The 44,756-nt window shown below is 38.3% G+C and carries 65 protein-coding genes and 1 tRNA gene; 65 read left to right on the top strand and 1 reads right to left on the bottom strand.

Going from position 1 to position 44,756, the window contains the following annotated elements:
* Nucleotides 1–184: 184 nt before the first annotated feature.
* Complete coding sequence (locus AC000W_RS14615) at nt 185–667, top strand: hypothetical protein (protein ID WP_474749334.1); 483 nt, start codon at nt 185–187, stop codon at nt 665–667.
* On the top strand, nt 654–860 hold the full coding sequence (locus tag AC000W_RS14610; RefSeq protein ID WP_474749332.1) for a hypothetical protein: 207 nt from the start codon (nt 654–656) through the stop codon (nt 858–860). The genes AC000W_RS14615 and AC000W_RS14610 overlap by 14 nt, the downstream gene beginning before the upstream one ends.
* Here AC000W_RS14610 and AC000W_RS14605 read toward each other — a convergent pair.
* Nucleotides 825–1,235, bottom strand: coding sequence for a helix-turn-helix domain-containing protein (locus tag AC000W_RS14605; protein WP_474749331.1), 411 nt, complete (start codon nt 1,233–1,235; stop codon nt 825–827). The genes AC000W_RS14610 and AC000W_RS14605 overlap by 36 nt on opposite strands.
* 169 nt (nt 1,236–1,404) lie before the next feature.
* Here AC000W_RS14605 and AC000W_RS14600 point away from each other — a divergent pair, with 169 nt between their 5' ends.
* The 63 genes from AC000W_RS14600 to AC000W_RS14290 form a co-directional block, all read left to right on the top strand.
* The gene (locus AC000W_RS14600; RefSeq protein WP_474749329.1) at nt 1,405–1,545 is read left to right on the top strand and encodes a hypothetical protein; all 141 of its coding nucleotides are present in this window, start codon (nt 1,405–1,407) and stop codon (nt 1,543–1,545) included.
* Between the two features lie 2 nt (nt 1,546–1,547).
* Complete coding sequence (locus tag AC000W_RS14595; protein ID WP_474749328.1) at nt 1,548–1,829, top strand: hypothetical protein; 282 nt, start codon at nt 1,548–1,550, stop codon at nt 1,827–1,829.
* Nucleotides 1,826–2,062, top strand: coding sequence for a hypothetical protein (locus AC000W_RS14590; protein ID WP_474749326.1), 237 nt, complete (start codon nt 1,826–1,828; stop codon nt 2,060–2,062). Before AC000W_RS14595 ends, AC000W_RS14590 begins: the two co-directional genes overlap by 4 nt.
* 1 nt (nt 2,063) lies before the next feature.
* Complete coding sequence (locus AC000W_RS14585; RefSeq protein ID WP_474749325.1) at nt 2,064–2,261, top strand: hypothetical protein; 198 nt, start codon at nt 2,064–2,066, stop codon at nt 2,259–2,261.
* Between the two features lie 35 nt (nt 2,262–2,296).
* Nucleotides 2,297–2,467, top strand: a complete 171-nt coding sequence (locus AC000W_RS14580; protein ID WP_474749324.1) for a hypothetical protein — start codon at nt 2,297–2,299, stop codon at nt 2,465–2,467.
* Nucleotides 2,468–2,713: 246 nt separating this feature from the next.
* On the top strand, nt 2,714–2,992 hold the full coding sequence (locus tag AC000W_RS14575; RefSeq protein WP_474749322.1) for a hypothetical protein: 279 nt from the start codon (nt 2,714–2,716) through the stop codon (nt 2,990–2,992).
* Nucleotides 2,989–3,186 carry a hypothetical protein gene (locus AC000W_RS14570; protein ID WP_474749321.1) on the top strand — a complete coding sequence of 66 codons (198 nt, stop codon included), beginning with the start codon at nt 2,989–2,991 and terminating at the stop codon, nt 3,184–3,186. The genes AC000W_RS14575 and AC000W_RS14570 overlap by 4 nt, the downstream gene beginning before the upstream one ends.
* Nucleotides 3,183–3,764, top strand: coding sequence for a hypothetical protein (locus AC000W_RS14565; protein WP_474749320.1), 582 nt, complete (start codon nt 3,183–3,185; stop codon nt 3,762–3,764). The genes AC000W_RS14570 and AC000W_RS14565 overlap by 4 nt, the downstream gene beginning before the upstream one ends.
* Nucleotides 3,764–3,919, top strand: coding sequence for a hypothetical protein (locus tag AC000W_RS14560; protein WP_474749319.1), 156 nt, complete (start codon nt 3,764–3,766; stop codon nt 3,917–3,919). The genes AC000W_RS14565 and AC000W_RS14560 overlap by 1 nt, the downstream gene beginning before the upstream one ends.
* Nucleotides 3,920–3,926: 7 nt before the next feature.
* Nucleotides 3,927–4,205: a DUF3127 domain-containing protein gene (locus AC000W_RS14555; RefSeq protein WP_474749317.1), complete on the top strand. Its 279-nt coding sequence runs from the start codon at nt 3,927–3,929 to the stop codon at nt 4,203–4,205.
* A gap of 2 nt (nt 4,206–4,207) precedes the next feature.
* Complete coding sequence (locus AC000W_RS14550) at nt 4,208–6,715, top strand: DNA methyltransferase (RefSeq protein ID WP_474749316.1); 2,508 nt, start codon at nt 4,208–4,210, stop codon at nt 6,713–6,715.
* Nucleotides 6,712–6,894 carry a hypothetical protein gene (locus AC000W_RS14545; protein WP_474749315.1) on the top strand — a complete coding sequence of 61 codons (183 nt, stop codon included), beginning with the start codon at nt 6,712–6,714 and terminating at the stop codon, nt 6,892–6,894. Before AC000W_RS14550 ends, AC000W_RS14545 begins: the two co-directional genes overlap by 4 nt.
* A gap of 1 nt (nt 6,895) precedes the next feature.
* Nucleotides 6,896–8,236 (top strand): DNA cytosine methyltransferase, encoded by a 1,341-nt coding sequence (locus AC000W_RS14540; protein ID WP_474749313.1) that lies wholly within the window; start codon nt 6,896–6,898, stop codon nt 8,234–8,236.
* The gene (locus AC000W_RS14535) at nt 8,233–8,382 is read left to right on the top strand and encodes a hypothetical protein (protein ID WP_474749312.1); all 150 of its coding nucleotides are present in this window, start codon (nt 8,233–8,235) and stop codon (nt 8,380–8,382) included. The genes AC000W_RS14540 and AC000W_RS14535 overlap by 4 nt, the downstream gene beginning before the upstream one ends.
* On the top strand, nt 8,382–10,055 hold the full coding sequence (locus AC000W_RS14530; protein ID WP_474749310.1) for a DEAD/DEAH box helicase: 1,674 nt from the start codon (nt 8,382–8,384) through the stop codon (nt 10,053–10,055). Before AC000W_RS14535 ends, AC000W_RS14530 begins: the two co-directional genes overlap by 1 nt.
* Nucleotides 10,055–10,357: a hypothetical protein gene (locus AC000W_RS14525; RefSeq protein ID WP_474749309.1), complete on the top strand. Its 303-nt coding sequence runs from the start codon at nt 10,055–10,057 to the stop codon at nt 10,355–10,357. The genes AC000W_RS14530 and AC000W_RS14525 overlap by 1 nt, the downstream gene beginning before the upstream one ends.
* Before the next feature lie 14 nt (nt 10,358–10,371).
* Complete coding sequence (locus tag AC000W_RS14520; protein ID WP_474749308.1) at nt 10,372–10,731, top strand: hypothetical protein; 360 nt, start codon at nt 10,372–10,374, stop codon at nt 10,729–10,731.
* A gap of 163 nt (nt 10,732–10,894) precedes the next feature.
* On the top strand, nt 10,895–11,587 hold the full coding sequence (locus AC000W_RS14515; protein WP_474749306.1) for a hypothetical protein: 693 nt from the start codon (nt 10,895–10,897) through the stop codon (nt 11,585–11,587).
* Nucleotides 11,587–12,261 carry a helix-turn-helix domain-containing protein gene (locus AC000W_RS14510; protein WP_474749305.1) on the top strand — a complete coding sequence of 225 codons (675 nt, stop codon included), beginning with the start codon at nt 11,587–11,589 and terminating at the stop codon, nt 12,259–12,261. The genes AC000W_RS14515 and AC000W_RS14510 overlap by 1 nt, the downstream gene beginning before the upstream one ends.
* The gene (locus tag AC000W_RS14505; protein ID WP_474749303.1) at nt 12,242–12,946 is read left to right on the top strand and encodes a P-loop NTPase family protein; all 705 of its coding nucleotides are present in this window, start codon (nt 12,242–12,244) and stop codon (nt 12,944–12,946) included. The genes AC000W_RS14510 and AC000W_RS14505 overlap by 20 nt, the downstream gene beginning before the upstream one ends.
* 45 nt (nt 12,947–12,991) lie before the next feature.
* Nucleotides 12,992–13,282 carry a hypothetical protein gene (locus tag AC000W_RS14500; protein ID WP_474749302.1) on the top strand — a complete coding sequence of 97 codons (291 nt, stop codon included), beginning with the start codon at nt 12,992–12,994 and terminating at the stop codon, nt 13,280–13,282.
* Between the two features lie 180 nt (nt 13,283–13,462).
* Entirely contained in the window at nt 13,463–14,125 is a 663-nt protein-coding gene (locus AC000W_RS14495; protein WP_474749301.1) for a hypothetical protein, read from the top strand.
* Between the two features lie 332 nt (nt 14,126–14,457).
* Nucleotides 14,458–16,494, top strand: a complete 2,037-nt coding sequence (locus AC000W_RS14490) for a terminase gpA endonuclease subunit (RefSeq protein ID WP_474749299.1) — start codon at nt 14,458–14,460, stop codon at nt 16,492–16,494.
* Between the two features lie 169 nt (nt 16,495–16,663).
* On the top strand, nt 16,664–16,837 hold the full coding sequence (locus AC000W_RS14485) for a hypothetical protein (protein WP_474749298.1): 174 nt from the start codon (nt 16,664–16,666) through the stop codon (nt 16,835–16,837).
* A gap of 210 nt (nt 16,838–17,047) precedes the next feature.
* Nucleotides 17,048–17,410: a hypothetical protein gene (locus tag AC000W_RS14480; RefSeq protein WP_474749297.1), complete on the top strand. Its 363-nt coding sequence runs from the start codon at nt 17,048–17,050 to the stop codon at nt 17,408–17,410.
* A 415-nt stretch (nt 17,411–17,825) separates the two neighbouring features.
* Nucleotides 17,826–18,143 (top strand): hypothetical protein, encoded by a 318-nt coding sequence (locus AC000W_RS14475; protein WP_474749295.1) that lies wholly within the window; start codon nt 17,826–17,828, stop codon nt 18,141–18,143.
* 277 nt (nt 18,144–18,420) lie between these two features.
* A complete protein-coding gene (locus AC000W_RS14470; protein ID WP_474749294.1) occupies nt 18,421–19,164 on the top strand; it encodes a hypothetical protein in 744 nt (247 codons plus the stop codon).
* 383 nt (nt 19,165–19,547) lie between these two features.
* Complete coding sequence (locus AC000W_RS14465) at nt 19,548–19,688, top strand: hypothetical protein (RefSeq protein WP_474749292.1); 141 nt, start codon at nt 19,548–19,550, stop codon at nt 19,686–19,688.
* Nucleotides 19,689–20,289: 601 nt separating this feature from the next.
* Nucleotides 20,290–20,583, top strand: a complete 294-nt coding sequence (locus tag AC000W_RS14460) for a hypothetical protein (protein WP_474749291.1) — start codon at nt 20,290–20,292, stop codon at nt 20,581–20,583.
* Nucleotides 20,583–20,771 (top strand): hypothetical protein, encoded by a 189-nt coding sequence (locus AC000W_RS14455; RefSeq protein WP_474749290.1) that lies wholly within the window; start codon nt 20,583–20,585, stop codon nt 20,769–20,771. Before AC000W_RS14460 ends, AC000W_RS14455 begins: the two co-directional genes overlap by 1 nt.
* Nucleotides 20,772–20,958: 187 nt before the next feature.
* On the top strand, nt 20,959–21,180 hold the full coding sequence (locus AC000W_RS14450) for a hypothetical protein (protein ID WP_474749288.1): 222 nt from the start codon (nt 20,959–20,961) through the stop codon (nt 21,178–21,180).
* Between the two features lie 85 nt (nt 21,181–21,265).
* On the top strand, nt 21,266–21,610 hold the full coding sequence (locus tag AC000W_RS14445; protein WP_474749287.1) for a hypothetical protein: 345 nt from the start codon (nt 21,266–21,268) through the stop codon (nt 21,608–21,610).
* Nucleotides 21,611–21,730: 120 nt separating this feature from the next.
* Nucleotides 21,731–22,072 carry a hypothetical protein gene (locus tag AC000W_RS14440; RefSeq protein ID WP_474749286.1) on the top strand — a complete coding sequence of 114 codons (342 nt, stop codon included), beginning with the start codon at nt 21,731–21,733 and terminating at the stop codon, nt 22,070–22,072.
* 39 nt (nt 22,073–22,111) lie between these two features.
* Nucleotides 22,112–22,357: a hypothetical protein gene (locus AC000W_RS14435; protein ID WP_474749285.1), complete on the top strand. Its 246-nt coding sequence runs from the start codon at nt 22,112–22,114 to the stop codon at nt 22,355–22,357.
* 2 nt (nt 22,358–22,359) lie between these two features.
* Nucleotides 22,360–22,776, top strand: coding sequence for a hypothetical protein (locus AC000W_RS14430; RefSeq protein WP_474749283.1), 417 nt, complete (start codon nt 22,360–22,362; stop codon nt 22,774–22,776).
* A 133-nt stretch (nt 22,777–22,909) separates the two neighbouring features.
* Entirely contained in the window at nt 22,910–24,199 is a 1,290-nt protein-coding gene (locus tag AC000W_RS14425) for a Clp protease/crotonase-like domain-containing protein (protein WP_474749282.1), read from the top strand.
* A 2-nt stretch (nt 24,200–24,201) separates the two neighbouring features.
* Entirely contained in the window at nt 24,202–24,651 is a 450-nt protein-coding gene (locus AC000W_RS14420) for a hypothetical protein (protein WP_474749281.1), read from the top strand.
* A gap of 3 nt (nt 24,652–24,654) precedes the next feature.
* Complete coding sequence (locus AC000W_RS14415; RefSeq protein WP_474749279.1) at nt 24,655–25,728, top strand: major capsid protein; 1,074 nt, start codon at nt 24,655–24,657, stop codon at nt 25,726–25,728.
* A gap of 94 nt (nt 25,729–25,822) precedes the next feature.
* A complete protein-coding gene (locus AC000W_RS14410) occupies nt 25,823–26,209 on the top strand; it encodes a hypothetical protein (protein ID WP_474749278.1) in 387 nt (128 codons plus the stop codon).
* A gap of 57 nt (nt 26,210–26,266) precedes the next feature.
* Nucleotides 26,267–26,339, top strand: a tRNA-Met gene (locus tag AC000W_RS14405).
* 145 nt (nt 26,340–26,484) lie between these two features.
* Nucleotides 26,485–27,024, top strand: a complete 540-nt coding sequence (locus AC000W_RS14400; protein WP_476658685.1) for a hypothetical protein — start codon at nt 26,485–26,487, stop codon at nt 27,022–27,024.
* Nucleotides 27,025–27,027: 3 nt separating this feature from the next.
* The gene (locus AC000W_RS14395; protein ID WP_474749275.1) at nt 27,028–27,411 is read left to right on the top strand and encodes a hypothetical protein; all 384 of its coding nucleotides are present in this window, start codon (nt 27,028–27,030) and stop codon (nt 27,409–27,411) included.
* A 1-nt stretch (nt 27,412) separates the two neighbouring features.
* Nucleotides 27,413–28,012 (top strand): hypothetical protein, encoded by a 600-nt coding sequence (locus AC000W_RS14390; RefSeq protein ID WP_474749274.1) that lies wholly within the window; start codon nt 27,413–27,415, stop codon nt 28,010–28,012.
* 25 nt (nt 28,013–28,037) lie between these two features.
* Nucleotides 28,038–29,555, top strand: coding sequence for a hypothetical protein (locus AC000W_RS14385; protein WP_474749272.1), 1,518 nt, complete (start codon nt 28,038–28,040; stop codon nt 29,553–29,555).
* A gap of 29 nt (nt 29,556–29,584) precedes the next feature.
* Nucleotides 29,585–29,992, top strand: a complete 408-nt coding sequence (locus AC000W_RS14380) for a hypothetical protein (protein ID WP_474749271.1) — start codon at nt 29,585–29,587, stop codon at nt 29,990–29,992.
* Between the two features lie 12 nt (nt 29,993–30,004).
* Nucleotides 30,005–30,448 carry a hypothetical protein gene (locus AC000W_RS14375; protein WP_474749270.1) on the top strand — a complete coding sequence of 148 codons (444 nt, stop codon included), beginning with the start codon at nt 30,005–30,007 and terminating at the stop codon, nt 30,446–30,448.
* A gap of 179 nt (nt 30,449–30,627) precedes the next feature.
* Nucleotides 30,628–32,493 (top strand): phage tail tape measure protein, encoded by a 1,866-nt coding sequence (locus AC000W_RS14370; RefSeq protein WP_474749268.1) that lies wholly within the window; start codon nt 30,628–30,630, stop codon nt 32,491–32,493.
* Between the two features lies 1 nt (nt 32,494).
* Nucleotides 32,495–32,971 carry a hypothetical protein gene (locus AC000W_RS14365; protein WP_474749267.1) on the top strand — a complete coding sequence of 159 codons (477 nt, stop codon included), beginning with the start codon at nt 32,495–32,497 and terminating at the stop codon, nt 32,969–32,971.
* The gene (locus AC000W_RS14360) at nt 32,968–34,143 is read left to right on the top strand and encodes a hypothetical protein (RefSeq protein ID WP_474749266.1); all 1,176 of its coding nucleotides are present in this window, start codon (nt 32,968–32,970) and stop codon (nt 34,141–34,143) included. The genes AC000W_RS14365 and AC000W_RS14360 overlap by 4 nt, the downstream gene beginning before the upstream one ends.
* A complete protein-coding gene (locus tag AC000W_RS14355; RefSeq protein WP_474749264.1) occupies nt 34,143–34,943 on the top strand; it encodes a hypothetical protein in 801 nt (266 codons plus the stop codon). Before AC000W_RS14360 ends, AC000W_RS14355 begins: the two co-directional genes overlap by 1 nt.
* 5 nt (nt 34,944–34,948) lie before the next feature.
* A complete protein-coding gene (locus AC000W_RS14350) occupies nt 34,949–36,007 on the top strand; it encodes a hypothetical protein (protein WP_474749263.1) in 1,059 nt (352 codons plus the stop codon).
* Between the two features lie 2 nt (nt 36,008–36,009).
* Nucleotides 36,010–37,170: a hypothetical protein gene (locus AC000W_RS14345; RefSeq protein ID WP_474749262.1), complete on the top strand. Its 1,161-nt coding sequence runs from the start codon at nt 36,010–36,012 to the stop codon at nt 37,168–37,170.
* A 48-nt stretch (nt 37,171–37,218) separates the two neighbouring features.
* Nucleotides 37,219–37,881 (top strand): hypothetical protein, encoded by a 663-nt coding sequence (locus tag AC000W_RS14340; RefSeq protein WP_474749260.1) that lies wholly within the window; start codon nt 37,219–37,221, stop codon nt 37,879–37,881.
* The gene (locus AC000W_RS14335) at nt 37,878–38,420 is read left to right on the top strand and encodes an SPFH domain-containing protein (RefSeq protein WP_474749259.1); all 543 of its coding nucleotides are present in this window, start codon (nt 37,878–37,880) and stop codon (nt 38,418–38,420) included. The genes AC000W_RS14340 and AC000W_RS14335 overlap by 4 nt, the downstream gene beginning before the upstream one ends.
* The gene (locus tag AC000W_RS14330; protein ID WP_474749258.1) at nt 38,420–39,637 is read left to right on the top strand and encodes a hypothetical protein; all 1,218 of its coding nucleotides are present in this window, start codon (nt 38,420–38,422) and stop codon (nt 39,635–39,637) included. Before AC000W_RS14335 ends, AC000W_RS14330 begins: the two co-directional genes overlap by 1 nt.
* Nucleotides 39,638–39,868 (top strand): hypothetical protein, encoded by a 231-nt coding sequence (locus tag AC000W_RS14325; RefSeq protein ID WP_474749256.1) that lies wholly within the window; start codon nt 39,638–39,640, stop codon nt 39,866–39,868. It abuts the gene before it with no gap.
* Nucleotides 39,865–40,881, top strand: a complete 1,017-nt coding sequence (locus tag AC000W_RS14320; protein WP_474749254.1) for a hypothetical protein — start codon at nt 39,865–39,867, stop codon at nt 40,879–40,881. The genes AC000W_RS14325 and AC000W_RS14320 overlap by 4 nt, the downstream gene beginning before the upstream one ends.
* Nucleotides 40,878–41,366 carry a hypothetical protein gene (locus AC000W_RS14315; RefSeq protein ID WP_474749253.1) on the top strand — a complete coding sequence of 163 codons (489 nt, stop codon included), beginning with the start codon at nt 40,878–40,880 and terminating at the stop codon, nt 41,364–41,366. Before AC000W_RS14320 ends, AC000W_RS14315 begins: the two co-directional genes overlap by 4 nt.
* A gap of 16 nt (nt 41,367–41,382) precedes the next feature.
* Nucleotides 41,383–41,724, top strand: coding sequence for a hypothetical protein (locus AC000W_RS14310; protein ID WP_474749251.1), 342 nt, complete (start codon nt 41,383–41,385; stop codon nt 41,722–41,724).
* The gene (locus AC000W_RS14305) at nt 41,724–43,367 is read left to right on the top strand and encodes a phage portal protein (protein WP_474749250.1); all 1,644 of its coding nucleotides are present in this window, start codon (nt 41,724–41,726) and stop codon (nt 43,365–43,367) included. Before AC000W_RS14310 ends, AC000W_RS14305 begins: the two co-directional genes overlap by 1 nt.
* Entirely contained in the window at nt 43,360–43,755 is a 396-nt protein-coding gene (locus tag AC000W_RS14300; protein WP_474749249.1) for a hypothetical protein, read from the top strand. The genes AC000W_RS14305 and AC000W_RS14300 overlap by 8 nt, the downstream gene beginning before the upstream one ends.
* Nucleotides 43,755–44,009 (top strand): hypothetical protein, encoded by a 255-nt coding sequence (locus tag AC000W_RS14295; RefSeq protein WP_474749247.1) that lies wholly within the window; start codon nt 43,755–43,757, stop codon nt 44,007–44,009. The genes AC000W_RS14300 and AC000W_RS14295 overlap by 1 nt, the downstream gene beginning before the upstream one ends.
* Nucleotides 44,006–44,756, top strand: a 751-nt coding sequence (locus AC000W_RS14290; RefSeq protein WP_474749246.1) for a hypothetical protein, incomplete at its 3' end; no start/stop codon positions are given. The genes AC000W_RS14295 and AC000W_RS14290, both read left to right, overlap by 4 nt.

Here is a 44,756-nt window from a genome sequence, read left to right as displayed (position 1 = left end):
AAAGTAGTATTATTTGCCGTAATGGCATTTGTAGTGACGGTTTTTATAGCCTCTTGCAGCAATGACACAAGCAATGACAATCTTTACGAAACTCTATCTCCGGATAAAACAAAAACGAAATGTACTGGTTGTAACGACGGGTAGCATAATTTTATTATTAGGGCTTTTTTCAAAGTTCTTTTATTTGTATTATACAGGGGGTAACGATGTGGAACCCGGACCATATGGGTTTCCAGCGTTGTCCTCTTTTATGTGGAACCTGGGGACAGAGACTTTTACTATCACAATAGGGATATTTTTTTATATATCTACTTATTTTCATAAGTCCCAACCCTCTAAATTATTGTTTAGGGGTGTTTCTGCTATAATAATGGCCGTAGGGTTTTATTTTGTCTCTTGGATATTTTTTGACACGGGTGCCTTTAATGAAACTATGGAGCAGGTGTTGAGCATAACGTCCTCGTTGGTTTCCACTTTATTGTGTTTGGGATTGTTTCGCTTATTAGATAAAGAAATACAACATGTGTTAAAAATAATGCATAGTCAATTTTTGTTTTTGTTTAATGAGGTTGAAAGGGAGGGATATATAAAGGATGAGAAAAAAGAAATTTTTGTAAAACGTAGGGTAGAAATAGCAGACCAAGCTGTAGGAAATGAGCAAAAATAAATGTAAGAACACCCAAAAAATTAATAATTCTCCCTATTTTCCTAAAGAGGCGGTTGATCAGTACCAAAAAGATTTAAAATTGCTTTTAAAGCAAAAACAAGACGAAAAGGAAATAGAGGTGGATGATAAATTAGCGGGGTTATTATTGGAAAGGGAACTACTCCACACCGTTATTGCCCATGGACTTGTTTAGTTTGGACATTTGTAATTTTAATTTTTCTATTTCTTCCATTACTTCTCCAGAATAAAACTCTTGTTTCCACATTCTCTTTAGAAACCGTTGAAATTCTTCCAATGGTGTAAAAATATTTTCGTTTTCCTCTATATATAACAGTATGGCCAATGGGTCATATTCTGAAAGTTTCTTTTGAACGTTCCATTCCAATGCACTTTCACTCACGGCATATCCTGCCAACGCCATTATTTTTTCCAAAGTACCCCCATGTGGGTTAGAATCTCCTTTCTCATAATTAATAACAGATCGTAAAGAAACCCCAATACGTTCTCCAAACTCCGTTTGGGTCAATTTTAGATTTGTCCGTATCTCCTTTATTTCCTCAGGTTTCATAAAATCATCAAAAAAAATGTGAAACTTTCATGTGAAAATTCTTGCATATATGAAAGTTGTTTCATAATATTGTTACTCCAATGAAGCAAAAATACGTTTTTCATCCGAATTATAAGGAATTGAACGCTTAAAAACAGCTAATAAGGGATAAAGTGCAAAAACTTTCACAATGACAACAGATTTAGGATTATTTATTTACAAAGTAAAAACCCCTAGGGGCACAATTGAAACCAAGGTATTATCTGCAGGTGAGGTTGCGGCCAAACAAAGGGAGAACGTTGCTAATGCCATAATTAAAAGTATACAATAGTTATGGGAATGTTCAATGATGATCATTATGGCAAACTATTACCTGAAAGGGTGGTGGCGTTTTTGGCAGATTATACTACGCAAAAAGATACCGCTAGGGTATGTGATGAAATGGACGGCAACTACCATACTATAACGAAAGTGGTAAATGGTGGTATTCCTATGAGTAAGAAATCTGCTCCTTTTATAGAGCGGCTAATGGAGGTGTGTGTGGAAAACTGTGGCAATGTAATGGAAAAGGCGCAAAGGGATTTAGAGGAATTTAAAAACACTGCTGAGGTATGAGTTTGTTAAAAAAATTATTTCCTGTCCAAAGTAGGGAAAGCGAATTGGAACAGTCTGCCCAAACCTGTTTAAACCATATAATGAACAATTCTAAGGAATTTACCATTACAGAACAGGTGCGTATTGTTAATTATCTAAAAGAGCGCATAGGGGATATTATTGTGGACAAATGCGAAAGTCTGCAGATGGCCTCACAGGAATATGATGATGCATTAAAAGAATTACAACAGTAATATGACAGCCTCCCAAGCACATAATGTAATTAAACAATTAGAGCTTACTCCTTCCCAATTGGAGGAGCTGTCCCAATTGTTAAATGGAGGAGCTGTCCGTAAAAAAAGAAAAGAAAAAGTATTGCTTTTGGTAGATGCCAAGGCAGATTTTAAAAAAAGGTTATTTAGGTTGGTTAGTTGTAAAGAGGTAAGGATTTAGGATGTCCTTACCTCTTTTTTAATTATTGAGAATATATGCTTTATACAGATACGGGGGTCCGAGTGGACCAAAGAATTAGTGATGGTCTAACGACCTTTTTTACAGATGTTTTAAAAGCATATGAATATGCGTCACAGAAAAGGTCATATGTGTACCAACTATTTACCCATAAAAATGAGCATGCTGGTTATGGTGTGCCCAAATAAACCCAAATTATGAGAAACCTATTGGATGTTGTTTTACTGAGCCTATCATTTTCCATGTTCATGCTATCGTTGGTAGTGTGGTTAAGAAATTGGAAAACGGACAAAAAATATAATAAATCCAAAAAAACGAAAAATGAATGTTGACCAATCCACATTGGATGTAATGATTTCCGCTTACTGGGTGTTCATTACCATAATTGCAATAGTGCTTTTATACATGGTATTTACCGTAAAAAAGAAATGAATATGAAAACAGTTGTCAAGCAAACATCTAGGGAAGCCCATCAAATGATTATTCCCTTAAAACAGAATTTAAAGGCTACCATCCTATCCTCTATGGAGGAGGGCATGTTGTACACATTTAGGGATTTATCGGTTAAGTCTGGTTTAAAGGAAGCCCAAGTCTGGAAACGGTTATCAGAAATGAGAGATAACGACAAGACCATTGAGGAAGCTGGCAATACCAGTTGCAGGTATACGGGTGCCAAAATGACGGCTTGGAAAAAGGTAACTCCAAGAGAGTGATTTTTAAGGAGGATGAGGTATTAGTGGTGGCCGCAATAGACTGTCCTCGCATATACTTTGTTATTCGCCCCCATGGTCCGGATGCCACTATAGAAGTGTTACCAGATGGTCGTTGGCATACTATTAATGGGGTGTTATCCCCAGAGGAGAGATATTTTATAAACATCAATATTATAGAACCATTTTATTTATGAAAAGAGAAATTAGATCCGGTGAGCTTGTAAACATCAACTGCAAGTATAGTTACAAAGACACTATAGAACCCATAGAGGATGAGGGTAGGGGAATTTCTAAGTCTGGTAACGAGAAAATGGACACCCCAATACATGAGGACCTTAAAAAAGCCTTTATGGATGTAATTCCCCATTTTATGCTCCTTTGTGGTCAAGTGGAGGAAACCAAGGAAATACGGAATGCTATTAGGGATGGGGTTCCTGAAAACCCATTGCCCACCACCTCTATATTTTATCCATATGACGTTACATCTTTTGAAATTAAGGGCAACGGAAAACACGAAGGCGTGCAGTTTAAGGGCACCCGTATTTTATCCAATGGAGATGTATTGCCATTAACAAGCCCAAAAAAGAATTGGGAAAATGAGGAATATCCATTTATACAAGAACTTATTGAGCAGGTAGAGCACCTAAAAGAGGAGGTGTATCAATATACAGAAGGTAAACAAGCACCCCCACCTCCAGACCCTCAACAGGGTTTGGATTTTGATGCCTTGGACATAGGGGTAATGGGTGCGGATGATGAAATGCCCATCTAGTGGACAGAAGGGTAAAATATACTCTTGCCCATGTGGATGAGGTTCGTTATTGGTGGGATTTGATTTTTCAACCTACTTATGAAAAAGTACGCATACAAACAGGGTATAGTAGAAATTTTATATCCAGAGCATTGAGAGATTATAACAAAAATTAATTATAGAATGACAGTAACAGTAATAGGGGAGGTCGCCCAAATTGGACCAACACAACAGATAACGGAAACCTTTCAAAAAGCAGAGGTTATAGTAAAGACCGTGGAGGAATTTCCACAGTTTTATTTAATAGAGTTTGCCCAGGATAGGATTCATTTAACGGATAATCTGTTTGAAGGAAAAACGGCAAAGATAACCTGCAACCTCAATGGTAGGGAATATACCTCTAAAGAGGGTAATTACAGTGTGTTTATGAGCTTACGGGCGTGGAAAGTGGAAAGTGTATAATTATGAACTACCCCCAATTTTTAGAATCTAAAATAATAGTGGCAGAATCCTTTGGTTTTGATGCCCACCCAGATGGGTTAACAAGCGTGTTGTTTCCCCACCAAAAAGCAATATGTAATTGGATGCTCTCTGGGGGCCGCCGTGCCTGTTTTGCTTCTTTTGGATTGGGAAAAACCTTAATGCAATTAGAGATTGCCATACAGGTCATATGCCATACAGGTAAGCCGTTTTTAATTGGGTTGCCATTGGGTGTGGTGGGGGAATTTAAAAGAGATATCAACCTTTTGGGGAATCAGTTTGAGGTGGAGTATATTACGGACACGGATGCTATAGATACCTACGAACCAAAAATATATCTTACCAATTACGAACGGATCCGCAAGGGGGATATAGACCCCACCAAATTTGCAGGGGTTTCTTTTGATGAGGCCAGTATTTTACGCAATCTAAAAACGGAGACCACCAATTACGTATTAGAATATTTTACCCAAGTTCCCTATAGGTTTGTGTTCACTGCCACCCCAACGCCCAATAACTACATAGAGATATTGAACTATGCCGTTTTCTTGGGGGTGGTGGACCGCGGGCATGCCCTTACACGTTTTTTCCAAAGGGACAGTACCAAGGCAGGTAAGTTGACCCTGTATCCCAACAAAAAAGAGGAATTCTGGAAGTGGGTGAGCACCTGGGCGGTGTTTATAAACAAGCCTAGTGATTTGGGTTTTGAGGATGAGGAGTACAACCTTCCAAAATTGAACATCCATGAGGTTGAGGTAGAGCATTTACCAGATGAGGTCATATTGAACAAAGACGGTAAGCCTATTCTTTTTAAGGATGTTACCAAAAGTCTGGTGGATACCTCCAGGGAAAAAAGTGCATCCATAGACCTACGGGTGGCAAAGGCCATGGAAATCATGGACCAAAATCCAGATATACGATATATAGTCTGGCACCATAGGGAAGCGGAACGCATTGCCCTAGAGAAAGCCCTCAATCAACGCCCACATATCGTTTATAAATCAGTTTATGGCAGTCAGGACAACCCTACCAAAGAAATGCTTATCACGGACTTTGCAGAGGGCAAATACCAGGTATTATTATCTAAACCTGTAATAGCTGGGCAGGGGTGCAATTTTCAAAAGGATTGTTGGACTTCCATATTCTTAGGCATTGATTATAAATTCAATGATACCATACAGGCGGTACACCGTAATTACAGATTTGGACAAGACCATGATGTGGACTGCTATTTTATTCACACCCAAAACGAAAGGGAGGTTTTAAAGGTGCTTTTTGATAAATGGAGGAAGCATATAGAACTACAATCCGAAATGATCAACCTAGTACGGGAGTATGGCCTTAACACAGAGAAAATTACCACTGATATGAAAAGACAATTATTTAAAGACCGTAGAACGGCCACCATTGGCAATGCCACGGTCCACAATGATGATACAACAGTTGTCCATAAGGAAATGAAATCTGATAGCACGGACATGATATTGACCTCCATACCCTTTGGGGACCACTATGAGTATAGTGACAATTACAATGATTTTGGTCATAACCACGGTAATGCTGCCTTTTTTCAGCAGATGGATTATTTGACCCCAGAGCTGTACAGAACCTTAAAGCCCGGGAGGGTGGCGGCCATCCACGTAAAGGACCGTATACGTTATTCCCACCAAAGCGGGCAACCTTTTGTAAGTATAGAGGATTTTAGCGGCCGTACCGTTGCCCATTTTGAAACCCATGGTTTTGTATTGTGTGGTAAAATAACCATAACCACGGATGTGGTACGTGAAAATAACCAGACCTACCGCCTTACTTGGGGGGAGCAGTGTAAGGATGCAACTAAAATGGGAGTGGGCCTACCGGAGTATGTTCTACTCTTTAGAAAGCCTCCAAGTGACAATGGCAACGCCTATGCGGACGAACCCGTAACCAAATCTAAGGAGGAGTATGGATTGCCTGTATGGCAGTTAGACGCGCATGCCTATTGGAAATCATCCGGCAACCGCTTTTTGAGCTCGGAGGAGCTAACGGTGGCAGATGTGAAGTCCGTCTTTAACCAATGGAAGGACTATGATAAAAAGAACATATATGATTTTCAGGAACATTTAAGGGTGTGTGAGGATTTGGACACGTCTGGGAAGCTTTCCAAGCTGTTTATGACCATTCCCCCAACGTCTGCCAATGATATGGTATGGACGGATGTAAACCGCATGAACACCCTAAATGCCAACCAAGTAAACCGAAAAAAGGAAAAGCATATATGCCCCCTGCAGTTAGATATTATAGAACGGTTGATCAATAGGTTTACCAATGTGGGGGACTTGGTAGATGATCCTTTTGGTGGGCTTTTCAGTACCCCATATAAAGCATTGGAAATGGACAGGAAAGCCATAAGTGCGGAATTGAACCCAAGCTATTATGATGATGGTCTTTTCTATTTAAAGAGTATGGAATATAAGATCAATGTACCCACTTTATTTGATATGGTAGGATGAATGAGTTAATTACAATAGAAGCTGTTTTAATAAAGGAATTCCCTAAGTCTTGGTATTTGGATTGTGAAGGAGATAAAGCCTATTTCCCAAAGAGCTTGGTGAATTTTAAAGAGAAAGAGCAGGAACTTATTGCCCCAAAATGGCTGTTAATGGAAAAATTTCCGAACGAGACTTTCTAATATGATAGACGTAGGTAGTGATTACAGTGGCATAGGTGCCTTTAACCAAGCGTTAAATCGTTTGGGCATTCCCCATAGGCATGTATTTGCATGTGATATGGATAGGTATGCCCGCCAATCATACATTGCCAATTATTTGGATGATGAGGTTGAGGTGGTCACAGAATTGCCTAAATCCATGGGGTACGACTATATGAACCACAACAACAGTTTTTATTTTCCCAAAAACGTGTATGACCGTGCCATACCCGCAGACCCTTTGAATATTTATATGACCAGTCCCCCGTGCCAAGCCTTTAGTATTGCTGGTAAGCGTGATGGGGAGGAAGATGATAGGGGCATTTTGTTCTATAACAGCCATGAGTTTATAAAAAAGAACAAACCAAGGTTTTTCATATTTGAGAACGTAAAAGGTCTTTTGAGCCATGATAAGGATAAGAACGATAAAAAGGCACCCTATGGCCGCACCTTTAACAAATGGTTGCAGTATTTGGGGGGCAAGAGCATCAACGGCAACCCTGTAATGTTCCCCTATGGGGAAACCGTACCCTACCACATTTATTATAGGGTGTTGAATGCCACGGATTATGGAGTGCCACAAAACAGGGAACGGGTATTTATAGTGGGCATACGGGACGATGTGGACAATGATTTTACATGGCCAAAACCCATCCCATTAAAAAAACGCCTTATAGATGTGTTGGAGGACAATGTGCCTGAAAAGTATTTTTTGAGTGAGAAGATGTTGAGTTACCTATATACAAATTCAGACATTCAAAAAAATAATGGAAATGGATTCACATTTAATGCATTAGAACCCCACCACATTGGAAAAGCAGTTACCACTAGAGAAGGTCAGAGGATGGATGATAATTTTATTAAAATAAAATCTGCCACCAAAAAAGGTTATGAGGAGGCTACAGCAGAAGATAGCATCAACTTTAGTGTGCTCAATAGCGAAACCCGCCGTGGCCGTGTGGGCAAAGGAGTGGCCCACACACTTGATACCGCTTGTAACCAAGGGGTAATGGTGGGTAAAGAAGTTAGAACAGAGGAAAGTAAAGCTAAAAGAAGGGTTTCTGGGACCAATGATTTTAGAGGTAAAAAATTAGAATTTAGGGAAGCGGACATTATGACAACTGTCCAAACTGGTTTAACAAAAGATAATTTAATTAAAAAAGATTTCCGCATCCGCCGTCTTACTCCACGGGAGTGTTTACGGTTAATGGATTTTCCCAATCAATTTAAAATAACGGTAAGTGATACCCAAGCCTATAAACAAGCGGGCAACAGTATAGTAGTAGCTGTATTAGAAAAAATTATAAAAAAACTACCCTTATGACACCTAACCATTATTTAGATAAAATAGATACCCAGCGCAATTGGTGGGATTTGGGGGTAAATCCCATTACAGGTTTTAAAGAGGCCAATACCACCCACACTGTTGGTAAGGTTGGTGAATGGGGCAGTAACCTAAAAGAAGCGTAATGAAGGTTGTACAAACAAAGAAAGCATTTTTAGTGGATATTCCACATGATGTTCAGCGAGCGGAAAAACTGCAGAGCATTATGGAACTCCCGGAGCGTAGATGGGATGCCATTAACAAATATTGGGTGGTGCCGTTGAGGTTGCGAGGAGATATATCCTCTATTGTGGAACACTTTAACGCCTCTTTTAGTATAAATACCAAAGAAACCACCAGTAGGTGGGATGAACAAATAGAAATGCCCCATTTAGATTTTGCCCCTGTTTTAAAAACGGGTGCCTTACGGCCTTATCAGGGGCAGGGTGTGGCACGGGGCATCCAATTAAAAAGGTTTATAAATGGTGATGAACAGGGATTGGGGAAAACAGTACAAAGTATAAGCACCCTTTATTTTGCTGAGAAGCAAGGGGAGGCCACCTTTCCTGTGTTGGTGGTATGTCCATCATCCACAAAAATAAATTGGCAACGGGAGTGGCACCAATGGACAGATAAGAAAGCATTGGTGTTGCGAGATAAGGACAAAAACAACTGGCACCAGCTCATTGCCATGGGGTTGGCAGATGTGATCATTGTAAACTATGAGAGCCTAAAAAAATATTTTGTAACCCATATGCCCCATAAAACACGGTTAAAAACGGCATTGGACATTCACATAGATTCAAGAGTGGAACTTTTTAAGTCCATCATTATAGATGAAAGCCATAGGTGTAAAGACCCTAATACCCAACAAACAAAAATTACGTTGAGGTTGGCCATTGGTAAACTGTGGAGAATATTGTTAACAGGTACCCCTGTGGTAAACAAGCCTATGGATTTATTTGCCCAATTAGCCATTATGGGCCGCTTAAAACAGTTTGGTGGTATAGATGGATATAAAAAGAGATACTGTACTCCAGATGTAGATGCTAATAGGTTAAAGGAATTAAACTGGAGATTGAATAGGGCGTGTTTTTTTAGGAGAGAAAAAAAGATGGTTGCCACAGATTTGCCAGATAAACAAAGGCAAACGATGTTGTGTGACATAACTACCAGAAAAGAATATGATAGGGCAAAGAATGACTTTGAACGCTATTTAGAGCTACAGGGATGGGATGATGTTTCTATACTTAAAAAAATGAGTGGGGAAATTATGGTAAAAATGGGGGAACTTAAAAAAATAAGTGCCCTGGGTAAATTGAACGAGGTAAAGGAGTTTACACAAGAGGTTATGGATAGTGGGGAAAAGCTGGTGCTTTTTTGCAACCTACACGCTATTGTAGATGCCCTTAAAGCAGAATTCCCTAATGCTGTAACGGTTACGGGTAGGGATAATGATGTGCAAAAGCAACGTCATATAGATGCTTTCCAAACAGACCCTAGTGTACAGTTGATTATTTGCAACATAAAAGCTGCAGGTGTGGGCATTACGCTTACAGCCTCATCGAGGGTGGCATTTGTGGAATATCCATGGTCATATGCAGATTGTGTACAGTGTGAAGATAGGGTACATAGAATAGGCCAGAACAGTGGGGTTATGTGTACCTACTTTTTGGGTCAGGATACTATAGATGAGGATATGTATAGGTTGATACATAATAAAGCTATTATGGCTAATGCTATTACGGGTGCCACGGATGTTATGAAAGCTAATTATGTACAAGCAGCAAAGGAAATATTTACAAAACAGATTGCGTGATGCCAAGTTATAAGATGAGCAACGGGGAGCGGATTGAAAAATCTATTATTGATTTTAGGGTGCGTAAGGCAAAAGAGAAAAAAATACAGCAGATGTTAGATGCCCACGGCTATATATTTTGTGAGGAGATAGCCTGTGGAAAGAATGCCAATGCTGGGGAACCTATAGATGTGAGCCATGATACAAGTGTTAATGATTGTCAAAAATTAGGGTTTGCAGAAATGGCGTGGAACATATTAAATATGACGATGAGGTGTAGAACATGCCATAATATCCATGATAAAACCAGTTTAGGAGCTTAAAGGAATAAATAAGAATGAGTTTAAAATTAAAAATATTGCCCCAATATGCCCCAGATGTGAACTATAGTAAAGATGTACTGCAGATGGAACATGATGATGTATTCTTTGAAAAATTGATTGAGTTGGAACAAGGTGAGGGAATCCCTGTTGAAAACTCATTTAAAAGCTATGTGGGGTCGGATACGGCTTTTTTGGAACACCAGTATGGTAACACCTATAAAAGTGCTTATGGGGACATAATAAAGGAATTAAAGGCTATACAATTAAAACTTTTGTTTAAAGATTTTAAGCCATTGAATTGGCATAACAGAGCTGTAAAGGCTTTTATATTACAGCTACCTGATGAGGTGAGGGTGTGGTTGTATTGGCATTGAGAACTATTAAAAACAAGTATATGAAAGAAAACAAAGAAATACCCTGCACTATATGTGGCATACCTATAGAGGAAGGAGAAATCAATAATTGTACAATGGTTCGCAATTGTCTTAATACAACTATTGCACAAGAAAAAGCATTGTTAAACTAAAACTATTGAAAATGAAAACACACCCAATTTTATTTAATACATCTATGATGGATGCTATTCTACAAGGAAGAAAGACCCAGACCAGGAGGGGTGTTAACTTTAAAAAAATAGCAAAGAAAACCGGTTGCACAAAAGGCACTTTAGCATATTCAGACACTTTTAATTCTTGGGGAGTGTTGAATGGAAATGGTGATGCAGATTTATGTCTTTATGAAGCCCCAATCAAAAAAGGCTACATCCTTTGGGTTCGTGAGACGTGGCAATACAGTGATGATTTAGACAATCCATACCTGTACAGACAAAAGTATGAAGATGAACATATAGAGGAATATCATAAAATGATGAAATGGAAACCGTCCATTTTTATGCCAAAAGACGCTTGTAGGTTGTTTTTAGAAGTAATCACTGTAAAGGTAGAGCGGTTACAGGATATTTCTGAGGAAGATGCTTTGGCAGAGGGTGTAAAAAGTGCCGCATGTGAATCTACCAAGAGTTGTGTGAGTTGTTTGGATGAATGTCAAGACAATGGAACTTTTTGGGATTATATGAATCCAAGCGGCGAGTGTGGTTTTCCGTGTGAATCAGCAAAAGAATCCTTCTTTTCATTATGGGAATCCATCAACGGTAAAGAATCCCTAGATAACAACCCTTGGGTATGGGTGTATGAGTTTAAGATTGTGGAACAACCTAAAGGATTTTTATAATGGAAGTACAACCCAACTATTTTGCAATAATTCCCGCCGCTGTTAGGTATGATGAAACTTTGAATCCAATGGCGAGATTATTGTATGGCGAGATTACCGCTTTGTGTGATAAAAAGGGATATTGTTGGGCTAAAAACGAATATTTTGCCCATTTATATCAGAGAAATAAAAACACTATTTCCAGATGGGTTTCCCAATTAGAAAAGAGCCATCATATACATGTAAATATCGATAAAGACAAAGGTAATATTAGGACAATTACCCTATCATCAAAAATGACTATACCTATAGTCAAACATGAAAATACCCTATCATCAAAAAAGGAGATACCTATCATCAAAAATAGCTTTTCATATAAGGATAATAATACAATTAACAATACAATGAATGAGAGAGCTCTCGCTCTTGATTTTATAAAAGAAAATTTTCCTAGTAGATATGAGCAAGAGTTTGGGATGAAATATTTAAGTCAGATAAAAGAAAAAGAAAAGTTCTTTTTGGATTTTGAATCTATTGTTGAGGAAGAGCAATTGGATTTTGGTTCTAACCTTTTGGCAAGATTGTCCAGATATGCTAGGAATTGGATTAAAAACCAAGATAAATACCCCTCCACTCAAAAAAAAGATAGTAGAACCAGCGAAAAATTAAAAAAATATGAGAAACGGGCAAGTTGAACCATTAAAGGGAGTTGTAAAGACCTTCTACAACCAATCAAATCCATTGCAAAAGCAACGGCACCCATGTACGTCACATGATTATAGAGAACTGTTTAGTACATATTCTAATGCTATCTTAAAAGCTAGTTTATGTCCGCCTGATGAGTATATAATTAGTAAGGAAATCAGGACTATTTTAAACTATTTCTATGGTATTAAAGACTTTGATAAGGATAAGGTGGTGACATCTACTCCAAGCCTTAACAAAGGGTTATTGGTTATGGGAGATTTTGGAGTAGGTAAATCTATGTTGTTTGATATCCTCCATAAAATGGGGTTGAATTTGTATAAAAAATACAAGCAAAACCATTTAAGATTTTCCCAAATAGTAGCAATAGATTTTGTTCAGGAGTACATGGAAAGTGCTAAAACCCAAAGGGAGGCTAATAAGGAATTTAATATTGAAAGATATTACACATTCCCACTACATATTGATGAATTAGGGAAGGAAAGTAAGGCCTTTAATAGAGTAGAACTAATGGGACAGGTTTTGTTTAACCGCCACCGGAGACAGAGTAAAACTCATATAACCACAAATATGAACTTAGAGGAAATCAATGACCGATACGGTGATCATATAGGGGATAGATTACCCGAGATGTTTAATATAATCCATTGGACAGGAGATAGTTTTAGAGAATAAATACACGCAATATGAATAATAGACATAATAAAATCGCATTTCACAATGAGTAAGGGAGGGGTAGTTAAGTTGGATTTAAAACGAGCAATTATTTTAGAGGATGCCCGTAGGATAACAGAAGGAGAACAGCCTATAAACAACTTGTATAAACTAGCTGAGGAGCTAGAGATTGTTAATACTGGAGAGTATGATCAAGAACAAATCTATTATGTATTACATCGCTTTATGAAGGTGGGGTATAGTGCTAATAAGATAGATAAATATAAATCAATCATCAATGATTTATGTAAAGCCCTTACCATTGAAGAAGAAGATTTAATAATACAATACTGTTAGTATGAAGTTGCTTTTAAAATTAAGGTACTGTAAACGTTTTAGGCACCTATCGCAATACGTTGCGCACGGCGTTTTTCATACGCTTGACATATTTAAAAAAACTGTCACAACATCTGTCACACATATTTTTTGTGACACTCTAAAAAATGTTACAAACCCAATAAAATAAGGTGTCACAGAATGTTATTACCTCCAAAAGAATTTGCCGAAGCCGTTGGTGTGTCATATGCCACATTTCGCCAACACCTAAGTAGAAAAAAAGTTTACAGGAGTGGAGATTTTATCGATACAGAATATCAATTAAACAAAATTTATATAGAGGAGAAAACTAATGGTGTTGGTTTGGATTTAACTAAAGTTGGAAAATCCAAACCAAAAAAGACAACTACCAAAAAAGACAATGTAAAACCAATAATCAAAGATGTTGAGGTAGAACCTCTAGAATCTCCAAAAAAAGAAGTTAGTAGGGAACAGATTATATATGACAGCATATCGCTTCGTCAAAAAAGAGCCGCTATGGAAAAGGCAGAAAAGGAGAATCAACTTAAAGAAATGGAGATTGCTAAGAAAATGGGGGAACTAATGCCAATAGAAATGGTAGATAAGATTTTTACAATTAATGTGCAGACCATTTTTAGAAGTTTTGAGCATGCGGCGGAAAATGTAGCAAGTACATATTGTGAAATATTAGGGGGGGACCGTACTCATCTAAGTGAAATGATAGAAGAAATGAGACACCATCTGCAGAAATCCATAAAAGAGGTTAAGGTATCGGCGGCAGATGAAATTAAAAAAGTGATAAAAGAATACGCTGCAGTACGTGGGCGTGGAGAAAGAAGATAATATGGAATGCCCTAAATGTAAAACAGACCACAGTAGAATAATTGCAGACGAATTACCAAATACCACTCAGGGAGGAAAACCAATAAACCTGTGGTATTGTAAAACCTGCAAAAATCAATGGTTTGTAAATGCCTCATAAAAATGAAATATATAATTATAATAAATGATCAACTCCCAAAAGACACTGGAATAAATATGATTAGTGAAAACGAGATACACATACACCCTGATCATTTTTATGTTCTATGTTTTTTAAACGGAGTAACAAAAGAAGCAATAGAAGCCGCAGTGAATTTTGCAAAACAACAAGTTAGAATAAAATGTAAATTAATATGACGTTGATTTCAGATATATACCAAAACTCCTATGCTCGGATACACGACAATATGTTTGATTTCCGGACCATTAAAAAAATGCCTAGTGATTGGACAGAGGAATACGTAAAACTATCCTCAGATGTTTCTCGTTACCAAGGTCCCTTTAGCTACAAACGTTCCCCATATAGTCGGGAAATTATAGATTGTCTAAGTCCTACTAGCCCCGTGCAAACCGTGGCCGTTATGAAATGTGCCCAAAGTGGATTAACACAAGGGGTTATCATTCCGGGCATATGTTGGATTATTTCGGAAAACCCTGGACCAATCCTCTTTATGGCAGGGGATAAAGAATTAGGTAAAAACTCCATAGAGACACGTTTGGATCCTATTATAGAAAGTGCTGGTATTGCCCACCTTATTCGCCCTAATGTAATTAGAAAAAGAAACCAACGAACAGGAGATACATCCACGGGAAAAGAATTTGCGGGGGGGCAATTAATTATGCAAGGCACCAAAAACGCAGATAAGATGCGACAATTTTCTGTAAAATATATTTTTGCAGATGATTGGGAGGCCGCCCCAAGGGACGACAAAAAAGAAGGTTCCACCCGAGAGTTGGTAGAAGGTCGGGCCACCTCATATGGTGACGTTTCAAAACTTTTTTACATTTCTACCCCAGCCACCAAACAAACCTCTAATATAGAACCAATTTATGAGGAAGGTGACCAACGTAAATGGCATTGGCCATGCCCCCATTGTGGTAAGTTTATAACCCCAGAGTGGAGAATAAAGAGAGAAGATAAAACCTACGGCGGTATAAAATACTCCCTCAATAAAAACGGGGAGCTAATCAAAGGCAGTGTACATTATGAGTGCCAATTATGTTCTGGCCGCATAGAATATAAAGAAAAGTATAGCCTCAATTTAAAAGGAAAATGGATACCTACCGCAAAACCAACACGCCCAGAGATTAGGAGCTATTACTTAAATGCATTGATCATTCCCCCAGGGTTCACCAGTTGGGAAGATTTGGTATATAAATGGTTAAAGGCTGTACCACCTAATGGAGTGGTAGATAACGGAAAATTAAAAACGTTCCTTAATATTCGTATGGGGCAAACCTGGCAAGAAAAAGGAGAAACCCCACGTATCAATGAGTTAATGAAAAATACATGTACCTATACCCCTGGTATAGTTCCAGACATCACCTCCATAGAACAAGGTAACGGAGAAATAATAATGCTCACTTTAGCCTGTGACCTTGGGGGTATAATGGAGTATAGGAGAGAAGATGTCCGTTTGGATTGGGAGCTCGTTGCCCACTCTCGTAGTGGTGCAACTTATAGTGTGGACCATGGTAGTATAGGCACCTTTAAAAGGTCCCGTGACAAATCAGAACTAGAAAAAAGAACAGATGGTGATCGTATAAAGTGGACCTATAACCATGGGCACAAATATAGTGTATGGCCAGAGTTTGAAAAAATAATGCGAAAAAGATGGCTGTGTGAAACCAAAGACCAGGATATGGGTGTGTTGGTAACAACGGTGGACACAGGATTCTTTACCCGTTTAGCATTTCAATTTATAGATTCTATTTCAGATGTGATTATTTATGGAATAAAAGGAGAAGGAGATGTTAATTATAGAAAGTTAATGAGAGACACCCCTGCAGTAAAACTCTCCAGAGAAAACAACGGATTATACCTGTTAGAGGTCAACCAATTAAAGGATGAACTCAGTAGTTATATAAAATTAAGACCCGGCAATGATGGCTATCAACCCCCGGGGTTTATGAACTTTCCCCAACCCACAGGCGGCAAATATACCATGGCCAGCTACTTTACACATTTTGAGGGGGAGCGTAGGGTAGAAGAAATAAAAGAAGGTAGTGTGGTAGGGTTTAAGTGGGAAAAAAAGAACAATCAGGTATTAAACCACTTTTGGGATGTGCGGGTATACAATTTAGCCGCCAAATATATTTATCTGGACCAATTCGCTCGTTCAGAAAAAATAAAAAACATTACATGGGCGGAATTTGTAGAACTTTTTTAAAGCAAAATAAATGAGACTATTAATATCAATAATCATATTCACATTACTACTAAGTTGTGAAAAAAGCGAACTAGAAACTATAGAGCATAATTGTTTTTGTGGAACTCCTGGAATAGAGAACGACCCTATATGTTCTGTAGTGTGTGGTTTTTAACGAGAATAATTTTTTATGGAAAAATGGAACATTAAATCAGTTGAATGGTTTGTAAACTATTTTACTGACAAAGTAGAAAAGAAAAAAACTTTTGATAGAGGTGGATTCTCACTAAAATACTACGAATCTGAATTACTCTATTGGCAAGAAAAATATAAAAAATTATGTAGTGAAAAAACCGAAGCGTAGCTGAGGTAAATCAATGCTAACGTTGCGCGGCTATATGCCGTTTGTGGGTTGCGTTTTTGCAAAGCTCGCTTTAGCAAAAGAGTAGCAACAATAACAAACGGATAAAAAAATATGCGTGCCATTGCAAATGGCATATAGGCTGTGTTAGCAGGCGTCACCACATACAATAAAGCAAACTAAACGATGGAATAATAACTTAAAATAGCAGATATGGATAAATTAGACATTCTTGTAAAAATATTTAGAGATGCACAGAGCGATGATTTTGAAGATGTTAATCACTGGATGAGAGAAAATCCAGAAATAACCAGGTTTATTCTCGGTTATGACAAAGAACTGCCTTATAAACTTGAAAACACTCCTGATGATAAGGTTAAAAACAAATCAAAAAAATCTGTATTGGTACATAGTAATATTATGAAGGCGGAAAATCACCTGCATACAATTACTTCCTTTTGGCGTAAAGATAAGTTTATGTTAAAAAGCGCCTATATATCAAAAATAGACCAAGCAATAAATTGTCTTGAATTAGCTAAGATAAACATGCTGGAAAAACCTAAGTCAACTGCGTAGCGGTTGCAACGCATATTTTTTTAGTGGCCGCGCAACGTTAGCAGGCATTAAGCAAACAGGTAAAACGTAGTTTTGTTTGCTGTATGTGAAACCGATAACGCAATGAGGAGTTTACGACGAAATTGTGTTGAGGTTGAGGTTATGCCTGCTAACGAGGCTCGTGTATTTATCCGTTGTGGTCAACGGGCTTTGTCAAGAATTTATTCTTGTAAAAAGTAGTAGTTGAGAGAACAACGGACGGGAAAAATAGCCACCCTGAACAATGGTAAATACACATTGTTAACGGCTGAACGGACATAGTAAAACAAAGTAGATATGAAAAATAGATTAATACCAGACAAGTACGAAATCATGGGTTTTGTGATTGTAGTAATTTTTGTAATAATAGTTTTAGAAATATTTAAATATTTAGAAAATGGCTGATAATAATAAAGAAAATGGTATGTCTCCTGATTGGGTTCAAGATTGCCAAAGAGTTCATAAAAATTGGTTAGAAGGAAATAAAGAAGCTTGGATTAAACCAAAGTCTATAACCTTTGATTATGAAGCACAAGCCAATTTGCCAGACCATATAAAGGCTAAAATGGAAGCTGATAGGTTTAATGCAGAAATTGGTAACAAAGCAAGAATATCAAAGATTGAAAAAATACTTTCAAATTATCGAGAACAGGAAGATTTTAGTGATTACCGATTAGCTGCTTATATAGTTAAGAAATGTATGGAAAACGTTTAAGTCAGTTGCGCAGCAACTGCAAGGCTATTTTTCACGTACACGAGCCTCGTTAACGGCAATAGTGAAACGGGTAAAGTACGGAGTGCTTTGTTTTACGTATGCGAGACGAGCGAATGTAGCGCAGCGGAATGAGTGATGTTGAGGTTTTGCCGTTAACGGATAGCTATATGGCACGTAATTTAAAAAATAGCGGTGGATTATACATCGTAGCAAGGGTTGCTTTTCGCAACTGTTGCGGTAATAAGAAATAAATATTAATAACTAAATAAATTTAAAAATGGAAAACATTGTACCAGTAATTGACACAGAACTATTACAACAAAAAGCAAATGAGTATGCACAAAAAGGTGCTGAAAGTGTTTTAAATGACTTCTATAATGGATATAGCTCTCCTTATAAAAAAGCACTTGAAGAAAACTTAAAACAAAGAGGTTTTGACACTTCTTTTGAATTGCCAGATGTTGTAGCAAGTATTAATGATTCTTTACAAAAAGAGATTGATGCTATTGCAAACACGGCAGTAGCTAAAACATTTGTGCCGTTAGTTACTAAATTCTTAACCAGAGCAGAAAAAGAAATTGACTTTTCTGATTTATTAAAAAAGTTTATTGAATGTTCTGATTTTGACCACGATGAAAACGATTGGGATGATTATAGTTTAGAAGTAGTAAAAGAAGATGGTTCTTTTTTAAGAATTGTTTTAAATAACGGTAAGGATGATTATGAAATAGGTTTATCAAATTTTGACAGATACCACAGAGACGAAAACGATGAAGAACCAAAAAAGAAAAGATGGACTATCTATAGCTTACCATTTACCTACTCTTCTCAAAGAGAAAGAACTATGAAAATATCATTAGATGGTGGTGCTACTTTAGAAATGCCGTTTACAAAAGGGGTTTTAGAAAATAAATTTTGCTCTTACATAGCAACTTTAGTTATGGCAGAAACGAGAATATTTTTTGATGTTAAGGACTTTGATGAAGATATGTTTCCAGAAAGAGAACATTGCCATTGTTAAACAACCAAGTTAGTAAAGCGGTAGGCGGACAAAAGGCAATGTGTTGTTTTTCTCAACTCTTTGCCTTAGCGGCTGCAAAAGAGCGCAAAGGCTTTTTGAATTATGGGCTATATAGCGTGTTGTGGTGTCGTTTGCCATACACGTACAGCTTGGTTTTTAAAAAGGCAAATGCACTACAACGGGCAACTTGTAAGGCTTGTGGATGCGCAGCAGACATGTATAAGCCGATTGAGCTGTGCATCTATAAGCTTTACAAAATGTTAGCTATCTGTTGCCCTCGAATAAGTAAAGAACAAAATAAATATTAACTTACGTTAGCTGATGCAGAGCCATAAGTTGCCCGTTAGCCTACAATAAGCAATCTTTTAAACTATTAAAAAATTATGAAAGCAAGTGACTGGTTAAATTCAAAAACTGAATTAAAATGTTCTAAATGTGGCAGGATTAGTGTAAGCCACAAAAAAGGTGATGAAGATAAAATGCCTCAACCAAATGGTAAAAAATGTGGCGGAGTATTCCTATAATTTTTTACTGGTTTGATTGCGTGCCTCGATGGCTATTGTAGGCTAACGCCGCGCTATGTGAAGTCCGGCGAATTTTAAGGAAATATAGCAAAATCGGGTGACTGTTATTTGGGAATTTGACTTTTTTTGGTATTTGTGTCCCAAATAACAGACCTCAAGAAGGCCACGAAGTGGCCGTATCTTTTGGATTTTGCGTTATTGGGAATAAAATTGGTCGACCAGATTGCATATAGCATTTGATATGTCGAGTGATAGAGCCTTGGCGGCGATATTGGCAAAAGTTCTCTTATCCTACGGATTTAGCAATCTGACAGAGCGCGGCGATGATGTCGACTTGCTTTTGGTGCGTTGGCTGCGGTAGCAGTGCAACAAAAGTACGCCGCAGGCGTATTCGACATCATCGTACAGTATAAGATGTGTAGCATTAAGAAGTACGAACCTTTGATTTAAACACCGAATAAGTAACTATTTATTTTTTAGCGGTGGCGAATTGGTTTGCAAAACCAAAATATTTACAAAATAATTAAAATAATTTGCTTTTTTATTTGGTAATTACAAAATAAGTTATATATTTGTAGTGTAATAAACAAATAGTAAAAATATGTCAACTTTATCACAACTTAGAAAAGATGCCAACCAGCCAAAAAGAGAATTTAAAATAAAAAGATTTTCATCGAAAGGATGTTTGTCTGGAATTGGCTCAGGAATAGCGACTTTTAGAAACTATAAAGATTACAACGAAACTTTAGATGTTTATGAATTAAAAGCAGATGATTGGAATGCTTTTAGAGGTATTAGATTCAATTTTGAATACGATTATAATTATAAAGGCGAGGTAAAGGATGTTTATACAGATGAATTTGGAAGAAAAGTTAGTGTAAAAAAAGTAAGTTAATGGCATACATATACTACAATAAAGAATTAGACAAATACAGGTTATTTGGAAGCCTTCCAGTAATGTGTAAAAGTTGTGATTTAGACTATACTCATATACAATACGCTTTTAGAGATAAAAAGACCGAGTATGAAAACGAAGTTGTTAAGATTATTAAGGTTGAGTTAGAAAGGGGTGGGAAAAAATAAATAGTTACGTGCAAATAAACACAAGCCTTTGAATTAGGGGACTACGTTAGCTATACATTTTATACGATGTTATATGCTGGCGCAAAATATAGGGCTTGAGTGAGTTTAGATTGTGCGCTTGCATATAACACATAGATATAAACACCTTTACCAAGGCAAAACACACACATTAATAGCAAGTTACGGTTTGAAAATAGCAGTTAGTTACAATTTAAAATGGCAACACAAAGAACACACTTATTATAAGTGGTCAGAATGTGGAAAGCTATTTAATGTTAGAACTGGCAGAAAAATTAAAAAGACTGTTAATGGTAGAAGTGTAGGGTATTGGATAAAAGGAAAATTCCATACCCTCAATAATCTTAGGGTGCAATTAGAAAGAATACCAAAAGAAACCCCTCCTTTTTAAAATTTAACATATTATTTTTAATAAAAGTTTGCGTTAAGCAAACTTTTTAGTATCTTTGATTTGTCAAACAATAAAAGTTACAAAAATGAAAACAACAATTAAAGAGTTCACAACAAAACAAGAGTTAAAAAAAAGTTTAAGTAATAATGCTGAAAATGCCAAATACAACGGGGATTATGAAGCGTATGTTCAATTAACAAAGAAAGTAGAAGAATTAGAAAAAGAATATTTTTCTAAATTGGACAGAGTAAACGTTTCTTATTTAATAGGTTACCGTTCGTATTATACAAGCGTTATTAAAATAGGACAATCATATTTTATACATGGAAGAAAAATGACAAAATCAAGAGGCTACTATTGCATAAAGGAAATAGAAATGATTACTAAAAAAATGAAAGATGAGATGATGGCAGACAGTTATTACTACTAAAAAAATCTTTTCTAAAATAATTTAAAAAAAGTTTGCGTAATGCAAACTTTTTTGTATTTTTACATCAGTAATAACAACAGGGGTTCTTTGAAATAATGATAAACAAAAAAAGTTACAAAAATGAAACAACTATTTGATCGAGTTTGGGAATACTCGCAAAAAAACCCTTACGGTTTTACAATAAACATAGAAACCATGAGACCCGTTAAATTTGGTATATGTGTGGCATATATGGCAATACAAGACTGTTTTAACAAACAAGGCTTAACAGTAGCCTTGCAACACGCAATGAACCATCAAAAAATAGTAGGTGGGTGGTTATCCAACGAGGGGTATTATTACTTTGATAGTGTGAAACTCTTTAAAAACTCAGAATTACATTTGGCAATGGATTTTGCAAAACAAAACAAACAACTTGCAATTTTCGATTTAACAAACCTAAAAGAAATAAAGATTAAATAAGGGGGCTTTTGCCCCCACCCCTGTTATTAATTAAAAATCATGGATATAAAAAAAATAATAGAACGCGCTAAAAAAGAAATTTTATCAGACATAAAAAAAGGTGTAATACCTAAATTCCCTAACTCTTTTTCTCATTTACACGATTTTGTAGACGCTAATTACTACGGTGGGTTTTTAGAAGAAAATTATATAATTTCTACCAATTTTGAGGTAGAAAACACTGTACAAACAGCCTTGGACGGTTGGTTAAAGCAAAGGTATGTCAATTGGACAAAAAGAACATAAAAATGAAAATAAAAAAATCCCAAGCTAAAAGCATAGTTAACTATAAATCTGCAGGTATAGATATAGATTTTCCTGTAGAAAATACGGTACGTATCACACAAAATAGACTTGTTAATGGGTATATTTTAAACAATAAACAGCTATATGATAGGGCAAAAGAAATTTTTCCAGAAGCAAAAATCATTCCAGTTGTATTTTCTTTAGATGTAGATACCATAGACCTAAATTGGATTTTTCAACGCATGGAGGAATTTGGCATAAAACGCAATGATCTCATAAAACAATTGGCTGTGGACAAATCCTCATTAAGTTTAATACTCAATGGTAAAAGGGAACTATCCAAATCCATGAGGGCCACCTTCTTTTTTTACTTTTTAACGTATGAACTCAATAGGGATTTACGATTAACTCTCATTTAACCGCCTCGGTTGTCCACTAAAAATAAAAGCCACTGTAAAAGGTGGTTTTTTTATGCCCTTTTCTTTTCTCAAAATATTTGGAGTTTATTTCACATAGTTTTGATCAATCGCATAAAGAGCGGATACCAAAACAATGAACCCAAGATTAGCATTGGAAATTTACAAAGCAAACCCATGGTGTGTAGATCAATTCACGCTACCGTCTTATATGTCTCTGTTAAAAGATTTCCGCAATGGGGTTCAATTAGAAATTCCAGAAGTTAAAAATAACTCCCCTTTTGTTTTGGTAGAAAGCAAGGATAAAAGAGTTATAACCAGGCCATTTGGAACAGATAGAAACCCTGGACAATTAGATAATAATGATGATTTTGATGGTGTTGGTATAATCAACCTAAACGGGCCCATTACTAAAAACGGGGGGTTATCCACATATGGTATGGTAGATTTAGCCTCTTTAATGGCTAAAATGGCCACAGACGATAGAATAAAATCTTTTGTCATATCTGCAGATTCAGGTGGTGGATCATCTTCGGCGGTAGATATATTAATGAATACTATTTTAAATGTAAGGGAGACTAAACCCGTACATGGATTTATAGAACAGGGCGGCATGGCGGCATCCGCTTGTTATGGCATTCTATCTGCATGCAATACCATCCACGCAGTAGACAAAATGAGTATAGTGGGTTCTGTGGGCACAATGGTAGCTTTTGATGGAAAGGTAGCTAATTCTACTGACCCAGACGGCACAAAAAACATAAGACTATATGCCACTAAATCGGTCAAAAAAAACAGGGATTTTGAGGAGGCTTTGAATAATGATAATTATGATATAATCATAAATGATTTATTGGACCCTATTAATGAGGATTTTATAAAAAAGACCCTTAAAAACCGACCCCAACTAAAGGGAAGTAAATTTGATGATGGACATCATCTTTTTGCTAAAAATGCAGTAGGCACCTTTATTGATGGTTTTAAATCTTTTGATCAGGTAGTAACCTTAGCTTTTAAAAATAATAAAAGGACCTCCGGGTCAAATATAAATAATGTTAAATCTAAATCTAATACAATGACTGTAGAAGAATTAAAGCAGAACCATCCGGAGACGTACAAAAGTATTTTCAATGCGGGTATAAATGCTGAAAAAGACCGTGCAGGTGCATGGTTGGCCCACCACGCCACCAATTCGGAGAAAGTGGTAGAGGGCATAAAGGCAGGTAAAGAGATTACCGCCACAGAACGAGAGGAACTTTTAGTGGAGGGTAACTCCAAAAAAGAACTTAAAAAATTAGAGGGAGATAGTGCTGAGGCAATTTCTACCCAAGAAACTGCCATCCAAGAAAAAGAGGGGGAGGCAGAGAACCAAACAGAAGTAGATAGCTTCTATGCTAATGTAGATAATAAACTAAAAGCTGTATAATCATGTTGAACGAGTTTACACAAAGGGACAATACAAGAAACCAAAGTTTTGTGGACATTTCCCACAAACACATTTTCTTGTTTGACAATAAATATTCAGATGGAATATTTAACAACAACACTGGAGGTGCGTATGACCTTAAACCTGGTTTAGTGGTTATTAGAGATACTGCCAACCCAACGAAATTAATACCAGCGGTATCTGGTGCTACTTTAGCTAATATTGTTGGTGTTATTGCTACCCAAGAAGATATCACAGGCATTGCAGATGGGGTGGACACTACGGTAAAATATGGTCATGGTGGCACCATTAATCAAAATCTTATCACTTTGCCATCAGGGGTAACAATGGATACCGTACCTGTAGCTGGAGGTAAAACAGTGGGAGACATTTTAAAGGCTTTAGGTTTTGAGCTTCAAGCCGTAACAGAACATACTAAAACAGACAATTAAGCCATGATAACTTTAAATCAACATAAGCAGAATATTACAAGCCGTATCATTGCCCAATTTAGTGATGATAGCGCACCGGTATTAGGGTTGTCCTCTTGGTTTCCAAGTTTTACAACTCAGGACAAGCTGGTAGGAATAGAGGTGGAAAGAAACATGCAATTGGTTGCTGTGGACGTTCAAAGAAACACAGGTGGCAACATCAATACTTTTTCCAATTCCACAGAGAAATTGTACCAACCTCCGTATTTTGAGGAAATCTTTGATTTCAGTTCGGTAGAGTATTACAATGTAACCTTTGGACATCGTAACAATCCAAGCCAAAGTCAGGCATTCGCCATGATTGCGGCCGCTACCCGTAGGTTAAACACATTGAAGTATAAAATACAAAGAGCCATAGAATTACAGCGTTCACAGGCTTTGCAAACAGGTATTGTTACTTTAACCAACGGGGACAATATAGACTATAAGCGCAAAGCTGCATCTATATCTGCTAAAACAGGTACAGATGTATGGTCTAATGCTGCAGGTAAGCCTTTGGATGATATTGCCGCAGGTATTAAGTTTATCCGCCAAGAGGGTAAATCCGCTAGTCGTTCTTTTGATCTTATTTTAGGAGAAACAGCATTTGCTAATTTTATGAACAATGCCCAAGTAAAAGCCGCAGCGGATTTTAGAAGAATTAATATTCTGGAAATAGGAACTACTAAGTTTGATAACACCACGGGGTTAAACTTCCACGGTAGAATATCTACTAAAAATGGGAATGTGGACTTGTGGACATATGATGATTTCTACGAACAACCCGCAGGTACTTATAAAGAATATATAGACCCTAAAAATGCAGTGTTGTTACCAAGGGATTTTAAAGCCTCCACATCCTATGCTGGTGTACCCGCAATCAAGAGAGACAAGGGCAATGCGGAATATCCGGAATACATTCAACAAATGGAAGCGGAATTTTACATGAACAACTATGTAGATCCTAAGAAAAAAGCTCATTGGTTCGAGATTTGTTCAGCACCACTTGCCGTTCCGGTAAGCATAGATAGAGTATATACTCTAAAAGTAGAAGAATAATTTTTTTCATTTTCATATAGTGTTCTCAAAAAGCCCTACAGGTAAAAGGGTAGGGCTTTTTTAAAAAAGACTTTAATATTTATTCAACAATAAAGTGAAACCTCTAAAAGCACTCTTTACATTTCTGGTGGTAGCCATCAGTTTTATGGGAATCGGGCAAACTACCCTCGACCCAGTGCAAAATTCAATTGAAGTAGTTGATCAAGATTTAAGCATGGTGGATGCTGTTGTTACAACAGAAATCCAAGGTGTGTTGTCCATTTATGAATCCAATAGTGTTTTGGATTCCTCAGAATGGAATTCAACAAATCTTGTTTATACCCTTAACGAGGAATATTTAATCAATGAGAATAGCTTAGGTAGCTTAAATGTGATTACCCCCTTGGAAGGACCTAAAATAAATTATAATACGCAAAGCGACTTTCAGAAACTCCCCATAAATAATTATAGACGTGCTCGTGATGGTCTTTCGGAGCTATAGTTGTGAGGGAACTATAAAAATCAAAAGCCCTATTAATAGGTAGGGCTTTCTTAAAATCGTGGGGTAGAGCAGTTGGTAGCTCGGGAGTCTCATAATCTCCAGGTCATCGGTTCGAGTCCGGTCCCCGCTACAAAAAATAGAGAAGGAAGCCGTTTGCTGCAGGTGCTTAGAAAATGGGAAACGGCCACAAAGCAAGAACAAGGGGGAACCTGACAAGACACCCCTTGTTCATTAAAAAAAAATCAACGCCTTGCATGGCATTAAATATTATAAGAATGTACAAAATAGCAGTTATCGCACACGCCCTAAAAGGAAACAGGGTGGCCCGTTTTAATGATATTGTTTCAGAATCAGACCTAAATGGCAATGCCAAAGACCTGGAAAAACAAGGCTTTATAAAAAAAGCTACGGAGGATGAGGTTAAAGAATGGAAAAAAGCCAAAACAGATGATGGTTCAGGTTCCGGTTTGGACAGCCTCAAGGCTGTAAAGGACATGAACAAAGATGAGTTGCTGGCCTATGCCAAGGAAATTGGTCTAACATTAACAGGGGAACACTCCAACAATGATAAAAGAAAGGCCGCCATCAATGAATTTTTAGTTGCTAAAAAAGAACGGGAGGAGCTAGAGGGTAAAGCTAAAGAAAATGGAATTGAGTTCACAGAGGACACTACCAATGAGGATTTGGAAAGAGCTATTTCCACAAAACAAATCCGGGTGGAGTTAGAAGCAAAGGCTAAAGAGGCAAATATTGAGTTCACAGAGGAGACCACCAATGAAGAATTGGCAAACCTCTTGGAACCAAAAGAAGATTAAACCGTGCAAGGATCAATCTTAAAAGCCGCCAAGGCAGATGCCAAAAAGTATGTGACCAAAGGCGGTTTTCAAGAGGATATTATCCTAAAGACCCCAGACGGGGGCACAACAATAAATACAACGGGTTTAGCCACCAAACATCATATAAGTTTTGATACAGATGGCCAACCCATAAACACAAAAAACGTTCATATCTGTATTGATGAATCCGACCTAACCGCCCAAGGGTACACCGTAAGGGATGCTAATGGGGAAGTAAACCTTAGAAACCATTTGGTGAGCTTTAAAGACAGTACGGACAACCTAAAGGACTATATCATTGCTGAACATTTTCCAGATGAGACCCTGGGGCTTATAGTATGTTTATTAACAGATTATACACCATAAGATGCCATTGATAATAGAAAGCATACCAAAACAAGCCTTTGAGGTCGTAGGGGAACAAATAGGAGCCATATTGGCCATGGAAATTGCCAACCAAATCACCTTAAAAGGACTTTTGGACGTTTTTAACGCATTTAACGAAAGGAGCGTTCCTTATGACAAAGGGGAAGGGGTTATGTTAAATGTAATGTATGATGGCACCAATAGGGACCAACATACCCAGGCACATACCCACGGGGGCAGTCTGTACCATATAGACATTTATGGTACATCACCCTCCTCTCTTGGAAAAAGAGGGGACACGGAATCCTCTAAGTTGGTACAAAGGTATGCGGGGTGGGTAGATTATATATTGAGCTCCACCAAATACAATATTTTGTTGCTCCCACAAGGCATTATAGGTGGTACGTCCATAGAAAACATACAAATGTGGGATGTAGAGGGCAACCAAGACGGTAGAAATGTGAGGATGGCCCGCATAGCATTTAGGGTACGGATTTTTGAAAACAACCCATTATGGGAATCTGCTCCGCTATCGGAAAATCTTACAAATGTAAAGTTGGGAGATACGGACTTAGGATATAAATACGAGTATATAAAATAATTAGAATTCAACTAAAAAAAAAAGCATGACTGCAATATCCACAGCGGTGGGCTTGGAAAGAAAATCCAGGACATCGGGTTACAAAATCAAAAAAGGGTTTTTTAGCAACAATACGGAAAACCTTCCACAGATAATTGCTGTTTTAGGAGAGGCAAATACCGCCGAACAAACAGGATTGGTCACTGCACCAAAGGAAATTACATCCGCTAAAGAAGCGGGGGAACTGTATGGGTACGGCAGTCCTTTACATCAAATATTTAGGATACTTAGACCAACCACCAGTGAAGGTGTTGGTGGTATCCCAACAGTAGCATTTCCACAGGCAAGCGACCCTGCCGCAACGGCCACCGTGCATGAGTGGACCATAACAGGTTCCGCTAATGCCAATGCCACCCATACCATTAGGATTGCAGGGCGTACCTCGTTGGATTTTATAGATTATAATTACGCAGTGGTATCTGGGGATACTGCCACGGTAATTGCCTCTAAAATGGCAGATGCCATAAATGCCGTATTAAACAGCCCTGTTACTGCAGTTGCAGCACTTGGGGTATTAACCTTGACCACTAAATGGGGAGGTGCCACCTCTGTTAATCTGCAAACAGCCATAGAATATACGGTTGCCGCTGGCTTGTCCTATTCACAGACAGACACTACAGACGGTACAGGTACAGTCTCTTTGTCCGCAGCATTAAGCCTGTTTGGGGACACTTGGTATACGGTGGTAATAAACTCTTATGGAACGGACCAATTTGCAGCCTTGGAAACATTTAACGGTGTGCCCGATCCAGACAACCCAACGGGGAGATATAATGGGCAAATATTTAAACCATTTGCAGCTTTGTTTGGTAGTGTAGAAGATGATAAGGATGATATTGCAACTATTACAGATGCCGCAGCACGTAAAGATCAAGTTACCAACATATTGTGCCCAGCTCCAAAATCGGAAGCATTTCCGTGGGAAGCTGCTGCTAATGCCGCCTTGCTTTTTGCCCGTACCATGCAAGACACCCCCCATTTAGATGTAAACAACAAGTCTTATCCAGATATGCCTGTACCAGTAGATGGGTTAATAGGAGATATGGGAGATTATGAAAACAGGGACTTTTTGGTAAAAAAAGGAGCTTCAACCGTGTTATTAGCTAATGGAAGGTATGTTATACAGGATTTTGTTACTACATACCACCCAGACGGGGAGAGCCCATTACAATATGCCTATGTGCGCAATCTTAATTTGGATTGGAACGTGGCAGACAGCTATAGAACTTTGGAAAATTTGTTTGTAAAAGACCATGTGTTGGTCAGGGATGAACAGGCTACAGATGCCCCCAAGGCTATTAAGCCAAAAGAATGGAAAGGCAGGGTACAAGAACTCTTTATTGATTTGGGAGTAAAGGCGTTGATCAATGACCCAGACTACTCTAAAGAAAGTTTAAGAGTAGAAATAAGCGAGACCAATCCAGATAGGTTCGAGACTTTCTTTAGGTACAAGCGAACCGGTATTGCCCGTATAGAATCAACGGATGTAGAAGCCGGCTTTTAATCATATTCAATAATTTAAAATAAAATATCATGCCAGTATATTCAGGAGGTGACATAACCGAAATCGTATGTAAACACAGTCTTGGAACGTTCCGCTTCCAAGCAAAGGCCAATGAGGATTTTACCATCAACCCAGGAGGCTTCCGTGCCAATGATGATGATGATGCCATTACGGGCGGTGGGGAAATGATAGATCAGGTAAACCGTAAAAGATGGTCATTGGAAGGACCTGTGGCGGTGGACATGGCTTCGGAAAATGAGGTTAAAAACCTTCCTTTATTATCAAAATCCCCAGAGTTGGGAGTGTGGACCATTTCCATTATCAATGGGGTGGTGTATAAAGGCAAAGGCAAGCCTGTTGGCGACCTTAATTTTAACACCAACAATCCACAAATGACCCTAAAAGTGGGCGGTAGTGGTATTTTGGAACCAATATAATAAGCATACTATATGAAAACAGATGAAAAAAAAGCCATCTCAAAAGAGGTGGCTATAATAGAGTTTACCAAGTTCTTAAAAAAGCACAATGCCAAAGACATAAGAAGGGGCAAAATTAAATTAGAGGACATTCCAGAGGATTATATAGACGTTATAGAAGCCATTCAAGACGGTCTTGTGGTTTTTGACGACAAAGACCATCCTACCTACACCTTGCGTCAGCCATTGGAAACGGAAAGTAAGGATAAGGAATTAGGAGTTTATACCGTTTCTTTTAGGTCTCGTATCCGCCCCTCGGAAAAAGCCAATGTAATGTCTGGTCTGGATGTTCAGAAAGATGCGGGCAACTTTAGTTTAAGGTATATCGCTTTCATTACTCAATTATCGGTTTTAGAATTGGACAGATTGGATACTGATGATTACGATACCATTAACCAGATTTGTTCGGTTTTTTAGGGGGGTGGCATTTAGGCAATACGGACGGGATGATAAAGACCGTTGCAAGATATTTTAAATGGCCACCCTTGCAAATAGACCAACTCTACTTGGATGAAATCGACCATTTCGGGCTGGTCTATTGGTTTAAAGATGCACAAGAACAGGATAGGGAAATTAAAAAATTAACTAAAAAGTAAATGCCCGCTACCGTTAAAATACCTGCAGAATTTACAGCTAGGGACAAATACAGCGATGTATTGCGTAAAATGACCAGAGGCACAAAGAAGTTTGCCAATTCTGGCATAGTGGCAATAAAGCGTATGGATGCCCGTATCACCCGCACGTTTAGAAAATTGCGCAGCATGGGTGGCGGTCTTGCTGGTTATATTGGGGGGGCCGCCTTGGTGGGAGCTTTGGCAGGTGCGGTAAGCATCACCGCAGATTATGAACAGGCCAATGCTAATTTAGCTTCTATTTTAGGGGTCAACATAGAAAAGACTGCCACCCTTCAAAAGAATTCACAACAATTAGGGGCTACTACAAAATTTACATCCTCCCAAGTAGCGGGGTTGCAAACAGAATATGCAAAACTTGGTTTTGTAGAAAAAGAGATTTTAAAGGTAACGGACAGCACCTTGGCGTTGGCTGCAGCTACCCGTACAGATTTAGACCAAGCGGCTACGCAGGTGGGGTCTACGTTAAGAGCATTTAATTACGAGGCAGATCAAGCCGCTAGGGTGGCAGATGTATTTGCATTAAGCACCTCTAAGTCCGCCCTTAACATGGAGTTTCTAAATACCGCCATGTCTATAGTGGCCCCCGTAGCCTCTAAGTTTGGTTTTAATGTGGAAGAAGTTACTTCCCTATTAGGTAATTTGGCAGATAGTGGATTTGATGCCAGCTCCGCAGCAACGGCCACCCGTAATATTTTATTAAACCTTGCGGACAGTAACGGTAAGTTGGCTAAATCATTGGGCCGTCCGGTAAAGGATTTACCTAGTTTGGTAAAGGGATTAAACCACCTACAAGAAAAAGGAATTGATCTTGCCAAAGCGTTGGATTTAACCGATAAAAGAAGTGTGGCCGCCTTTGCTACATTTTTAAGTGGTACGGATAAAACAATGGCCTTGAACAAAGCATTAGAACAAGCTGGAGGATCCGCCCAGATTATGGCAGATAAGCAATTGGAGACCCTAACAGGTAAGACCACCATTTTAAAATCTGCATATGAAGGGTTTATATTATCCTTGGACAATGGCAAAGGACCCTATTCAGAAACTCTAAAGAATATTGTAATGGTGGCCACCGAAATGCTTTCCATGGCCAGTGGAACAGCAAAATCCACGGATGAAATGACAGCAGGGGAATTAACAATCCGGGAATATGCCAATACGGCCTCCTCTGTATTAAAAATAGTGGGGTATTTAGCCGCTGCATTCATTGGGTTTAAAGTTGCATTAGCCGCTTACACGGTCATTCAGGGAATTATGACGGCTGCCACATGGGTAGCAACGACCGCTTCCACGGCATTTGCAATTGCGGTTAATTTAGGATTGTGGCCCATATTGGCTATCATTGCCGCCATTGCCGCTGTAGTGGCTATATTTTATTATTGGGACGATATAACAGCATGGTTTGGCAAGCAGTGGAAAAGGTTTACCTCTTGGATTGGGGAAGCCTGGAACAATGTGGTAAAATGGTTCAAGGAATTCAATTTTAAGCAGTTTTTTAAGAACATAGGACAATCCATTTTAAAATTTCTATTAATGCCAATGAAAGGTGTGTTAACGCTCCTATCCAAAATACCTGGAAAGATTGGAAAAATAGCATCTATGGGATTGGAAAAAATAGGGGATTTAACGGGAGAATCAGAATTAAATGTAAATGCGGATAAGCCTTTGGACAGTCCAGAGACCAACCAAGCTAAGGCCACCCAAGAAACCATACAGCGCAACACGCTGGCTATAGACATTAAAGACCCAGGTAGCAATGTGGACCGGGTGGATAATAATGGTCCCATGGACATTCCTATTAATTTAACACGTACCCAAGGGGCTGGATAATATGACAAAAGACCTTCATTTATCGGAATTTGGAAGCGGGGGAGATATAACCCTAATGGCCAACGACCTTTTATTATCGGAGGAATTGATACAAATGGCATATTTGGCATTGTTCGGTGGCAATGTAGAAGCCAATACCACGGGTAATGAGCTTGCCACAGAAGAACGTAAGGATTGGTGGGGAAATTCCCTTGTATGGTCACAGACCATCCAAAAACAGTTTAACAGTGCCACAGAAAGAACATTAGATAGTATTGTTCTTAATAGCGCAGGTAGATTGGAGATAAAAAGGGCGGTGGAAAAGGATTTGGATTTTTTGTCAAACATTGCTGAGGTTACTGTGGATGTTTCTATTGAAAGTTATAACAGGGTAGAAATTAGGATTCAATTAAAAAAATTGGCAAACCAAGAAATTAAATTATTGCAGTTGATTTTTGATAACGCCTCCAATGAGGTAATAATCAATAAAGAAATATGATACAGATACCCACTACAAAAAGTATTATAGAATCCATTGAAAAGGATTTAAGGGCAAAATTGGATTTACCCGATGATGATTTGCGCAAAGTATTGTCCGCTATGTCCGCCGTAATGGGTGCCCAAATGAAATTGGTTTATTTACGATTGTTGGACATACAGAGAAACCTATATCCTGATACTGCAGACCTTGCGGAAAATGGTGGGGAACTGGAACGTTTGGGACAAATATATCTCAATAGAAATCCCAATCCCGCAACTGCAGGTGTTTATACTGTAGATGTATCAGGGGAAGCCACATCAGTTATTCGTGCAAACCTAACGTTTAAATCCAATGAGGATAGTAAAAGCCCTGGCAATTTGTATGTAACAGACGGGGAAACCATTCTAACCGGTACGGGGGATACTTTAGAGATAAGGTCTTTTGATGGGGGCATTGCATATGCTTTACAGGTAGGCGACCAGCTAACCATTACGGAGCCTGTTTTGGGAGTGGAACAAACGGTAACGGTTGCCACCATTGTAGAAGAACCTAAAGAGGCAGAATCTACAGAAGCCTATAGACAGGCTATATTGGATGCCATACAATTAGAACCCCAAGGAGGTTCTAAAACAGACTATAGATTGTGGGCCGCTGATGCCCAAGGGGTGCGCAAGGTATATCCCTACGTAAAAACGGGAGAAGCTGGTGTTATACAAATATATGTAGAGGCCACAACTGCAGATAGTACAGATGGGGAGGGTACACCTTCCACAACTATTTTAGATGAGGTGGAAAGCGTATTGGAGTTTGATCCGGACGAAACAAAACCCACCAATGAACGGGGCCGCCGTCCCATACAAGCCATATTGGAGGTATTGCCTATAGATTTAATACCTGTAGATGTTACGGTCACAGGCTTAGATACGGACACCCCCACTATTAGAACGGCTATTGAAACCAATTTAAAAGCCTTTTTGCTAGAGGTCCGCCCTTATATATCTGGTGCGGATTTGAGCAGAAATAAAAACGATATTCTCTATGCCGCAAGATTACAAAGTGTGGTCACGGATATATTGGAGAGCAGTAACTTTTTTACGGACTTTATAATGGAAGTTAATGGAGTTGTAGTATCATCCTCCACCTTTACTGGGGAAAACATTCCCTATCTAAGAAATTTAACGTTTAACTAATGGCATACGAGGTTACGGATAAAAGCACACAATTTGGAACGGCCACCCCATTTGGTTATGGAACGCCCCACAAATACCCCACTATTGGCAAAGATAGTGAAGGCACTGTTTTTATTGGCCTCACCAAACAACTCTACCCAACAGGTAGAGCTTGGTACTTGCCAGAGCGTGGCACCTATGAAAAATTACACAAGGGATTAAATGTTTCTTTGATAAGATCGGTAACAGATGCAAAGTCCATTATAGATACATCCATTCCGGATAACGAAAATTTTACAGAAGCCGATGCTTTGTTGTTAGAAAATAAATTGGGGCTGTTTGTAGACCCTAGTACCTCTTTAGAAAATCGAAAAGCAGCTATATTAAGAAAAATGGCCTACCCCTCTAATATAAAGGCAAGGCAGCACCCTTTGTTTATAGCGGGGCAATTACAGTTGGCGGGGTTCAATGTCCATGTATATGAAAATAAATTTTTGGAAGGTTCCAATTATGTATACAAAACTCCAGATGAGGTGGTTGCATTAGGCACCACGAGCGTACAACACGGGGGAGGTACCCAACACGGGGGAGGTACCCAACACGGGAGTGAGGGTTTTGCCGTTATTGCCAATAGTGACACTCCAGGAGAAACATATAGTGTTGGGGGAGATGCTAACTTATGGGCCACTTTTTTTATTTCGGGAACAACGGTAAGTACCACGGCAGATGTGCCAAAAGAAAGGGAAAAAGAATTTAGGGAATTGGTCTTAAAATTAAAACCTGCCCACACAGTAGCATTTTTATTTGTAAACTTTATTTAAGAAAAATGGCAAGAGATAAAAATATATTGACCAAAATAGACAAGAGCGATTTGCCAAATTGGCCAAATGGTAGAATAAAAAACAATTCAGGTGCGGGCGATGGTACGCCTGTAGATGAATTTGTATATGGAGATTTACATGAGTTCTTTGCCAAGCTGATGAGGTTGGCGGGTATTTCATATTCAGGATTACCGGACAATGAAAGCAATGGCTATCAATTGGTAAGTGCATTGGAAGCATTTCCTAACAAAAACAGTTATGTGCATGACATTGGCACTTCTGGTGGAAAATTGACCATAGGAATAAAAGTGGGTACCTTAAAGACAAACGAAACCCTTTTGTGTAAGGCCACGGTAGATGTAGCTTCCGAAACTCTTTTAAGGGGTTCGGACAATACGGACAAGACCATTACCAAAGTAGGGGATTTTGTTACGGGGGAATATGTACAATTGATAAATACGGCATCTGCCATAATATTGGTGAGGCTACCTACCACCTCTAATTTGGATACTTTGGTCACGGCATTATCATATTTAAAGGCAGCCTCTACCCCACAGGAATTGGCAGGGGTGTTAAATACGGTTGCCACCACCCCCGTAGGAAACATGTTAGCCTTTGCGGAATGGGTAAATGGTACGATGTCCGCAGCATCTTTGGCCACGTCCATAAGAAATGGTCTGTATCCCTTGGAACATTTTAATATTGTTGAAAATTTAGGGGCAAGCCCAACTCGTAATATAGGTTTTATGTCTGGTATAGACGTAGGGGGAGGAGGTGCTATTGGCACTTTATTTGCTGTTGGTGGAAATATTACCCAGGCAGAATTGGTATATAAAAATGGAGGTGCCGGAGGATGGCGGTTGACAATGGCAAATCCCATGGATAACACCAATTATTTGGTTAGAATGCACCCCCAGACACAAGGTGCCCCGGATAGTGATACCGAGGTTCAATCTTGGAACTTTAAGCCTATTTCCACAACACAATTTGAGGTGTACGCAGAGGAAAACGTTTCTACAACACAAAATATAAAACTCCACGTTGAGGTGGTTCAACTTTCATAGCTATGAGAACTATAAAACAATTAGCGGTACCACAGGATACCAATGCAACCAAATTTCCCCAAGGGACTATTTTAAACGAAACATCCAGTGAACAGGGCACCCCTGTGGTAAGAGAAATATTTGGGGATGTTCTTACCAATCTGTATGCCCTTTTGGCGGATGTGGGTATTTCTCCAGATGGTTTGGAGGACGATTCCCAAAAAGGCTACCAGCTATTAGAAGCCCTTAAAAAGTTGTCCAATGTAATTAACGATGTAGAACAGGTATTAACCTTAACAACTACCGTATGGTCTGTTAATATGGATGTTGATAACCTACCAGACAAGTATGTGTTTGTGGCACGGGCAACGGAAGATTATAACGATGCTGCGTCATATACATTTACGGGAACGGACACCAATACATATCCATTAGCATCTCCCACAGGTTTTAAGTCTGGAGATGTGGTTTTGGTCATTTTGGACCAAACGGGGGTAAGGGTCATAGGGCTTTCAAAAACCACTACAGAGGAAGATGTGTATACTGTTTTTGGAATGCCCGTTGTTTTTAACGACAGCTCAAAAATGTACTATGAGGAGGATGGTAATTTATTAACAGACACCCCCTCTATTGATTATCTGCAGTCTATTATTAGGGTAGCAGAAAGCGATGGAACCTTGGTTATTTATAATATGTTTATAATGCAGGGTCACGCATTGTGTTTTTGTTACCTCCCATCTGTGCAAACCTATAAATTTTATCAGTTTGATTTGTTGGATTTGGCCACGGCAATCCCTGTAACCATTGAGGAAATAACGATACCCACGGGTGCCAATAATGAACCCTATGCATATACGGACGGTACCTTGGTATATTTATCTAATCAAGGAGGTACCACTACTAACGATTATGAGTTAGCGGGGCTTACATATAATGCCGGTGCAGCAACCTTAAATTTTGATGTGAGCAGAGCATTGGCAAATACGTTTACCAAAACCACTAATGGGGTTATTCAGGGAACGGAGCTAATTACGTTCATAAACGGGTCCTTAAAAAAATATGATTTATTAACAGGCATAGAAACGGACCATGGGGACTACAATACCTATGTAGGAACCCTATTTAGGTTTAATGGTGCCACATATTACAGTAATGGGGAAGTGGCAAAGAAATGGACCGTGTAATTATATAATTCAACAAAAAAATTGTATATAATTTTTAAATAAAATTGTATGTCCACCTTCAATGTAAATATGGATAAGGTTATTGGTCTAAGTGCCAAACTGGAACGGTTAAACCGCTCCGCTTTTCCTGTGGCTGTGCGCCAAACATTGAATGATGCTGCCTTTAAGACCAAAGAAATGGTACCCAAGGTAGCGGGTCAAAAATTTACTATTCGTCAAAAAGGATTTTTTAGGGCTTTTTCTACAGTGGTAAAAGCTAAAGGATATAAAGTAAACGGGATGGTGGCCATAGCGGGCATTAATCCACAAAAGGGTAGTGATGTGGCCGAGGGATTGGAACAACAGGAAACGGGTGGTACCATTCAAGGGAGAAAGTTAATACCCCACCGTATGGCTCGTGTAAGTGGTTCCCAATCCAAAAGATTACGCACCCGCCATAGGTTTAGAAATATCAACATAGCGACCTCCCGTAACCGCAAAGCGGGCAGTAAGTATGTGCTTATAAAAAAAGGGGGTAAGGGAACAGTTTTTGAAATTAAAAAATTAAAGACAAAAACCAAGTTAACACCGGTATATGTATACAGGCGAACCAACAAAAGCAAGGTGGCCAAATCCCCATTTATGGCACCATCCGCCCTTTATGCAAGATCTCGTATGAATGATTTTTATTTTAAAAATGCACAATATCAATTTAACAGGGCTTTAAAATGAATCAAGTCAAAGAGTTTTTAGAATATATTTTTAATGCTTTTAAAATATGGATTATCGTACAACCATGGGAAACTGGAATACGGGTCAGGTTTGGAAAACATCAAAAAATATTATCTAAAGGAATACATTTTAGAATTCCTTATTTTGATTCTATATATATTCAAGAAAGTAGATTAAGGGTAGTATCGATGCCCCTACAGACCGTAACAAGTTTGGATGATCAAACCATAACATTAAATATAGCCATTGGATTTTCAATAGTCAATATAGAAAAATTATATGGCACTTTATATCATCCGGAAACTACTATTAGAAATATAGCCATGAGCGAAATGGCCACTTATGTTGGAGAAAATAATATTAAAGAAATAAACAAACAAACCATAGAAAATTCAATATTAGATAAATTAACTAAAATGGATTATGGTATAGCTTTTAAATATTGTAAACTAAATAATTTTGCAATAGTAAAAACTTATCGATTAATTCAAGATAGAACTTGGTTATCAGAAGGAGTGGACATGGAAAAAAAGAAATAATGAGCTGGGAAGATAGGTTACAGAACATAAAATTTAAGATTGTCACCGGGGATGGTAAAAGCTATTTTCCATTATGGATAAATGGGGAAACATCTGTGGAATTCAACACAAAAAAATATGAGTTTATCAATCTACCCAAATCCATGATAGACCGTAAGGCACCCCAAAGTAATAAATACCCTTTGGTGTTTCATTTTCAAGGGGAGAATAACATTGAGAAATCAACGTCCTTTTCCAATTCTGCAAAGGACCCCCGCCCATGGGAACTTACACACCCATTTTATGGCACTATTACAGGACAGCCCACATCTATGTCCAGAGTGGATGATTCTTACAACGTAACCAAATTTGTTGTGGATTTTTGGGAAACGCTAACGGAGGATTATCCCAATAACCAAGTATCCCCAAAAGATGTAATACAAAGTAAGGTTTCCATTGTAAACACATTAGGGATAGCAAATTATACTGCAGGTGCAAAACCTAAGAGTGCAGATATAGCCACCATTAAGGAAAACAGCAATGATGTGGCAGCTAAATTTAATAGGTTGCATACCCAAGAGACCTATACTAAATATAAAAACGCACTAGCCACAGCTGTAAAGAGTGCGGACACCATTATTGCTTCCCCTGGGGATGTTATTGGAAGCAATCAACAACTATTGTTATTGCCCAGCACCTATGAATTACCGGTTACCAAAAGGTTAAATGCTCTCAAATTGGCATATTTAGAATTAAAAGCGGTACTTACAGGTAAGAACGATAAATATTATTTTGAAAGTCAGGCAGGTACCGCTATAGCTTCTTTATCACAAGCGGCCGTTACCCCTTTAGAAGATGATTACACCACTCGTGAACAAATGAGCGCCTCTACCCAATTATTGGAGGAAACCTATAACGACTACCTTATTACTATAGATAACGCCCAAGTGGATAGGTATGATCAAGATAATGAGTGGGCACCAAATGCCCAATTGCAACAAACCATTTATGAGTTGGTCACGGACACGTTGGGAAATTTGTACCAAATGGCCTTTGGCGCAAAACAAGAAAGGACCGTTGAGGTGATGGAAGATTCAAACCTTATTTTATTGACCCATAAATACATGGGATTGGATGCGGAGGATGTCAACTTGGAAACCTTCCGTACCATCAACAACATAAAAAACGATGAACTTTTTAGAATTAGAAAGGGTAGAAAAATTAAATATTTTGTGTAGATGAAAACAGGAGAAACTACCCGAAAAATAGATAGGTACGTTCAAGAATTTTTTAACAATGGTGTTGTGTATATATATAGTGGTAGAAGTAATAATGAAAACCAACATATTATATTAAAACAAAAGTTTATTGCCCGAATGTCATTAGAACACCCCAAGGCAAAATACACTCATAAATTTGGTTTTTTTGATGGTTTATGGTGTTATAAAATTGAAAAGCATAATCTATGAAAATTAAAGTCAACGGATCCGAGTTTCTTTTTTTTAACGACATTACAATTGCCCTGCTTTTGGATTCCGTGGCCTCGGCATTTTCTTTTACGGCTAGGTTTAATCCAGATAATCCCGTACACAAAGAACTATTTAGGCCATTATCCTACCCTAAAGTAGAGATATTCTCCAATAACGATAAATTATTGTTAACAGGTACGGTATTGAATCAAAACCCAAAATCGGACAAAGAACCAAATTTAGTATCCCTATCCGGGTATTCAACTGCAGGGGTGTTGGAGGATTGTAACATACCTCTATCAGATTATCCGTTGGAAAGCATAAAAAGGTCCCTTAAAGATATTTCAGAAAAACTCCTTTCCCTTTTTGGACTTTCATTGATTATTGCCCCAAATGTTAGTATACAGGCTAATGCTATTTATAAGAAAACCACGGCAGAACCTTCGGATTCCATTGCCTCATATTTAAGCAAGTTGGCCGCCCAAAGAAATATTGTATTGAGCCATAATGAAAAAGGGAATGTGGTATTGTTTAGACCAAATACCACCGCCTCCCCTAAGTTTTTCTTTGATAAAACCAACGTGGTGGCCATGGGGTGGTCTATAAATGGTCAAAACCTACATAGTTCCATTGAAATAATAAGACAGCCTAGTGATGATAGTCCAGGAGTATCTTTGGCAGATAAGGCCACTAATCCTTTGATAAGAGCTTTTAGGCCACGGGTAAACGTGTTGAGTTCCGGACAAGAGACAGATACTAAATTGGCGGCAGACAATAAGATGGCCAGCGAGTTGGCTAATCTTTCTTTAAGTGTACAATTGGAAAAAAAATATACTGTTGCCCCTGGGGATATTGTTGAGGTACAGAACAAAGAGGTGTTTCTATATAACCGCACCCGCTTTATGTGTTCTGGGGTCACATTTAAAGAGAATGAGAAGGGTATTTCCACTACTTTAAATTTAGTATTGCCAGAAACATTTACCGGGGAAACCCCTAAAAACATTTTTGCATGATCACGTTATCTAAAATAAAAAATGTGATATTGGAAACCTCCAAGCGTATTTTAAAAGTACAGCAGTTTGGACCCAAAACAGCCATAGAGGCATCTCCTTTTGGAGAGGATAGCAGCCCATTAAAAGATATGACAGCTATTTTTGCCAAAACTTCTGAATCCGGGGAAGCTGTTATCATAGGGTATATTAATAAAAACCAAGTAGCTTCCCAAGGGGAAAAACGCATATACTCCCTTAAACCAGATGGTACGTTATCATTTTCCCTACATCTTAAAAACGATGGTACTTGTGAAATTGGAGGCAACACTGATAACATGATAAAATTTATCCCTTTGGATGTCGCTCTAAAATCCCAAGATAATTTAATTAATATTGAATTGGGAAAAATTGCAACTGCCATTTCTACTCTAGGCGGTACCTATGTGCCCTCTAACGTTTCTACAAATATTGATGCCAGTAAATTAACAAACGTAAAGACTTCCTAAGTTTTTCTCAAAATATTTGGAGTTTATTTCACATAGTTTTGATCATTCCCTTACCGTTATGACCGAAACAACTATCTCTGCCTATATAGGATCCAAAACAACTGCCCAGTCTAAAATAGAAGCTATAGAGGCCCTTATAGACACCATGATGTTGCGCATTACGGAAGCTGCTGAGGGTACGGCATCTACTGTAGATGAGTACTCTATGGATGATGGACAAATGAAAGTCCGTACCAAATACCGCAGTGTGGAGGATATTGAAAAAGGGATATCCGCTTTGTTGAGGTTAAAGCATTATTACATAAACAAATTCAATAGCCGTCAAACAGTACTAAGGGATGTTAGAGGATTAAGCTAATGAAAATATTTGGACGTAACATATCAATCAAAAAAATATCCAACACCCAAGAGGGTTCATCTCCTACGGTGGAATCCCATGCCCAAAATGACCATGATGCGTACAACGGCAATTGGGTACCCATCCGTTCCGGCACTTTTAATGGAGAAAAGACCCCAGGGGAATTAGGCAATGTATACAACCTAAAACCAAGTTATCGTTTACTTAGGCTCCGTGCGTATGAAGCTAAACTAACAAACGACACCATTAGCATTATCACCAATAAGTTTTTTAAATGGGTTGTGGGCAGTGGTCTAAAGGCACAATCTGAACCTAGTGAAAAATGCTTAAAAACTGAAAAAATACCTGCTTTACCAGAAGATTTTAGGGAAAATGTAGAGGCTCGTTTTGAAGTCTATGCCAATAGTACTATGGCAGACTACCAAGGCATGGAAAATTTGCACACCTTGGCCGTAAGAGCATTTGAGACCGCTTTTTTTGGGGATGTGTTGATTATTTTTAGAGTAGAGGATGGCTACCCTAAAATTCAGATTGTAGATGGGGAACATGTGCAAACCCCGTTTTTAGAGGACAATAATCAATGGAAGAAAAAAGCAGAGGAAAGGGGCAATGTAATCCGCAATGGAATAGAAATATCCCCCAAAGGTACCCATGTGGCATTTTTTGTAAAAACAGACTGCCCAGACCATTTATTGGGAAAATTTGAACGTGTGGAGGCTTATGGAAAACAATCAAAAAGAAAAATGGCCTGGTTGTTTGGTCTTAAAAAGCACCGTTTGGATAATGATAGGCACATCCCTGTCCTTACTCCTGTTTTAGAAAAAGTGGCAAAATTAGATAGGTATACAGAGGCCACGGTAGGCACTGCAGAGGAACGTGCAAAAATTGTATATGCTATTGAGCACAACAAAGAAAGCAACGGGGAAAATCCCTTATTAGGAGCTGTCCGTGGTGCCGCGGGTAGAAGTAAAAATGCGGCACCTGAAACAGATGGATATGCGCTTGGAGAAAAAACAGCCACCCAAATTGCATCCACAACTAGCAAACAGACTTTTAACATGCCTATTGGGTCTAAATTATCCGCTCTTTATTCCCAGAGTGAAATACAGTATGAGCCTTTTTGGAAAGCCATATTTAATTCCCTATGTGCGGCCGTGGATATTCCACCAGAGGTTGCATTACAGTCCTACAATAGTAACTATAGTGCATCTAGGGCCGCAATAAATGGATGGGATTATGTTATAAAGGTTTTTAGAAAAACTTTTAGTGATAAACTATATGCCCCTTTTTATCAATTGTGGTTGCATACAGAAATTTTAAAAGGAAATATAAACGCTCCTGGGTATCTGGCCAATTCCACCAACTTCATGGTACAAGAAAGTTACGGCAAAGTCCGCTTTATAGGGGCCAATATGCCACATATAGACCCATTAAAAGAAGTTAAAGCAGTGGTGGAAATGATGGAAAAAGACTTGTTGAGCAGCGAACAGGCTACGGAGGCATTGAATATTGGGGATTGGAACGAAAACTTTGCAAAAATTATTAAAGAAAAGACAATTAAAGCTCCTTACAAAGAGGAGGAAAAAAAGAATGAGGAGGAGGATAACAACAATAAAGTATTAAAAGTAGCTGGGGATGAGTAGAATAAGAACTAAGGTAGAAAATAAAACCACCTCTTGGGTTGCTAATTTAAGACCTAGAGTAGGAGTTTCCACTGTTTATAATGGTTTTTATTGGACCAATACCACAGGAATAAACTCGGAACCTGGAATTGGTTCTGATTGGACCAAATCGGGAACAATAGATTCCGGAGATAGTAACGGCCTTATTCGTGTAGCCGGTTATAGTACTTATTTGGTGGACAAAAGAGGTGGTGGCAATGTTTCTATTTTAGAACAGGCTAATATAATTTATGGAGAGGGCCAATTTTATCCTGGAGATTATATTATTGGTTTCATTTTACAGGACAACCCTACTGTTAATGCTCATGTAGAAACCATTCATAGATACAAACTCCCAACATTGTCATAATGGAAAATAAAGTATTATTAATTGTTTTAGCGTTCATAATGTTGGCTTTGTTTGCATTATTGCTTTGGAACCAAAGTATGTTGAAAAAAAATATACAAGCTCAATTGGATGCCATTTCCAAGAAAGGTTCTGATCAATATAACAATTTAAAGAACACTACCCCAAGGGTTGAGGTCACACAAAATAACGATGCAATTTTAAGAACCCCCAAAGGTCAACAAATCCATAAATACGATTTAAAACAACAACAATGAAAAATATAGTTTTTGCGATTTTACTGTTTATGTCTTTTACTGTTTATTCTCAAACGTACCATAAGTTAGTTAATTGGGAAGGTTACACAACTGCAGAAATGAACACCTTAGATGTTACAGATGTAACCGTGAACAAAGAAATATGGAACACGGATACCAATACAAAATGGGTTTATTTTGCTGGACAGTGGAACAATATGGGATCAGGTGGCGGCGGTTCATCCTACACCTTCTCCACGGGCCTTACCAACATCTCTGGAACTATAACGGTAAACAACTCCGAGCTACAACCAGAGTGGGGGAACATCACCAGCATACCTGCTAATTTAGATACGGACAGTACGGATGATGTGACTTTAACAGGAAATCAATCTGTTGATGGAAACAAAACCTTTGTTGGAAATATAGTACTAAACAATAGTTTAGGGGTAAGTGATGATAATACTTATTTAAGCATAAAGAATCTTGATGGAACAGGAACCCAAATTGGAGGGTCTGTCGGATTCTCTTCTATTTATTTTCAAGAAGACGGTACATTATCCATAAGTCCTAGTACAGCATCAAAAGGGACTGACCATATTAGGCTTAGGTGGCCAGATTTAACAGGTGTTCAAACTTATGATTTTCCTTCAATAGGCGGAACGGTTGCTCTAACCTCTGATTTAACAGGAAACACAGACGACCAAAACCTCGCAGAAGTGTTGACAGAAGGGAATCAAGCTAATTCTGAAATAACAGAAATAACTT

Source organism: Saonia sp., assembly GCF_056326165.1.
Note: the sequence above shows the minus strand (reverse complement) of the source record. Positions and strands in the feature narration are given on the sequence as shown.

What these genes read in the sequence shown, in the direction of transcription:
- AC000W_RS14610 (WP_474749332.1), top strand. Translation starts at nt 654, where the DNA reads ATGAGCAAAAATAAATGTAAGAACACCCAAAAAATTAATAATTCTCCC.
- AC000W_RS14605 (WP_474749331.1), bottom strand. Translation starts at nt 1,235, where the DNA reads ATGAAACCTGAGGAAATAAAGGAGATACGGACAAATCTAAAATTGACC.
- AC000W_RS14600 (WP_474749329.1), top strand. Translation starts at nt 1,405, where the DNA reads ATGACAACAGATTTAGGATTATTTATTTACAAAGTAAAAACCCCTAGG.
- AC000W_RS14595 (WP_474749328.1), top strand. Translation starts at nt 1,548, where the DNA reads ATGGGAATGTTCAATGATGATCATTATGGCAAACTATTACCTGAAAGG.
- AC000W_RS14590 (WP_474749326.1), top strand. Translation starts at nt 1,826, where the DNA reads ATGAGTTTGTTAAAAAAATTATTTCCTGTCCAAAGTAGGGAAAGCGAA.
- AC000W_RS14585 (WP_474749325.1), top strand. Translation starts at nt 2,064, where the DNA reads ATGACAGCCTCCCAAGCACATAATGTAATTAAACAATTAGAGCTTACT.
- AC000W_RS14580 (WP_474749324.1), top strand. Translation starts at nt 2,297, where the DNA reads ATGCTTTATACAGATACGGGGGTCCGAGTGGACCAAAGAATTAGTGAT.
- AC000W_RS14575 (WP_474749322.1), top strand. Translation starts at nt 2,714, where the DNA reads ATGAAAACAGTTGTCAAGCAAACATCTAGGGAAGCCCATCAAATGATT.
- AC000W_RS14565 (WP_474749320.1), top strand. Translation starts at nt 3,183, where the DNA reads ATGAAAAGAGAAATTAGATCCGGTGAGCTTGTAAACATCAACTGCAAG.
- AC000W_RS14555 (WP_474749317.1), top strand. Translation starts at nt 3,927, where the DNA reads ATGACAGTAACAGTAATAGGGGAGGTCGCCCAAATTGGACCAACACAA.
- AC000W_RS14550 (WP_474749316.1), top strand. Translation starts at nt 4,208, where the DNA reads ATGAACTACCCCCAATTTTTAGAATCTAAAATAATAGTGGCAGAATCC.
- AC000W_RS14545 (WP_474749315.1), top strand. Translation starts at nt 6,712, where the DNA reads ATGAATGAGTTAATTACAATAGAAGCTGTTTTAATAAAGGAATTCCCT.
- AC000W_RS14540 (WP_474749313.1), top strand. Translation starts at nt 6,896, where the DNA reads ATGATAGACGTAGGTAGTGATTACAGTGGCATAGGTGCCTTTAACCAA.
- AC000W_RS14535 (WP_474749312.1), top strand. Translation starts at nt 8,233, where the DNA reads ATGACACCTAACCATTATTTAGATAAAATAGATACCCAGCGCAATTGG.
- AC000W_RS14530 (WP_474749310.1), top strand. Translation starts at nt 8,382, where the DNA reads ATGAAGGTTGTACAAACAAAGAAAGCATTTTTAGTGGATATTCCACAT.
- AC000W_RS14525 (WP_474749309.1), top strand. Translation starts at nt 10,055, where the DNA reads ATGCCAAGTTATAAGATGAGCAACGGGGAGCGGATTGAAAAATCTATT.
- AC000W_RS14520 (WP_474749308.1), top strand. Translation starts at nt 10,372, where the DNA reads ATGAGTTTAAAATTAAAAATATTGCCCCAATATGCCCCAGATGTGAAC.
- AC000W_RS14515 (WP_474749306.1), top strand. Translation starts at nt 10,895, where the DNA reads ATGAAAACACACCCAATTTTATTTAATACATCTATGATGGATGCTATT.
- AC000W_RS14510 (WP_474749305.1), top strand. Translation starts at nt 11,587, where the DNA reads ATGGAAGTACAACCCAACTATTTTGCAATAATTCCCGCCGCTGTTAGG.
- AC000W_RS14505 (WP_474749303.1), top strand. Translation starts at nt 12,242, where the DNA reads ATGAGAAACGGGCAAGTTGAACCATTAAAGGGAGTTGTAAAGACCTTC.
- AC000W_RS14500 (WP_474749302.1), top strand. Translation starts at nt 12,992, where the DNA reads ATGAGTAAGGGAGGGGTAGTTAAGTTGGATTTAAAACGAGCAATTATT.
- AC000W_RS14495 (WP_474749301.1), top strand. Translation starts at nt 13,463, where the DNA reads ATGTTATTACCTCCAAAAGAATTTGCCGAAGCCGTTGGTGTGTCATAT.
- AC000W_RS14490 (WP_474749299.1), top strand. Translation starts at nt 14,458, where the DNA reads ATGACGTTGATTTCAGATATATACCAAAACTCCTATGCTCGGATACAC.
- AC000W_RS14485 (WP_474749298.1), top strand. Translation starts at nt 16,664, where the DNA reads ATGGAAAAATGGAACATTAAATCAGTTGAATGGTTTGTAAACTATTTT.
- AC000W_RS14480 (WP_474749297.1), top strand. Translation starts at nt 17,048, where the DNA reads ATGGATAAATTAGACATTCTTGTAAAAATATTTAGAGATGCACAGAGC.
- AC000W_RS14475 (WP_474749295.1), top strand. Translation starts at nt 17,826, where the DNA reads ATGGCTGATAATAATAAAGAAAATGGTATGTCTCCTGATTGGGTTCAA.
- AC000W_RS14470 (WP_474749294.1), top strand. Translation starts at nt 18,421, where the DNA reads ATGGAAAACATTGTACCAGTAATTGACACAGAACTATTACAACAAAAA.
- AC000W_RS14465 (WP_474749292.1), top strand. Translation starts at nt 19,548, where the DNA reads ATGAAAGCAAGTGACTGGTTAAATTCAAAAACTGAATTAAAATGTTCT.
- AC000W_RS14460 (WP_474749291.1), top strand. Translation starts at nt 20,290, where the DNA reads ATGTCAACTTTATCACAACTTAGAAAAGATGCCAACCAGCCAAAAAGA.
- AC000W_RS14455 (WP_474749290.1), top strand. Translation starts at nt 20,583, where the DNA reads ATGGCATACATATACTACAATAAAGAATTAGACAAATACAGGTTATTT.
- AC000W_RS14445 (WP_474749287.1), top strand. Translation starts at nt 21,266, where the DNA reads ATGAAAACAACAATTAAAGAGTTCACAACAAAACAAGAGTTAAAAAAA.
- AC000W_RS14440 (WP_474749286.1), top strand. Translation starts at nt 21,731, where the DNA reads ATGAAACAACTATTTGATCGAGTTTGGGAATACTCGCAAAAAAACCCT.
- AC000W_RS14435 (WP_474749285.1), top strand. Translation starts at nt 22,112, where the DNA reads ATGGATATAAAAAAAATAATAGAACGCGCTAAAAAAGAAATTTTATCA.
- AC000W_RS14430 (WP_474749283.1), top strand. Translation starts at nt 22,360, where the DNA reads ATGAAAATAAAAAAATCCCAAGCTAAAAGCATAGTTAACTATAAATCT.
- AC000W_RS14425 (WP_474749282.1), top strand. Translation starts at nt 22,910, where the DNA reads ATGAACCCAAGATTAGCATTGGAAATTTACAAAGCAAACCCATGGTGT.
- AC000W_RS14420 (WP_474749281.1), top strand. Translation starts at nt 24,202, where the DNA reads ATGTTGAACGAGTTTACACAAAGGGACAATACAAGAAACCAAAGTTTT.
- AC000W_RS14415 (WP_474749279.1), top strand. Translation starts at nt 24,655, where the DNA reads ATGATAACTTTAAATCAACATAAGCAGAATATTACAAGCCGTATCATT.
- AC000W_RS14400 (WP_476658685.1), top strand. Translation starts at nt 26,485, where the DNA reads ATGTACAAAATAGCAGTTATCGCACACGCCCTAAAAGGAAACAGGGTG.
- AC000W_RS14390 (WP_474749274.1), top strand. Translation starts at nt 27,413, where the DNA reads ATGCCATTGATAATAGAAAGCATACCAAAACAAGCCTTTGAGGTCGTA.
- AC000W_RS14385 (WP_474749272.1), top strand. Translation starts at nt 28,038, where the DNA reads ATGACTGCAATATCCACAGCGGTGGGCTTGGAAAGAAAATCCAGGACA.
- AC000W_RS14380 (WP_474749271.1), top strand. Translation starts at nt 29,585, where the DNA reads ATGCCAGTATATTCAGGAGGTGACATAACCGAAATCGTATGTAAACAC.
- AC000W_RS14375 (WP_474749270.1), top strand. Translation starts at nt 30,005, where the DNA reads ATGAAAACAGATGAAAAAAAAGCCATCTCAAAAGAGGTGGCTATAATA.
- AC000W_RS14370 (WP_474749268.1), top strand. Translation starts at nt 30,628, where the DNA reads ATGCCCGCTACCGTTAAAATACCTGCAGAATTTACAGCTAGGGACAAA.
- AC000W_RS14365 (WP_474749267.1), top strand. Translation starts at nt 32,495, where the DNA reads ATGACAAAAGACCTTCATTTATCGGAATTTGGAAGCGGGGGAGATATA.
- AC000W_RS14360 (WP_474749266.1), top strand. Translation starts at nt 32,968, where the DNA reads ATGATACAGATACCCACTACAAAAAGTATTATAGAATCCATTGAAAAG.
- AC000W_RS14355 (WP_474749264.1), top strand. Translation starts at nt 34,143, where the DNA reads ATGGCATACGAGGTTACGGATAAAAGCACACAATTTGGAACGGCCACC.
- AC000W_RS14350 (WP_474749263.1), top strand. Translation starts at nt 34,949, where the DNA reads ATGGCAAGAGATAAAAATATATTGACCAAAATAGACAAGAGCGATTTG.
- AC000W_RS14345 (WP_474749262.1), top strand. Translation starts at nt 36,010, where the DNA reads ATGAGAACTATAAAACAATTAGCGGTACCACAGGATACCAATGCAACC.
- AC000W_RS14340 (WP_474749260.1), top strand. Translation starts at nt 37,219, where the DNA reads ATGTCCACCTTCAATGTAAATATGGATAAGGTTATTGGTCTAAGTGCC.
- AC000W_RS14335 (WP_474749259.1), top strand. Translation starts at nt 37,878, where the DNA reads ATGAATCAAGTCAAAGAGTTTTTAGAATATATTTTTAATGCTTTTAAA.
- AC000W_RS14330 (WP_474749258.1), top strand. Translation starts at nt 38,420, where the DNA reads ATGAGCTGGGAAGATAGGTTACAGAACATAAAATTTAAGATTGTCACC.
- AC000W_RS14325 (WP_474749256.1), top strand. Translation starts at nt 39,638, where the DNA reads ATGAAAACAGGAGAAACTACCCGAAAAATAGATAGGTACGTTCAAGAA.
- AC000W_RS14320 (WP_474749254.1), top strand. Translation starts at nt 39,865, where the DNA reads ATGAAAATTAAAGTCAACGGATCCGAGTTTCTTTTTTTTAACGACATT.
- AC000W_RS14315 (WP_474749253.1), top strand. Translation starts at nt 40,878, where the DNA reads ATGATCACGTTATCTAAAATAAAAAATGTGATATTGGAAACCTCCAAG.
- AC000W_RS14305 (WP_474749250.1), top strand. Translation starts at nt 41,724, where the DNA reads ATGAAAATATTTGGACGTAACATATCAATCAAAAAAATATCCAACACC.
- AC000W_RS14300 (WP_474749249.1), top strand. Translation starts at nt 43,360, where the DNA reads ATGAGTAGAATAAGAACTAAGGTAGAAAATAAAACCACCTCTTGGGTT.
- AC000W_RS14295 (WP_474749247.1), top strand. Translation starts at nt 43,755, where the DNA reads ATGGAAAATAAAGTATTATTAATTGTTTTAGCGTTCATAATGTTGGCT.